The organism is Liquorilactobacillus sp. (genome assembly GCF_047719775.1).
Lineage (GTDB): Bacteria > Bacillota > Bacilli > Lactobacillales > Lactobacillaceae > Liquorilactobacillus.
Map to the genome: position 1 here is coordinate 1 of NZ_JBDNTS010000012.1, position 57,671 is coordinate 57,671.

The 57,671-nt window shown below is 36.7% G+C and carries 59 protein-coding genes and 1 other RNA gene (1 of these 60 running past the window's edge); 9 read left to right on the plus strand and 51 right to left on the minus strand.

Translation table 11 applies throughout. The features are described from left to right. Window positions 1-204 precede the first annotated feature (204 nt). On the plus strand, window positions 205-546 hold the full coding sequence (locus ABF682_RS07455) for a ribonuclease G (protein WP_289977213.1): 342 nt from the start codon (window positions 205-207) through the stop codon (window positions 544-546). A gap of 267 nt (window positions 547-813) precedes the next feature. On the opposite strand, the gene sufB is transcribed toward ABF682_RS07455, so the two are convergent. The 25 genes from sufB to ABF682_RS07580 form a co-directional block, all read right to left on the minus strand. After that, complete coding sequence (sufB, locus tag ABF682_RS07460; RefSeq protein WP_415619430.1) at window positions 814-2,217, minus strand: Fe-S cluster assembly protein SufB; 1,404 nt, start codon at window positions 2,215-2,217, stop codon at window positions 814-816. Window positions 2,218-2,228: 11 nt separating this feature from the next. Further along, window positions 2,229-2,705, minus strand: coding sequence for a Fe-S cluster assembly sulfur transfer protein SufU (gene sufU, locus ABF682_RS07465; RefSeq protein ID WP_289977215.1), 477 nt, complete (start codon window positions 2,703-2,705; stop codon window positions 2,229-2,231). Then, window positions 2,692-3,933: a cysteine desulfurase gene (locus ABF682_RS07470; protein WP_289977216.1), complete on the minus strand. Its 1,242-nt coding sequence runs from the start codon at window positions 3,931-3,933 to the stop codon at window positions 2,692-2,694. Before ABF682_RS07470 ends, sufU begins: the two co-directional genes overlap by 14 nt. Then, window positions 3,914-5,206 (minus strand): Fe-S cluster assembly protein SufD, encoded by a 1,293-nt coding sequence (sufD, locus tag ABF682_RS07475; protein ID WP_289977217.1) that lies wholly within the window; start codon window positions 5,204-5,206, stop codon window positions 3,914-3,916. The genes ABF682_RS07470 and sufD overlap by 20 nt, the downstream gene beginning before the upstream one ends. 14 nt (window positions 5,207-5,220) lie before the next feature. Further along, window positions 5,221-6,000: a Fe-S cluster assembly ATPase SufC gene (gene sufC, locus ABF682_RS07480; protein WP_289977218.1), complete on the minus strand. Its 780-nt coding sequence runs from the start codon at window positions 5,998-6,000 to the stop codon at window positions 5,221-5,223. Between the two features lie 123 nt (window positions 6,001-6,123). Further along, a complete protein-coding gene (locus ABF682_RS07485; RefSeq protein ID WP_289977220.1) occupies window positions 6,124-6,477 on the minus strand; it encodes an arsenate reductase family protein in 354 nt (117 codons plus the stop codon). A gap of 159 nt (window positions 6,478-6,636) precedes the next feature. Beyond that, window positions 6,637-7,839, minus strand: a complete 1,203-nt coding sequence (locus tag ABF682_RS07490; RefSeq protein ID WP_289977707.1) for an FtsW/RodA/SpoVE family cell cycle protein — start codon at window positions 7,837-7,839, stop codon at window positions 6,637-6,639. A 99-nt stretch (window positions 7,840-7,938) separates the two neighbouring features. After that, the gene (locus ABF682_RS07495; protein WP_289977222.1) at window positions 7,939-8,163 is read right to left on the minus strand and encodes a DUF2969 family protein; all 225 of its coding nucleotides are present in this window, start codon (window positions 8,161-8,163) and stop codon (window positions 7,939-7,941) included. Between the two features lie 81 nt (window positions 8,164-8,244). Beyond that, on the minus strand, window positions 8,245-8,484 hold the full coding sequence (yidD, locus tag ABF682_RS07500) for a membrane protein insertion efficiency factor YidD (RefSeq protein WP_289977228.1): 240 nt from the start codon (window positions 8,482-8,484) through the stop codon (window positions 8,245-8,247). Window positions 8,485-8,510: 26 nt separating this feature from the next. Next, the gene (locus ABF682_RS07505; RefSeq protein WP_289977229.1) at window positions 8,511-9,497 is read right to left on the minus strand and encodes a rod shape-determining protein; all 987 of its coding nucleotides are present in this window, start codon (window positions 9,495-9,497) and stop codon (window positions 8,511-8,513) included. Window positions 9,498-9,660: 163 nt separating this feature from the next. Next, window positions 9,661-10,965, minus strand: coding sequence for a UDP-N-acetylglucosamine 1-carboxyvinyltransferase (murA, locus tag ABF682_RS07510; protein ID WP_289977231.1), 1,305 nt, complete (start codon window positions 10,963-10,965; stop codon window positions 9,661-9,663). Window positions 10,966-10,999: 34 nt separating this feature from the next. Then, window positions 11,000-11,236 (minus strand): DUF1146 family protein, encoded by a 237-nt coding sequence (locus ABF682_RS07515; protein ID WP_289977232.1) that lies wholly within the window; start codon window positions 11,234-11,236, stop codon window positions 11,000-11,002. 182 nt (window positions 11,237-11,418) lie between these two features. Continuing rightward, window positions 11,419-11,844 carry a F0F1 ATP synthase subunit epsilon gene (locus ABF682_RS07520; RefSeq protein WP_289977234.1) on the minus strand — a complete coding sequence of 142 codons (426 nt, stop codon included), beginning with the start codon at window positions 11,842-11,844 and terminating at the stop codon, window positions 11,419-11,421. A gap of 14 nt (window positions 11,845-11,858) precedes the next feature. Next, entirely contained in the window at window positions 11,859-13,262 is a 1,404-nt protein-coding gene (gene atpD / locus ABF682_RS07525) for a F0F1 ATP synthase subunit beta (protein ID WP_289977235.1), read from the minus strand. Between the two features lie 24 nt (window positions 13,263-13,286). Further along, on the minus strand, window positions 13,287-14,237 hold the full coding sequence (locus ABF682_RS07530; protein ID WP_289977236.1) for a F0F1 ATP synthase subunit gamma: 951 nt from the start codon (window positions 14,235-14,237) through the stop codon (window positions 13,287-13,289). 18 nt (window positions 14,238-14,255) lie between these two features. Further along, on the minus strand, window positions 14,256-15,770 hold the full coding sequence (gene atpA, locus ABF682_RS07535; protein ID WP_289977237.1) for a F0F1 ATP synthase subunit alpha: 1,515 nt from the start codon (window positions 15,768-15,770) through the stop codon (window positions 14,256-14,258). Between the two features lie 23 nt (window positions 15,771-15,793). After that, window positions 15,794-16,336 (minus strand): ATP synthase F1 subunit delta, encoded by a 543-nt coding sequence (atpH, locus tag ABF682_RS07540; protein ID WP_415619431.1) that lies wholly within the window; start codon window positions 16,334-16,336, stop codon window positions 15,794-15,796. Continuing rightward, entirely contained in the window at window positions 16,323-16,850 is a 528-nt protein-coding gene (gene atpF / locus ABF682_RS07545) for a F0F1 ATP synthase subunit B (protein WP_289977239.1), read from the minus strand. Before atpF ends, atpH begins: the two co-directional genes overlap by 14 nt. Before the next feature lie 60 nt (window positions 16,851-16,910). Next, window positions 16,911-17,132, minus strand: a complete 222-nt coding sequence (gene atpE, locus ABF682_RS07550) for a F0F1 ATP synthase subunit C (RefSeq protein WP_289977241.1) — start codon at window positions 17,130-17,132, stop codon at window positions 16,911-16,913. A gap of 17 nt (window positions 17,133-17,149) precedes the next feature. Continuing rightward, a complete protein-coding gene (gene atpB, locus ABF682_RS07555; protein ID WP_289977242.1) occupies window positions 17,150-17,863 on the minus strand; it encodes a F0F1 ATP synthase subunit A in 714 nt (237 codons plus the stop codon). 605 nt (window positions 17,864-18,468) lie between these two features. Beyond that, window positions 18,469-19,098, minus strand: coding sequence for a uracil phosphoribosyltransferase (gene upp, locus ABF682_RS07560; RefSeq protein ID WP_289977243.1), 630 nt, complete (start codon window positions 19,096-19,098; stop codon window positions 18,469-18,471). A 74-nt stretch (window positions 19,099-19,172) separates the two neighbouring features. Then, complete coding sequence (locus ABF682_RS07565; RefSeq protein WP_289977244.1) at window positions 19,173-20,186, minus strand: L-threonylcarbamoyladenylate synthase; 1,014 nt, start codon at window positions 20,184-20,186, stop codon at window positions 19,173-19,175. 15 nt (window positions 20,187-20,201) lie between these two features. Continuing rightward, window positions 20,202-21,038, minus strand: a complete 837-nt coding sequence (gene prmC / locus ABF682_RS07570; protein ID WP_415619432.1) for a peptide chain release factor N(5)-glutamine methyltransferase — start codon at window positions 21,036-21,038, stop codon at window positions 20,202-20,204. Next, window positions 21,035-22,114, minus strand: a complete 1,080-nt coding sequence (gene prfA / locus ABF682_RS07575; RefSeq protein WP_415619433.1) for a peptide chain release factor 1 — start codon at window positions 22,112-22,114, stop codon at window positions 21,035-21,037. Before prfA ends, prmC begins: the two co-directional genes overlap by 4 nt. A gap of 45 nt (window positions 22,115-22,159) precedes the next feature. After that, window positions 22,160-22,732 (minus strand): thymidine kinase, encoded by a 573-nt coding sequence (locus ABF682_RS07580; protein ID WP_289977247.1) that lies wholly within the window; start codon window positions 22,730-22,732, stop codon window positions 22,160-22,162. Window positions 22,733-23,211: 479 nt separating this feature from the next. On the opposite strand from ABF682_RS07580, the gene ABF682_RS07585 reads away from it, so the two are divergent. Together ABF682_RS07585 and ABF682_RS07590 are read left to right on the plus strand one after the other, a co-directional pair. Then, the gene (locus ABF682_RS07585; protein ID WP_415619434.1) at window positions 23,212-24,561 is read left to right on the plus strand and encodes a MurT ligase domain-containing protein; all 1,350 of its coding nucleotides are present in this window, start codon (window positions 23,212-23,214) and stop codon (window positions 24,559-24,561) included. Continuing rightward, the gene (locus ABF682_RS07590) at window positions 24,561-25,265 is read left to right on the plus strand and encodes a type 1 glutamine amidotransferase (RefSeq protein ID WP_289977250.1); all 705 of its coding nucleotides are present in this window, start codon (window positions 24,561-24,563) and stop codon (window positions 25,263-25,265) included. Before ABF682_RS07585 ends, ABF682_RS07590 begins: the two co-directional genes overlap by 1 nt. A 165-nt stretch (window positions 25,266-25,430) precedes the next feature. On the opposite strand, the gene manA is transcribed toward ABF682_RS07590, so the two are convergent. Genes manA through ABF682_RS07605 form a run of 3 tightly spaced genes read right to left on the minus strand, consistent with a single transcriptional unit; the run spans window position 25,431 to window position 28,097 of the window. Then, a complete protein-coding gene (manA, locus tag ABF682_RS07595; protein ID WP_415619435.1) occupies window positions 25,431-26,399 on the minus strand; it encodes a mannose-6-phosphate isomerase, class I in 969 nt (322 codons plus the stop codon). 34 nt (window positions 26,400-26,433) lie between these two features. Continuing rightward, window positions 26,434-27,438, minus strand: a complete 1,005-nt coding sequence (locus ABF682_RS07600) for a serine hydrolase domain-containing protein (RefSeq protein WP_415619456.1) — start codon at window positions 27,436-27,438, stop codon at window positions 26,434-26,436. Further along, entirely contained in the window at window positions 27,438-28,097 is a 660-nt protein-coding gene (locus ABF682_RS07605) for a histidine phosphatase family protein (protein ID WP_289977252.1), read from the minus strand. The genes ABF682_RS07600 and ABF682_RS07605 overlap by 1 nt, the downstream gene beginning before the upstream one ends. A 93-nt stretch (window positions 28,098-28,190) precedes the next feature. On the opposite strand from ABF682_RS07605, the gene ABF682_RS07610 reads away from it, so the two are divergent. Further along, complete coding sequence (locus ABF682_RS07610; protein WP_289977253.1) at window positions 28,191-28,520, plus strand: hypothetical protein; 330 nt, start codon at window positions 28,191-28,193, stop codon at window positions 28,518-28,520. A 6-nt stretch (window positions 28,521-28,526) separates the two neighbouring features. Here ABF682_RS07610 and ABF682_RS07615 read toward each other — a convergent pair whose 3' ends face one another. From ABF682_RS07615 to ABF682_RS07625, 3 genes are all read right to left on the minus strand, one after another. Further along, window positions 28,527-29,741: an MFS transporter gene (locus tag ABF682_RS07615; protein ID WP_415619436.1), complete on the minus strand. Its 1,215-nt coding sequence runs from the start codon at window positions 29,739-29,741 to the stop codon at window positions 28,527-28,529. Between the two features lie 318 nt (window positions 29,742-30,059). Next, entirely contained in the window at window positions 30,060-30,323 is a 264-nt protein-coding gene (locus ABF682_RS07620; RefSeq protein WP_289977255.1) for a LysR family transcriptional regulator, read from the minus strand. Between the two features lie 153 nt (window positions 30,324-30,476). Then, a complete protein-coding gene (locus ABF682_RS07625) occupies window positions 30,477-31,178 on the minus strand; it encodes a YjjG family noncanonical pyrimidine nucleotidase (RefSeq protein WP_289977257.1) in 702 nt (233 codons plus the stop codon). A gap of 99 nt (window positions 31,179-31,277) precedes the next feature. On the opposite strand from ABF682_RS07625, the gene ABF682_RS07630 reads away from it, so the two are divergent. Together ABF682_RS07630 and ABF682_RS07635 are read left to right on the plus strand one after the other, a co-directional pair. After that, on the plus strand, window positions 31,278-32,060 hold the full coding sequence (locus ABF682_RS07630) for a methylenetetrahydrofolate reductase (protein WP_415619437.1): 783 nt from the start codon (window positions 31,278-31,280) through the stop codon (window positions 32,058-32,060). Between the two features lie 39 nt (window positions 32,061-32,099). After that, a complete protein-coding gene (locus ABF682_RS07635) occupies window positions 32,100-32,795 on the plus strand; it encodes a hydrolase (protein WP_415619438.1) in 696 nt (231 codons plus the stop codon). Window positions 32,796-33,187: 392 nt separating this feature from the next. Here the strand turns inward: ABF682_RS07635 and ABF682_RS07640 are convergent, their stop codons facing one another. The 3 genes from ABF682_RS07640 to ABF682_RS07650 form a co-directional block, all read right to left on the minus strand. Further along, on the minus strand, window positions 33,188-33,487 hold the full coding sequence (locus ABF682_RS07640) for a hypothetical protein (protein ID WP_289977260.1): 300 nt from the start codon (window positions 33,485-33,487) through the stop codon (window positions 33,188-33,190). A 340-nt stretch (window positions 33,488-33,827) separates the two neighbouring features. Then, window positions 33,828-35,486 (minus strand): formate--tetrahydrofolate ligase, encoded by a 1,659-nt coding sequence (locus tag ABF682_RS07645; RefSeq protein ID WP_415619439.1) that lies wholly within the window; start codon window positions 35,484-35,486, stop codon window positions 33,828-33,830. A gap of 129 nt (window positions 35,487-35,615) precedes the next feature. Next, window positions 35,616-36,089, minus strand: a complete 474-nt coding sequence (locus ABF682_RS07650) for an EbsA family protein (protein ID WP_415619440.1) — start codon at window positions 36,087-36,089, stop codon at window positions 35,616-35,618. On the opposite strand from ABF682_RS07650, the gene ABF682_RS07655 reads away from it, so the two are divergent. Further along, the gene (locus ABF682_RS07655; protein ID WP_289977263.1) at window positions 35,983-36,414 is read left to right on the plus strand and encodes a ribonuclease HI family protein; all 432 of its coding nucleotides are present in this window, start codon (window positions 35,983-35,985) and stop codon (window positions 36,412-36,414) included. The genes ABF682_RS07650 and ABF682_RS07655 overlap by 107 nt on opposite strands. Before the next feature lie 171 nt (window positions 36,415-36,585). On the opposite strand, the gene ABF682_RS07660 is transcribed toward ABF682_RS07655, so the two are convergent. The 6 genes from ABF682_RS07660 to ABF682_RS07685 all read right to left on the minus strand — a co-directional run bounded on the left by ABF682_RS07660 (window position 36,586) and on the right by ABF682_RS07685 (window position 40,246). After that, entirely contained in the window at window positions 36,586-37,722 is a 1,137-nt protein-coding gene (locus ABF682_RS07660) for a THUMP domain-containing class I SAM-dependent RNA methyltransferase (RefSeq protein ID WP_289977264.1), read from the minus strand. 75 nt (window positions 37,723-37,797) lie between these two features. Beyond that, an RNA gene (gene rnpB / locus ABF682_RS07665) (RNase P RNA component class B) lies at window positions 37,798-38,169 on the minus strand. A 25-nt stretch (window positions 38,170-38,194) separates the two neighbouring features. Next, window positions 38,195-38,536, minus strand: a complete 342-nt coding sequence (gpsB, locus tag ABF682_RS07670; protein WP_056990285.1) for a cell division regulator GpsB — start codon at window positions 38,534-38,536, stop codon at window positions 38,195-38,197. A 68-nt stretch (window positions 38,537-38,604) separates the two neighbouring features. Further along, complete coding sequence (locus ABF682_RS07675; protein ID WP_415619441.1) at window positions 38,605-39,168, minus strand: DUF1273 domain-containing protein; 564 nt, start codon at window positions 39,166-39,168, stop codon at window positions 38,605-38,607. Window positions 39,169-39,251: 83 nt separating this feature from the next. Beyond that, complete coding sequence (locus ABF682_RS07680) at window positions 39,252-39,452, minus strand: hypothetical protein (protein ID WP_415619442.1); 201 nt, start codon at window positions 39,450-39,452, stop codon at window positions 39,252-39,254. A 491-nt stretch (window positions 39,453-39,943) separates the two neighbouring features. Further along, the gene (locus ABF682_RS07685) at window positions 39,944-40,246 is read right to left on the minus strand and encodes a helix-turn-helix domain-containing protein (RefSeq protein ID WP_415619443.1); all 303 of its coding nucleotides are present in this window, start codon (window positions 40,244-40,246) and stop codon (window positions 39,944-39,946) included. A gap of 234 nt (window positions 40,247-40,480) precedes the next feature. Between ABF682_RS07685 and recU the strand changes: the two genes are divergently transcribed. Further along, on the plus strand, window positions 40,481-41,098 hold the full coding sequence (recU, locus tag ABF682_RS07690) for a Holliday junction resolvase RecU (protein WP_415619444.1): 618 nt from the start codon (window positions 40,481-40,483) through the stop codon (window positions 41,096-41,098). Between the two features lie 11 nt (window positions 41,099-41,109). Then, a complete protein-coding gene (locus tag ABF682_RS07695) occupies window positions 41,110-43,383 on the plus strand; it encodes a transglycosylase domain-containing protein (protein WP_289977273.1) in 2,274 nt (757 codons plus the stop codon). A 391-nt stretch (window positions 43,384-43,774) separates the two neighbouring features. Here ABF682_RS07695 and ABF682_RS07700 read toward each other — a convergent pair whose 3' ends face one another. From ABF682_RS07700 to ABF682_RS07750, 11 genes are all read right to left on the minus strand, one after another. Then, window positions 43,775-44,458, minus strand: a complete 684-nt coding sequence (locus tag ABF682_RS07700) for a CPBP family intramembrane glutamic endopeptidase (RefSeq protein WP_289977275.1) — start codon at window positions 44,456-44,458, stop codon at window positions 43,775-43,777. Window positions 44,459-44,475: 17 nt separating this feature from the next. Beyond that, window positions 44,476-45,390, minus strand: coding sequence for a DNA/RNA non-specific endonuclease (locus ABF682_RS07705; protein WP_415619445.1), 915 nt, complete (start codon window positions 45,388-45,390; stop codon window positions 44,476-44,478). 289 nt (window positions 45,391-45,679) lie between these two features. Next, on the minus strand, window positions 45,680-46,345 hold the full coding sequence (locus tag ABF682_RS07710) for a class A sortase (RefSeq protein WP_415619446.1): 666 nt from the start codon (window positions 46,343-46,345) through the stop codon (window positions 45,680-45,682). Between the two features lie 215 nt (window positions 46,346-46,560). After that, window positions 46,561-48,111 carry a HAMP domain-containing histidine kinase gene (locus ABF682_RS07715; protein WP_289977281.1) on the minus strand — a complete coding sequence of 517 codons (1,551 nt, stop codon included), beginning with the start codon at window positions 48,109-48,111 and terminating at the stop codon, window positions 46,561-46,563. Next, window positions 48,108-48,794, minus strand: coding sequence for a response regulator transcription factor (locus ABF682_RS07720; RefSeq protein ID WP_289977282.1), 687 nt, complete (start codon window positions 48,792-48,794; stop codon window positions 48,108-48,110). Before ABF682_RS07720 ends, ABF682_RS07715 begins: the two co-directional genes overlap by 4 nt. 195 nt (window positions 48,795-48,989) lie before the next feature. Next, window positions 48,990-50,411 carry an NADP-dependent phosphogluconate dehydrogenase gene (gene gndA / locus ABF682_RS07725; protein WP_289977284.1) on the minus strand — a complete coding sequence of 474 codons (1,422 nt, stop codon included), beginning with the start codon at window positions 50,409-50,411 and terminating at the stop codon, window positions 48,990-48,992. A gap of 284 nt (window positions 50,412-50,695) precedes the next feature. Further along, window positions 50,696-51,943, minus strand: coding sequence for an ATP-dependent Clp protease ATP-binding subunit ClpX (gene clpX / locus ABF682_RS07730; RefSeq protein WP_415619447.1), 1,248 nt, complete (start codon window positions 51,941-51,943; stop codon window positions 50,696-50,698). A gap of 370 nt (window positions 51,944-52,313) precedes the next feature. Next, window positions 52,314-53,624, minus strand: a complete 1,311-nt coding sequence (gene tig, locus ABF682_RS07735) for a trigger factor (RefSeq protein WP_289977287.1) — start codon at window positions 53,622-53,624, stop codon at window positions 52,314-52,316. A 183-nt stretch (window positions 53,625-53,807) separates the two neighbouring features. Continuing rightward, window positions 53,808-54,995, minus strand: coding sequence for an elongation factor Tu (gene tuf / locus ABF682_RS07740; RefSeq protein WP_289977289.1), 1,188 nt, complete (start codon window positions 54,993-54,995; stop codon window positions 53,808-53,810). A 210-nt stretch (window positions 54,996-55,205) separates the two neighbouring features. Beyond that, window positions 55,206-56,096, minus strand: a complete 891-nt coding sequence (locus ABF682_RS07745) for a hypothetical protein (protein WP_415619448.1) — start codon at window positions 56,094-56,096, stop codon at window positions 55,206-55,208. A gap of 315 nt (window positions 56,097-56,411) precedes the next feature. Beyond that, window positions 56,412-57,671, minus strand: the 3' portion of a protein-coding gene (locus ABF682_RS07750; protein ID WP_289977291.1) for a ribonuclease J. It continues 429 nt past the right edge of the window; 1,260 of the gene's 1,689 nt are visible here — the last part of the coding sequence; the start codon falls outside the window, past its right edge; the stop codon is at window positions 56,412-56,414.

Consider the following 57,671-nt stretch of genomic DNA (forward strand, 5'->3'; position numbering starts at 1 on the left):
CATAGGACAAAAAAGTCTCTATTTAAATTGTCTATTTTATTGACAGGGGACCAAAGTATGTTAAAATTATTTTGTAAATTAGTAGGTTATAAAGATTAAAAAAAGAAAGTGTACCTCTTAAAACAATTATTCTCACAACGTTAGTAACCGAGGTCCAAAAACTGAAGACTTTAAAAGCTGAATTTATTTGGGAGGCATTTATTTATGCAAGAAAATGATAAAGTTGTACCATCAGGGGTTAGAGGCTGGAATTGGGGAGCTTTTATGTATAACATTTTTTGGGGAATTGGTAACAAAACATATCTTCCTCTTTTATGTTTAATTCCACTTTTCAATATTATTTGGATTTTTGTATGTGGTTTTAAGGGTAATGAATGGGCATGGCAAAAAGGTAATTATAAAGACATAGAAACATTCAAAGCTGTACAGTCCACATGGAATCGCGCTGGACTTATTCAATTTATAATAGCTATTGTTGTTATTATCTTATATTTCCTATTTTTTGCTGCACTTTTTTCAAGCATGTATAATTCCTACTCAGACTAAAGCTTTAATTTCATGACAATAAATTATCAAAACTTTAAACTAGCACCTGCTTGATTTCGTATAGATATACGAATATAAATTGGTAAAATAGTTGTTAATCCATAAACTAAAGAGAAATAAAATGGAGTTGTCACATAAGTCAGGAAAATTTGAGTACTAACGCTAAATTAGACGGAGAATTTTGATTTATGGAACATATTTATGAGGAACAAAATAAATAGGGCTGGGTCAAAAGTTAACTTTTGACCCAGCCCTATTTTATGGATTTTACCCAACAGACCCTTCCATTTGATACTCAATCAGCCTGTTAAGCTCAACTGCGTACTCCATCGGCAGCTCCTTAGTAAAGGGTTCCACAAATCCCATAATAATCATTTCAGTTGCTTTCTCTTCAGTAATTCCACGACTCATTAAATAATAAAGTTGTTCTTCCGAAATCTTAGAAACTTTTGCCTCGTGTTCCATTGAAACATTTCCATTTTTGATTTCATTGAAGGGGATAGTATCGCTAGCACTCTTATCATCAAGGATAATAGTATCACATTCAACATGTGAGAACGATCCATCACTAGCACGACCGAAGCGAACCTTACCACGATAATCCACACGTCCACCATCTTTACACAAAGACTTAGAAACAATTGAACTCGATGTGTTCTTAGCATTGTGAATCATCCGCGCCCCGGTATCAGAAACAATATTCTTACCCGCAAATGCGATTGAAAGCATTGTTCCTCTTGCACCTTCAGCATTTAGATATACACTTGGATATTTCATTGTAACCTTGGAGCCCAGATTGCCGTCAACCCATTCCATCGTGCCATTCTCAAGAGCTTGGGCACGTTTTGTTTCCAAGCTATAAACATTATCCGACCAATTTTGAATTGTGGTATAACGACAATAAGCATCCTTCAATACGTTAACCTCGACGACTGCCGCGTGCAAGCTATCTTCAGAATAGTTAGGTGCTGTACATCCTTCAACATAGTTAACACTTGCACCCTCATCAACAATAATCAATGTCCGCTCAAACTGCCCACTATTTCCTGCATTAATGCGGAAATAACTCTGAATTGGCACCTCTGTTCTAACTCCCTTTGGTACATAAATAAATGTTCCCCCTGACCAAACTGCGGAATTCAATGCAGCAAATTTATTATCAGAAGGTGGTATCAACTTGCCAAAATACTTCTTTACTAATTCTGGATACTGCTGTACAGCTGAATCCGTGTCCATGAAGACAATTCCTAATTTTTCAAAATCGTCACGCATATTATGATAGACCACTTCAGACTCATATTGTGCAGAAGAACCAGCTAGATACTTACGTTCTGCCTCAGGTACACCTAAGCGATCAAAAGTCTTCTTGATATCTTCTGGAACATCTTCCCAGTTACGAGCAATTCCATTACTATCACGCCGAAAATAATTAATATGCTCTAAATTAAGAACAGATAAATCCGGTCCAAAATCAGGCATTTCCATCTGTTCATAGCGTCTAAATGATTTCAAACGAAAATCAAGCATCCAATCTGGTTCATTCTTGGCTGCTGAAATTTGACGCACAATCTCTTCACTAAGACCCTCACCAGTCGTCAAAATAGGCTGGATATCGTCCTTAAAACCATATTTATATTCTCCGCCCAGACCAAGCATACTTGCATCTGTCATATAATTTCCTCCTATAACTCATCGTGTCGCATCAAACCAATAGATGATTCATCATTACTATTTTCGATTACTTGATAGATTGCCTTCCAAGCTAACATTGCACACTTTATTCTTGCAGGAAATTGTGCAACTCCTTCAAGAATTGCTGCATCTCCCAGAATATCATCAATATTATCCTTTGAATCCCCTGTAACCATCTTCGAAAATGTCATTACCATCTGTTCAATTTGTGCAGGTGTCTTGCCAATTACCTCATCAGTCATCATACTCGCGGAGGCTTGACTTATTGTACACCCAGATCCTGAAAATGCCACATCAGACACCTTATCTTCCTTCATTGCAACTTGTACAGTCAAAACATCTCCACAAGTTGGATTACGCAACTCAAGTTGATGTTCAGCATTTTCAAGCGTTCCATGATGATGCGGATGCGCTGCATGTTCTAAAATCATCTGACGATACAAATTATCCAATCTAGACAATCCCATTTTTAAAGAACTCCTTTGTTGCCCTGATTGCTTCTACCAAACGTTGCCCATCTTCAATCGTATTATAGAGATAGAAACTGGCACGTGCCGTTGCTGCAACATTCAAGTATTCCATCAATGGCTGTGCACAATGATGACCTGCTCTGATTGCAACTCCTTCCATATCCAAAGCAGTTGCGACATCATGCGGATGCAATCCCTTGAGATTAAAAGAAATAATTCCTGTACGTTTTGCAGGATCTAATGGTCCGTAAATTTCTAATCCAGTAATCTTTAACAATTCTGGTAAAATGCTTGCAATCAAGGATTTCTCATAGCTTTCAATTTTTTCCATCCCTATACTTTCAAGATAGTCAATTGCTGCTCCCAGACCAACAACCCCTGCAATATTTTGCGTACCACCTTCAAATTTCCACGGTGCCTTTTTAAAAGTAGTCTCCTGCAACTGTACCCAATCAATCATCTCGCCACCAAATTCAAGTGGTGGCATCTGCTCTAATAACTCACTTTTACCCCAAAGAATTCCTATTCCAGTTGGAGCCATGAGCTTGTGCCCAGAAAAGGCGAAGAAATCAATGTCTAAAGCCTGTACATCAATTTTCATATGTGGCGTAGATTGTGCACCGTCAACCACCATAATTGCTCCATGCTTGTGCGCAATTTTAGCGAGTTCTGCCACAGGATTAATAACTCCAAGAACATTTGAAGCATGCGCCACTGACACAATCGCAGTTTTATCCGTAATCTGCTTTTTGGCACTTTCGATATCTAATTGTCCATCGGAAAGTAAATCAATATATTTCAAAGTTGCACCATTTTTCTTAGCAAGAATCTGCCATGGAACCAAATTGCTATGGTGCTCCATATATGAAATAACAATCTCGTCACCAGGCTTCACAAAAGTTCTACCATAACTTGCAGCTACCCAGTTCAAAGCTTCTGTGGTTCCTTTCGTATAAATAATCTCCTGCTCGCTAGGAGCATTTATGAAATGTGCAACTTTCTTACGTACACCTTCAAACTGTGCTGTTGCACGTTCTGCAAGAGTATGAACTCCACGATGAACATTAGCATTATCATGATAATAATAATTAGCCACTGCTTCAATTACTGCGCGTGGTTTTTGTGTTGTCGCCGCGTTATCAAGATATACTAACCGTTCATCATTTACCTTTTGATCAAGTATTGGAAAATCTTCAATAAGTTGTTTATTCATCTTTTTGACCATCGACAAGCTTCCTTTCGATAGTTACCCTTAATTGCTCTTCAATCGCCTTTGATGGAATAGCTGCCAATACAGGGCCCAGAAAGCCACGAATAACAAGACGTTCTGCAATTTTTTTAGGGAGACCGCGACTCATTAAGTAATACAATTGTTCCTGATTGACACGCCCTACACTAGCCGCATGACCAGCAGTTACATCATTATCATCAATTAACAGGATTGGATTAGCATCGCCTTTTGCCTTTGTTGACAACATCAAAACACGGCTCTCTTGTTGTGCATCCGATCCCTTCGCACCCTTGATGATATGTCCAATCCCGTTAAATGTCAGTGTTGAGCGTGATAGAATCACACCATGCTGCAAAATATGTCCGATTGTATGTCTTCCCATATTCGTAACGCGTGTATCGATTCCTTGTACTTGCTTACCAGTTGAAATTGCAACGACTTTAACTTCCGAGTGAGAACCATTTCCCACAAGATCAGAATCAAAGTCGCCTACAATATTTCCATCGTTCATCATCCCCATTGACCAATCAATCTTGGCGTTATCTTCAAGATGACCTCTACGGTTGAGATAAGTAGTTGTGTTAGCACCTAAACGGTCAACACTCGCAAATTTCACATGACTATCAGCTTCTGCAATGACTTCAACAATAATATTTGCGGTAGTTTCCTCACTACCAATAGTTGTCAAATTTTCAAGATACGAGAATTCACTGTTTCTTTCAGCAACAATTATTACATGATGTACATAATCCGTTTTTGCAGTTGCATCCTGCACAAAATAAGTCGTTAGCGGTTCTTTCACAACTGTATTCTTAGGAATATAAACAAATAACCCGCTTGTCAAATTTGCAACATGTTGTGCAGTTAATAAATCCTCGTTATACTTTACAGCCTTTTGCATAAAATATTTTTTGACCAAATCACTATGTTGTTCTAACGCGGTCTGCCAATCACAAATAATCACACCTTGTTCTTCTAATTCAGATAATCCGGTAGCTCGCACAGTATCTTGTCCTAGCTGTACAATCAGGTGTTTTGTTTCTTCAATGTTTAGTTCTGCTAGAAGTTTACTATCTGAGAAATGTTTTTTTAATACCCTTTTTAACTGAATCGGCCAACGCTGATATCTGATCTTCTCAAAATTCGGTAATTTCAACATTGGTTGGGCTTCAAGTGCCTTAATTCTCATTTCAGTAAACCATTTTGGCTCAGCTACACTCTTTGCATAGTCTTTGATTTCAGGATAACTCTCAAATTCAACCGTCATAATTCACCTCATCCCTACGCATCTTCGTCAACAAGCTTAATATCTAATCCAAGCTCATCTCTTATCCCTGCGTAACCTTCATCTTCCAATCGTTTAGCAAGCTCTGGTCCACCTTGCTTTACAATGCGACCGCCCATCATCACATGCACAACGTCAGGCACAATATAATTCAAGAGACGTTGATAATGCGTAATGATTAGTGAACCAAATTCTGGTCCCCTCATTTTGTTAACACCGCGTGAAACAACCTTTAATGCATCAATGTCCAAACCAGAATCAATTTCATCTAGAATCGCAAACTTTGGTTTAATCATCATCAATTGCAAAATTTCGTTACGCTTTTTCTCACCACCAGAAAAGCCCTCGTTAAGGTATCTCTCCGCCATTTCTTCAGTCATATCTAACACTGACATCGTCTCATCTAATTGTTTCAAAAAATTTCTAACTGAAATTGCATCATCTTCAGGTCGACGCGCATTAATTGCACCACGAATGAATTCTGCATTTGTCACTCCAGGAATCTCAGCTGGATACTGCATCGCCAAGAATAGACCTGCACGAGCACGCTCATCAACCGGCAGATTAAGAATATTCTCACCATTAAGCAAGACTTCTCCTTGAGTTACCTTATAGGCTGGATGCCCCATAATTGCTTCCGACAAAGTTGATTTCCCAGTTCCATTGGGTCCCATGATTGCATGAATTTCACCGGTTTTCATCGTCAAATTGACACCTTTTAGTATGTTTTTACCTTCAATTGAAACATGTAGGTCTTTTATTTCAAGTATCGACATCATTAACTCCTCCAATTTAGAACACGCCTTAATTTTAGCTTAATTGCGAATCGTTTTCAATTAGAAAATTCATTAAATTTGCAACTAACAATAACTAAATATAATAAGCCAATATCTCATCATTTAAAGCCACTCTTCTTTATACACATCTGGTTTGAACCCACAAGTAAAGTGGTCCCCCTCGATCATCAACGGTCTCTTGATTAATTTACCATCACTGGCTAGAATTTCGCTTGCTTCTTCATCAGTCATTGAAGGAACCTTGTCCTTCAATTGTAATTCACGGTACTTAATTCCACTCGTATTAAAGAAATATTTGATTGGATGATTCCCCTGCTTAATCAATGCCAATAATTCCTCTTTAGTTGGCGGAGTTCCCACAATATCAACTACATTATAAGATACATTTTCCTCGTCTAACCATTTTCGTGCTTTAGCACAAGTACTACAACGACTATAACAATACATTTTCTTCAACCAGGTCAACTCCTTTTTTATACTAGAATTCATTATAGTACAAGACATAATTTGTGACAAAGAAGTGTGAGCTAAAACGACTAGCACTGCTCGCTTTATAAAAAATAAACATAAAAAAAGAATGCAACTTTGCGGTTACAATCCTCTTTAAAACAAGTATTAATGAAAATCTTTGCTATTACTAAACATGTAACTCTTATTATGATACCTCATTGACATTATTAGCCCAATCCCAATCATATTTCCAATTAGTGAGGACCCACCTTGACTTATAAAGGGTAACGGAATACCTGTCAGTGGCAGTAACCCGATGCTCATCCCAATATTTTCAAATACATGGAAAAGTACCATCATAATTACCCCAGTGGAAATATATGCATAAAACTCGTTCTTAGTATCAAAAGTGACTTGAATCATTTGGAAAATCAATAATAGATATAAAAATATCAAGACACAGCCACCAATAAAACCAAAATTCTCTCCGATAACCGAAAAAATCATATCAGATTCACGTACTGGTACATATACATTTGAAACATTAAAACCCTTGCCCAGCAGCTTACCAGACCCAATTGCCTTCATACTCTGCCATAACTGATAACTTGTTGAAGACGTATTAGCTGAAGGATCCAACCACGCCTCAATTCGATCAAATTGATATGTCTTGAAACCAATTTGTTCAAGAATACTTCTTCCATATATTACTAAGGAAATGGCTGTAGTACCTAAAATCCCACCAGCAACCGTAATTGGCGCAATAATCTTCCATGTTATCCCTGAAACAATCACAACACCCCCGAAAATGGCGAAGAAAACAAGCATCGTCCCAAAATCATTTTGTAACTTAAGTAAAACAGCTATCGGGAATGTCCAGCCAAGCATCTTGAATAACAGTTTCCAGTCATTACTAGGAGTGTGTTCAATATATTCATTATTGTGCTGCGCAACAACTCGTCCTAACATCATAATATACGCAGGTTTCATGACTTCAGAAGGTTGAAAAGTCAAACTTCCAATTGCAAACCAACTCTTAGCGCCAGTCTTAGCGAAGTAATATCTGCTGTATAAAAATAAAACCGTTACTAAAAGAAATATCCCAACCCCGTATGCAATCGGAGCCAACTTCCACAGCTGTTCCGCATCAAACTGCATAATAATTACAATTGCGATAGTTCCAACTATATACCACGCTACCTGTGTCAGTATCATCTTGGTAATGCTAGATGTACTTGTATCGTGACTCGCAGCAACATATATTGATGCTATCCCAATCACAGCTAACACAAGAACTGAAAAGATGATACCGTAGTCAATCCGAACATCTTTATTGTCCGCCCTCGTTAATTGTCCTTCAGCCAATATAGCTCCTCCTTATAATACCTGCGAACTTAAACAGATATACTTAAATAATAAAACCGCTAGTATGAGTATCCATATCTACCGGATTTACAGAAATTCTATCTAACTCGCATGATGAAGATGATAGTCGCGGATCAACAGGTTGACCGCTTCGTCATGTGAACTAGTCTTGAAAGTTTCACCATTTGGAAGCAACGCTACAAAGCCCCTTTTTGAAACTCTGACACTACCTATGGTTACTGAACCTATTGTCAATATGATTTCAGACTCACCATTTACCATCTTTTCTTCTTCTTTAATCTCGATATTCTTCTCTTTATGTGACACTATTTTCCTCCCATGTGAGAATTATCTAAATATTCTAATAACTCACAAAGACTTTTTTTAATTTTGACTTGTTGTGCACTGTTATCTGTTATTACGCCTTAAATTGAATTTTTGAGGAACCGGATCATAACCGCCCTGTACTAGAGGATGGCACCTTAAAATCCTGAAAATTCCCATTAACAGTCCCTTAACGACACCATGTTTCTCCAAAGCTTGAATCATATAAGTAGAACAAGTTGGATAATACCGACAACTTGGTGGAAAAAAGGGGGAAATCCCTTTTTGATATCCACGTACGAGTAAAATCAACAGTCGTTTCATCAAGAATTCTCCCCCTTATTTTATAATTATTTCTTGCTTTTTTCTAAATGTTCTAATAAGAATCCCGTTCCCATTGCAACATCATCCAAAGGCGATTCAGCAACCATCACTGGAACTTTTAAATACTGTGAAAATAATTGATCAATTCCATTAAGCAATGCACCACCACCAGTTAAAACGATTCCACGATCAATAATATCTGCAGACAATTCAGGTGGTGTCTGTTCTAAGACATCTTTAGCGGCATCAATAACTGACATCATTGTTTCATGTAATGCACTCTCAATCTGATTAGAGGAAAGTGTAATCGTTCGTGGCAATCCATTCACAACATCACGTCCCCGAACTTCCATCTGTTCACCACGATGATCAGCCAAAACCGTCCCAATTTCAATTTTAATTTTTTCAGCAGTTCGTTCACCAATTTGTAAACCTTTTGTTTTGCGTGTATACGTCATAATGTCGGTATTCAAACGATCACCTGCTACTCTTAGCGAGCGGCTGACAACAATATCACCCAGAGAGAGAACTGCGATATCACTAGTTCCCCCACCAATATCGATTACCATACTGCCATGTGGTTGGAAAATATCCAAGCCAGCACCAATTGCGGCAACCTTAGGTTCTTCTTCAAGAAAGACATTTCCACCGCCAGATTTTTCCGCAGCTTGTCTAATTGCTTTACGTTCAATAGAAGTTGTATTAGTTGGACAACAAATTAAAATATTAGGTTTAGACATAAATCCTTTAACATTAAGTTTCTTAATAAAATATGAGAGCATTTGTTCAGTTATATCAAAATCAGCGATTACTCCATCCTTCAATGGACGAATTGCTCGAATATTATTTGGAGTCCGCCCGACCATCTTGTAGGCTTCTGAACCAACGGCTAATACCCTCCCTGTGTGAGTATCGATTGCAACTACTGATGGTTCATTCAAGACAATCCCCTTGCCTTTTAAATTAATTAAAACATTAGCAGTTCCCAAATCAATACCAATATCTTTAGCCATAGCTATTCTCCTTTAATAAATTTATATGTAGTATTTTAAAAATAAGAACAATTCTGATTGTTCTACAAAAAACCTACTACATTATATCACAAACAATCCCCCACAAAAATATTGAATTATAACAAATTTAGGATTAAGCGATGACTTTAGAGATACTTAATTATTAAGGCTTTGAAATTATTCTGCTTTTAACCTCATTCAAGTTTTCTTCATTGATCCTTGTAATTTCAGCTCCTAAAGCTGCAAGTTTCTGATGAAAATGATAGTACCCACGATCAAGGTACTTCAGATGTGTCACTTGAGTGTAACCTTCTGCAGCCAGGCCCGCTAAAACTAAAGCTGCAGCAGCGCGCAAGTCAGTTGCCGCTACCTCAGCACCGTGTAACTTTGTTGGGCCATGAAGAATTGCAGAACGGCCTTCAACTCTAACATCAGCATTCATTCTTCTTAATTCATCAAAGTGCATGAAACGATTCTCAAATACCGTTTCCGTTACAACACTCTCGCCCTTTGCCAATAGTTGCAAAATAGATATCTGTGGTTGCATATCTGTTGGAAAGCCAGGATGAGGTAATGTTTTAACCGCTACAGGGTTCAACTGTGTCGTTCCGATTACTCGAATTCCCTCATCCTCTTCAGTTACAGAAACCCCCATCTCTTCCAGTTTAGAAATTAACGGGCGGTTATGTTCTGCAATTGCGTTCTTAACTAAGACATTCCCATTAGTAACAGCAGCTGCCACCATAAATGTGCCAGCTTCAATTCTATCTTGCACAATTGTATGATCGGTGCCATGTAACTCATTCACACCAACAATTTTCAATCGTTCAGTTCCTGCACCGCTGACACTTGCACCCATTTTATTTAAAACATTTGCTAGGTCAACGATTTCAGGTTCACGCGCAACATTTTCAATAATAGTCGTCCCTTTAGCAAGGGTAGCTGCCATCATGATGTTCTCTGTTGCACCAACACTTGGAAAGTCCAAATAGATGTCTGCACCAACAAGTCCATCAGTTGTAGCCTCAATATAACCATCGTGATGTTCAACTATGGCACCCATCGCTTCAAGTCCCTTTAGATGCAGATCAATTGGTCTTGAGCCAATTGCACATCCTCCAGGCATTGCAACTTTAGCATGTCCTAAGCGTGCCAATAACGGACCAAAAACTACTATGGAAGCACGCATTTTGGAAACATATTTAAAAGGTGCTTCATATGATAACTCTGAAGTAGCATCCAATGACACAGTCTTGTTAACTTCGTCCATTTCAACTTTAACATTTAAAAAACGTAACACATTATTCATCATATAAACATCGGATAAGACCGGTACACTATCCAACTGCATTGTTCCTTCTTTTGCTAATAAACTCGCTGCCAAAATTGGTAAAACAGCATTCTTTGCTCCCTCAATTTCAACACTGCCGACAAGCTGGTTACCGCCATGAACGATTATTTTTTCCAAAATGATTCCTCCAAGTTATCATAATAAGTATTTTTTATTTTTGAAATAAATAAGACAAATTGCGTACATTATTTATGAAGTCCAAGAAAAATGAACTGCACATGTATCCAATTGCAATAGATACCATTACAATCAGAATTTTGAACATACCTTGTTTTTGTGAGGATATGTAACGATCTAGACGTAAGGCTTGCACACAATAAAACGCAAGAAAAACAAACACAAAGTTACATAAAATGTTAAGTAATGCAGTTAGTCCATAATAATTCATTATTCACACTCCTCTAAAAGATACAGTCTAATATTATCATAAAAAAAAATACAAGTCTTTAAATATGTAATAAGTTTGTAATATTTTAATCATTTCTTACTTTTAATGCACTGCACAAAAAAATCATCCGATTTATAAAATAATCGAATGATTAAAAATGAATATTTTTTTAACTGTTATTACTAGTGTCCTGAAATATTTATACGATTAACCGCTCTTCTTAATGCAATCTCAGCACGCTTAGTAGTATCAATATCATTACTTTGCTTTGCAGCTTCTAAACGACGTTCCGCACGTTCACGAGCCTTAGTAGCACGAACCATATCAATATTTTCCTTTTTCTCTGCACTATTTGCCACAATTGTTGCAACATTATCAGAGAACTCGACAAAGCCTCCACTGATTGCAATTTCATCAAACTTGTCATCAGTACCTTGTACTTTGACTCTCACTTCATCAATTTCTAGAGAAGCGATCAGAGGAATATGATTTGGTAAAATACCAATCTCACCCGCAATAGTCTTAAAAACTGCTAATCTTGTTTGACTCTCATAGACACTGCCATCAGGAGTAACCACACTAACTGTCAATAAATCTTCTTCAGCCATCAAAGTTACCCCCTTTATTTGCTAGTCATTTTCTTAGCTTTTTCAACTACCTCTTCGATGCGTCCAACTGAACGGAATGCATCTTCAGGAAGATCGTCATATTTACCTTCCAAAATATCCTTGAAACCTGTAACAGTTTCCTTAACTGGAACATAAGAGCCTGGTACACCAGTAAACTGTTCTGCAACATGGAAGTTTTGTGATAAGAAAAATTGGATACGTCGAGCACGAGCGACAATTACCTTTTCATCATCAGAGAGTTCATCCATCCCAAGAATTGAGATGATATCTTGCAGCTCACGATAACGCTGTAAAACATGCTGAACATCAGTAGCAATTTTATAATGTTCTTCACCAACTATTTCTGGTGCTAAAGCACTAGAAGTAGAAGCTAAAGGATCAACGGCAGGATATATACCTTGCTGTGTCAGACTACGTTCAAGGTTAGTTGTAGCATCCAAATGAGCGAAGGTTGTTGCTGGTGCTGGATCAGTATAATCATCAGCTGGAACATAGACAGCCTGAATAGACGTTACTGACCCCTTCTTTGTAGATGTGATACGTTCTTGTAACTGACCCATTTCTGTAGCAAGCGTTGGTTGGTACCCAACGGCTGACGGAATACGGCCAAGCAACGCTGAAACTTCTGAACCAGCCTGCGTAAAGCGGAAAATATTATCAATAAATAGCAGTACGTCTTGTCCTTCTGTATCACGGAAATATTCTGCAATCGTCAATCCCGTCAGAGCAACACGCATACGTGCACCAGGCGGCTCGTTCATCTGACCGAACACCATGGCCGTTTTCTCCAAGACACCTGATTCTTTCATCTCAAAATAAAGGTCATTACCTTCACGAGTTCGTTCACCAACACCTGTAAACACGGAAATACCGTTATGTTCTTGTGCAATATTGTGAATAAGTTCCTGAATTAAAACAGTCTTCCCAACACCGGCACCACCGAACAATCCGATTTTTCCACCTTTAATATAAGGTGCAAGTAAATCAATAACCTTAATACCTGTTTCAAGAATTTCAACTTTCGTATTCAATTGGTCATATGGTGGTACTTCACGATGGATTGGATGACGAGCTGCATCATCCGCAAATTCTTCACCACCATCAATTGATTCACCTAGAACATTGAACACACGTCCTAACGTTTCCTTACCTACTGGAACACTAATTGATGTACCAGTATCTTCAACTTTTGCACTTCTTTGAACACCATCTGTTGAATCCATCGCTATAGTACGCATTACTCCATCACCAAGTTCAAGAGCAACTTCAACAACAAGATTTGAGCCGTTTGCTCGTTCAACATTCAGCGCATTATTAATATCAGGTAATTTTTCGCTAAGAGGAAATTGAACATCAATAACAGGTCCGATAACTTGAACTACTTTACCAGAACTCATTTAAACATTCCTCCAATCATCTTATTAATCAAGAGCAGCTTGTGCGCCTGTAATTTCCGTAATTTCAGTAGTAATCGCGCTTTGACGAGCTCGGTTATACTGTAATTCCAATGAGGAAATAATATCCTTTGCATTATCAGTTGCAGACTTCATCGCCATTGAACTAGAGCCATGTTCAGAAGTTTTTGCATCAAGAATTGCACCATAGATTAAACTTTCTGCATATTGGGGCAATACTACTTCTAAAATTGCATCTTCTGAAGGTTCCATCTCATATTCAGCCGAAAATCCTTGTTCATTGTCTTCTGTTAAATCATCATTGCCTACATTCATTGCAGAAATTGGCAACATTGGTTCAGCACGAAACTCTGATGTCAGTGAATTGACAAAGTGATTATAACAAACAAATAGTTCATCATAGGTTTCATCATCATACATATCAATAATTTTTTTAACTAATTGATGAGTTTCTCTGAATTTTGGAATGTCCTTAACTCCACGAAATTCAAAGGGAACTTTGTAGCCCCTCTTCTTAAAGAAGTCGGCGCCAGTACCGCCAACCGCAATAATCACTATATCTTCTGTGGAATGGTTGCCACCACTGATTAATTCCAGTGTCTGTTTGATTACATTACTATTGTAACTCCCCACTAATCCACGATCAGAAGTAATTACCACAATCCCTGTACATTTTACTGGCCGTTTAACAAGCATGCTCAATCCATCAATCTGATCATCATTTTCACGCGCTTCTTTCGAGCGAGGTGTAATAGATGCACCCCCATCAAGAAGATGAGACTTGGCAAGATGAGTGATAACACTACGAATTTTATTAGCATACACCTGATAGCTAGTCGTATGACGTTGAATCTGACTCAATTTAGCAGTCGAAACCATCTGCATTGCACCAGTGATTTGTTCTGTCTTTTTAGTTGAAGAGATTCTTCGCTTAATTTCTTGTAGAGAAGCCCCCACTAGCCTTCACCGACCTTTCTATTTCCCAGCAGTTGCTTGAAATCCATTAGCAAAATCTTTAATTCCTTCATCAAGTTTGTCTGTATCTGGCAGAGCACCCGTTTCCTTGATAGAATCCAATAAATCCTTATGGTTGTTGTCAAAGAAAGCGAATAACTCACCCTGATAACGCATAATATCATCAACTGGGACAGCATCCAAGAAACCATGTGTCAATGCATACAAAATCAAAACTTGTTTCTCAACTACCAATGGTTCATGCAAAGGTTGCTTCAGGACTTCAACAGTCCTACGACCACGACCCAACTTAGCTTGTGTAGCAGCATCTAAGTCAGAACCGAATTGTGCAAATGATTCCAATTCACGATATGATGCTAAATCAAGACGTAAGGTCCCAGATACCTTCTTCATTGCCTTAATCTGAGCAGCACCACCAACACGAGAAACAGATGTCCCAGCATCAATCGCTGGACGAATACCTGAATAGAAATTGTTACTATCCAAGAATATCTGACCATCAGTAATTGAAATAACGTTTGTAGGAATATAGGCAGAAACATCACCCGCTTTTGTTTCAATAAATGGTAAAGCGGTCATTGAACCACCACCCAATTCATCACTCAACTTAGCAGCACGTTCCAATAAGCGTGAATGCAAGTAGAAAACATCACCAGGATAAGCTTCACGACCAGGTGGACGTCTCAAAATCAAGGAAAGTTCACGATAAGCATCCGCTTGCTTTGTTAAATCATCATAAATAATTAGAACATGTTTGCCATTGTACATGAATTCTTCACCCATGGCAGCTCCAGAATATGGTGCAAGCCATAATATAGGTGCTGGAGATGAGGGACCAGCAGAAACAACAATTGTATATTCCATAGCACCATAGCTACGAAGTGTTTCCACCTGACTTCTAACCGTTGACTCTTTTTGACCAATCGCAACATAGACACAAATCATATTCTGATCTTTTTGATTAATAATCGTATCAATCGCAACAGAAGTCTTACCTGTCTTACGGTCACCAATTACCAACTCACGCTGTCCACGACCAATAGGTACCAATGCATCAATCGCTTTAATACCTGTTTGCAACGGTTCACTAACTGACTTACGTTGCATAACACCAGGTGCTTTCTTCTCGACTGGACGAGTCTTGTCGACTTTAATTTCTCCTAAGCCATCAATTGCTTGACCCAAAGGATTAACTACACGTCCAATCAGTTGTTCACCCACTGGAACTTCCATAATTCTTCCAGTTCTTTTAACACTGTCACCTTCACGAATCCCTTGATAAGAACCAAGAATAACGATACCAACATCGTTTGACTCAAGGTTTTGCGCCATTCCCAACGTTCCATCAGCGAATTCAAGTAATTCACCTGCCAAGGCGTTATCAAGTCCAGTTGCACGGGCAATCCCATCACCGACATATGTAACTGTTCCGACTTCATCAACTTTGAGTTCGTCGTGATAATTTGCTAATTGCTGTTTAATCAGAGCACTTATTTCCTCAGCCTTAATGCTCATAGAAGTTTCACCTCTTTATATAATCATTTCAAAAGCATTCTTTTGATTTGTGCAAATCTTAACTTTAAAGAACCATCATAGATATAGTCATTCGATCTAAGAATTACTCCTCCAATAATATCGGAGTCAACTTTCTCTTCCAGTATCACTTTGTTTGCACCAACAATTCTCGCAAAAGAATCTGCTAATTTAGCCTTTTGTTCACTATCTAAAGGAATAGCCGTTGTAACTGTTGCTTTGACTGTTTTCTCGTATTCATCGTTTAATCTATTATATTCATCAATAATGACAGCCAAATCACCAATACGATTATAGTCAAACAACATATCCAACAAGTTCTTTAAAGTCTCGGAAGCTGAATCACCCAAAGTTCTGATAAACTTTTGCTTATCAGTTCTAGCAATTTGCTTGCTAGTCAAAAGCAACATCATTTTAGGTTCATCAACGAGCACTTGCTTTAGTTCTGCCAATTCCGTTTTAAGATCTTGACGTTCATCTTTTTCAAGTGCCAATTCAAACAGTGCACTCCCATATCGGTGGGCTATCATTGTCTTATTTAACTTCATTTTGCTTCCCCAACCCTTCGATATAAGAATCAATTAAGGCCTTTTGATCACCAAGCTGCAAGTTCTTCGAGATAACCTTTGAAGCAATTTCAAGTGACAATTCAGCTACATCATTCTTGACGCCTTCTAAAGCATCTTGGCGTTCGCGTACAATATCTTGCTTTGCTGTTTCCTTAAATGATTGGGCTTCGCTATGAGCATTTTCAACAATGATATTTTTTTGCTGTTCACCATTTTTCTTTGCACGCTCAATAATTTGTGATGCCTCAACATGCGACTCCTTCAGAGCGCTCTGCCTTTTTTCTGCGAGTTCCTCAGCCTTTTGTCGAGCATCCTCAGCAGAATCGATATCATCTGCAATTTTATTTGCACGCTTATCCATCATCTCATTGACAGGACCCCATGCAAAATGTTTCAACAGTGCAAGTAACACGATAAACAAGACTAGATAAAATAACATATCTCCCCATTTAACAGACGTTGCAACAGTACCAAGTATAAAATCTGTACCCATTTAATTGACACCTCCTCTGTTTTGCCAACTTAAATAATTCAAATCTGTTCAAACAGAAGATTATTTTGCCAACAAAAGAAATGAAATAACAATTGCGATAATTGGAACGGCTTCAACCAAACCAACACCGATGAACATATTAGTACGTAATTTACCTTCTAATTCAGGTTGACGCGCCATACCTTCGATCATTTTAGAAATTACAAGACCGTTACCAATCGCAGCACCAATTGCAGCACCTGCAGCGGCTAAACCTGCACCTATTAAAGCTAATGAACTCATAGTTAAATCCTCCTTGTTTACTCTTTTTCAATTTTTTGAGATATATAAACCATCGTCAAAGTTACAAACACATAGGCTTGAATACTCCCAATAAATACAGAAAATGCTTGCCAGATAAGTTCCAATGGAATAGCTGGAATAAATGATACCAGCCCAAATGACTTACCAAACTCATAAATCAACTTCAGCAGAACCTCACCAGAATAGATATTACCGTATAATCGAAGGGCCAGTGTAAGAAAGTTTGTAAATTCTTCAAGTATGCTTATGGGAAGCAAATAAGGAATTGGGCTTAAATAGGTATTTTTGATATACCCTCTAAAGCCAAATTTTTTGACTCCCAAGAAATGTGCAAAAAGCAAAACCATAAAAGCAAGTGTCATTGTTGTCATAGCATCCGCTGTTGGACTTCTAATGTAATCTATATTATTTACATTAACCTGCAGCATCAACCCTAACTGGTTCGACACAAATATGAAAGAAAACAATGTAAAAATCAGGAGTCCAAATTGACTTCCTTCTTTATTGGGCATTGTACTCTTAATAATACCGTTGGTAAAATCGATTATCCATTCAAGAACGTTTTGTCTTCCCGTAGGTTTCAGCCGTATTTTGCGTGACAACCAAAACATAGTAAAAAACACGATTATTGCCGCAAGTAAACCCGGCAGATCATTGCTAATGTTGAAAGGAATTCCAAAGATTTCTTGAACATATGCTCCCTCATTCACCAAGTCTCACCTCTCTTCCTCTTGATGGCATGACTCATCAAATTTAGAAAAATATGTGCAAAAGCCTAATAACAAGCGCTTTTTAATACACAAGAAATGATACCACCATTTAAGAAAAATTACAAAACGTTTTTAAAGACTTGGAGAGCGCTTTCTTATATGATATAATAATCTTTTATAATTAAATAATTATTATTATTATTATTTCACTTGCTGCATCCATCCTTATTTGTGTACTGCTTGGCAAGTATGATTTGTGTACTTGGGTCTTTTAAAAGAAAAATATGTCATCCATACTGATACTGTCTAAAATAGGTTTCCTTGTGTACAATATAAATATATTTTTTTTTGCAAATAAATTAATGATCTTGTGATTTCTCTCATTCAACAAAAAAACATGATAAAATTCTGGTATAAGTTGGTAAAATTTGGATAATAATCCAAAAATAAATTACAATCAAAATATGCTCTCTCTTATGAATAATTCAAAGTTGAACAAAGAATCTTAAATGATAAAATAAAAAAGTTGAATCAAAATGTAACTTTTGACCCAACCTCTCCATACTTCATTATTGTAAAATCATTTTTCTAATAAAATAATATAATTACTTAGTACCAAATAAGCGGTCTCCTGCATCACCTAAACCGGGAACAATATAACCATTTTCATTTAGATGATCATCCAGTGCTGCCGCAAAAATATCAATATCGGGATGTGCAGCACGTAAAGCCTTGACTCCTTCAGGTGCGGCAACGAGACAAACAAATTTTATTGTGACCGCTCCGCGTTTCTTTAACGCATCAACAGCCATAATCGCAGAACCTCCTGTTGCAAGCATTGGATCAACTACAAAAATCTCACGACTCTCCATATTTTCAGGCATCTTGACGAAATACTCAACTGGCTTCAATGTTTCCTCGTCACGATACATTCCTACATGTCCAACTTTTGCCGCTGGAATCAACTCAAGAATTCCATCAACCATTCCTAACCCCGCACGTAAAATAGGTACAATCACAACTTTTTTGCCGGTAAGGCTCTTCTTCGTTGTAACAGTTATCGGTGTTTCGACCTGAACATCTTCAAGTGGCATGTCTCTTGATACCTCATAGGCCATCAACTCAGCAATTTCATTAACAACCTCACGAAATTCGCGTGTTCCACAATTCTTATCACGAATAATTGTTAACTTATGTTGGATCAATGGATGATCAAGTACTTCAAATTTTCCCAATCTAGACACTCCTTCTTTATTCTTAACTATTTTAGCGGAAAAAAAGTAATTTGGCTAGCTTATTTCATCTTAAATTAATTTACAAAAAATTGATCTCCTGCAGCTTTTTTCAAGCGATTCATATAGGCAATTCCTAAGCCCTCTTCTGCGAAACCTGCAACTAGAATCTTTTTTATATCTTCATGGTCATCAAAATACCTTAACCCTGCAAAAAGATTATGACTTGCCTGCTCAATATCAGCTCCTAAATCAAAAAAATCACAATTTTCTGGAAGGTTTTGTTTCTGCACCTGTGAAGCCATTACACCAATTCGATCAGATTGTTCTTTGGCCCATGTTATTGCAGCCTTCCACTTATCTTCCTCAACTATTAGTACTTGTGCGTCAGGAGCATAATGCTTGTATTTCATTCCTGGAGCTTTGGGAGTTTCATCTGCACCAATCTTATGTTGATCTGTACCCAATTGTTTCTGCAAAACATCTTCTATTTCTTCAACTGTAACTGCACCTGGACGCAAGATAAGCGGTTTTTCAGTCGACATATCAATAATTGTTGACTCAACTCCAACTTGAGTTGGCCCATCATCAACAATTCCCGCAATTCTTCCTTCAAGATCATGATAAACATGTGCTGCAGTAGTGGGACTCGGCTTCCCAGATGAATTAGCTGATGGTCCCACAATTGGAACTCGCGCAAATTCTATTAATTTTCTAGTAACCTCACTTTGAGGCATTCTAAAAGCAGCGGTCTTTAGTCCACCAGTAACTGCTTTTGAAAGAGAATTGGGTTTAATATTAAATACTAATGTCAATGAACCAGGCCAAAAATTTTTAATTAACTTCCTAGCATCATCGCTAATATCTCTTGCAAACTTTTCCATCATCTCAATTGAGGAGACCGTAACTATTAATGGATTATCAGATGGCCGCCCTTTCGCTAAGTAAACTCGTTTAACTGCCAATTCATTCGTAGCATCTGCTCCAAGACCATAAACCGTTTCGGTAGGAAATGCAATCAGTTCGCCTTTACTTAATTCATCTGCAGCTTGTTTTACTTCAGTTGGCTTATAGATTTTTGTAATCAGCATCTTTTCTTCTCCTTATCATATCGTTACTTTTACCATTCGATCATTTCCATAAAAGTCCTGTCTAATTTCAACTCTGCCTATATTCTCGAATAATTTTGCGACTTGTTTCCCTTGCTTAAATCCAATTTCCAAATAAAGCTTTCCACCTGGTTTAAGGTAGTTCACAATTTCTTCGGCAAACTTACGATAAAAAAACAAACCATTTTCTTGTGCAAATAATGCTTCTTTAGGTTCATACTTAAGCACCGATTTGTCCATCAAGTTCACTTCAGTAGTTGCAATATATGGTGGATTAGAGACTATCAAATCGTATTTATCGTCTAAAACAGACAATAAATCCCCCGCTGCAAACCTAACATCTGCTCCCAAATTAATTGTATTTATCCGTGCAACCGCTAAAGTTTTCTCCGAAATATCTGACAAAGTCACGTCCCAATTAGGGCGTTCAAGCTGCAAAGATATCCCAATTGCACCTGTCCCGGTACCAATATCAGCTATTTTCTTTGCTGCATCAGCTAACGGGTTATCTAATATTATCCATTCAACCAGTTCTTCTGTTTCAGGACGGGGTATCAATGTGTCTTCCGTCACCTGAAAGGCATGTCCAAAAAACTGCGTATGTCCTAGAATATATTGCACCGGCCAATCCGCTTGATACATTTTTACTGATTTTTTAAATTGCTCAAACTCAGTACCAGTTAGATTTGTCCGCAAATTCTCCAACAATTGTACCTCATTCCATCCCCTAATATCCATTAGAAGTAGTCCAATTGCATTCTTTTTCTCTTCATCATCTTTATTTATAAAAGAAAAAGCCCATTTCTGGGCCTCAAAAAAACTCATGCTAATCATTTTTGCAGACTCTCCAATGCTTTGGTCTGATCAAATAAAATCAATGCATCAATCACATCTTCCAACTCGCCATTCATAATACGATCTAGCTTATTAAGTGTTAAACCAATGCGGTGATCTGTGACACGATTTTGTGGGTAGTTGTAAGTCCTGATTCGTTCGGAACGATCTCCTGTTCCCACGGCTGACTTACGATTTTGATCATATTCGCTTTGCTCTTTTGAAGAATAATAATCATATACACGTGCTTTCAAGATTTTCATTGCTTTTTCACGGTTTTGTTGTTGTGAACGCTGGTCCTGCATTGCCACAACAATTCCAGTGGGCAAATGTGTCATTCGAACGGCTGAAGATGTCTTATTGATATGTTGTCCGCCAGCACCGGAAGAACGATAAACATCTACACGGATATCCTTTGGATCCAAATCAATCTCAACATCCTCTTCTTCAGGCATAACTACCACAGTTGCTGTTGAAGTATGCACCCGGCCTGCGGATTCTGTCACAGGAACTCGTTGAACACGATGGGCCCCATTCTCGTATTTTAGTTTTGAATAGACACTGTCACCATTGATCAGCAATGCGATTTCCTTAAATCCCCCAACTTCTGTGACATTCTTATCCAAGACTTCAATTGTCCAGCCTTCTTTTTCAACAAATTTAGAATACATTCCAAATAAGTCAGCTGCAAAAAGACTAGCTTCATCTCCGCCAGCAGCACCACGAATTTCCATAATAATATTTTTTTCATCATTGGGGTCCTTAGGTAATAATAGGACCTTAATCTCAGCTTCTAATGCCTCTTTATCAGCCTTTGCTGCCGCTAATTCTTCTTTAACCATTGAAGCCATCTCGTCATCGAGTTTCTCACCTAACATCTCTTCATCATCTTTGATAGTTTGAACAGCTTCTTTGTACTGAGCATACTTCTCAACAGTCTCTCTTAAATCAGCCATTTCCTTTGAAAGACTCGTAAACTTTCTAGTATCACTGATAATATCCGGATCAGATAGTAATTCGCCCAACTCTTCATAGCGATCCTCAAGCGATTGCAAGCGATCAAATAAATCATTCATTTAAAAACATTCCTCCATCTTTTCTTCTATAATATTTATAATTTATTAATTCAAAGGCGGCCTTAAATAATGCTTACGACATACAGGATAATATGCTTCATTTCCGCCAATCAAGATTTGCTCACCATTATATACTGGATGTCCATCGTGAACTCTAAGATTCATAATTGCTTTCTTAGCACAAAACCAGCAAATTGTCTTCATCTCTTCGATCTTATCAGCATATAATAACAAGTATTTCGAGCCTTCAAATAATTCATTACGAAAATCATTTTTCAATCCAAAAGCCATAACTGGAATATTTATCTCATCAACAATCCTAGCAAGTTCCTTGATATGGTGCTGCCTCAAAAACTGTGCCTCATCAATTAACACACATGCTATTTTCTTGTCTATCCTAGTAATTAACTCATAAACATCTGTATCTTCGTAAATTGGAGTAGCTCTTCTTTTTAACCCAATCCGGCTTGTGATAAATCCAATTTCATCCCGATCATCAACAGCACTAGTCATAATTATGACTGCCTTATTTTGTTCCTCATAATTATGTGCAACTTTCAATATTTCAATACTCTTTCCACTATTCATTGCACCATAACGGAAAAACAACTGTGCCATGACTATCAACTCCAAATTTTTACTTTCCTAATTAAGTATATATGATTTTCTTATAGATTTCACTATTCATATGACAGATGTTTCAGTATTTCTATTAAGAATGGTTTTTTATCTGGCAGTACACTAACCTTTTCTCTAGATTTTGTGCTATTATTCTCTTTGTGATTACAAAAGACAATATGACATGAGTTTGAAAGTTTTGATTATCAGTTCAAATTATGAGTATCGTGTTTTTTACTAGAAGTAATTTTAATTTGGACTAATTAATTAACTCTTTGAACACATTTATAAGTAATTAACACGGGGAGTGTGCCATAAGTCAGGAAAATTTGAGTACTTACCCGAAATTACGAACATAGCAGGCACTTTGCTATGAGTAATTCAAAGTTAGACGGAGAATTTTGACTTATGAAACACGTTTATACGGAATAAATAGAGAAACTGAATCAAAATTTAGCTTTGGAAACGGAGGAAATACAATGTCACTCAAAAGTTCAGTGGCAATTACTGCAGGGCGCACATCCTATTGGTTTTTGCATAACTTTTTACATGGTGGTACCGCATTACCAGGGAAAATAACGCTGGCAATTGATCCAGATGTACTGCAAGATCTCGCAAAAAATTACGAGACAGTTATTATAACTGGAACAAACGGGAAAACTTTGACAACCGCGCTCACAGTTAAAGCACTAAAAGTAAAATATCCGCGAGTATTAACTAATCCAAGCGGCTCTAATATGAAACAAGGAATAGTTACTGCCTTCTTAACTTCACAAAAAACTAGATCTGGCAAAAACTTGGCTGTACTTGAAACAGATGAAGCTAATGTAGAGCTTGTAACGAAATATGTTAAGCCAAAAGTTTTTGTTTTAACCAATATTTTTCGTGATCAAATGGACCGTTATGGTGAAATTTATACAACTTATGCCAAAATTCTTGCAGGAATCAAATTAGAACCCTCTGCGACGATTATTGCAAATGGAGACGCACCGATTTTCAACAGCATAACGTTTCCTAATCCGGTTATCTACTACGGAATTGACGCGCAAGAAGATAAGGAACAACAAGCATTGCCGAATACCGATGGCTTATTGTGTCCAAGATGTCAGCACATCTTGCATTATAAACAGATTTCATATGCAAATTTGGGTAAATACTACTGTTCAAATTGCGATTTTAAACGACCAGAACTGGAGTTTTCAGTGTCTAAAATTACCCAACAAACCCCTCAAAGTTCTGAATTTGTTGTCAACGATACCGCAATCAATCTGCATATCGGTGGAGCCTATAATATCTATAATGCTTTAGCCGCGTATAGCATTGCCCGTTTTTTTGAAATTGACAGTCCCTTGATTGCAGCTGCATTAAATGATAATGATGAAAAGATTTTTGGCCGACAAGAAGTTATTAACGTTGATGATAAAAAAATAACCTTGATATTAGTGAAGAATCCTGTCGGCTTAGATCAGGTACTTGAAATGATTAAAACTGATTCAAATCCTTTCTCACTTGCTGTCTTGCTAAATGCAAATTATGCCGATGGTATTGATACAAGTTGGATTTGGGATGGCCGTTTTGAGAATCTCCCTTTCAACAATATTCCAAGTGTACTTGCTGGTGGGGAACGTTATCGCGATATCGCATTTCGTTTAAAAGTAGCTGGTGTTTCAGATAAGCAATTTATGGAACGTGAAAATCTGAACGAAGCTTTAGAGGTACTCAAAAAAATGCCTACCAATAAAATTTATGTTTTAGCAACCTATACAGCTATGCTTCAATTACGTAAGTTACTAGCTAGCCAGTCCTATATCAAGGAGGGAATGGAATAATGAGTTTTAAGCTGAACGTTGCTCATCTCTACGGTGATCTCCTAAATACCTACGGCGACATTGGGAATATTCTCGTACTCGAATATTATGCCAAACAAATGAATGTTGAATTAACTTCTGAAATCGTCAGTTTAGACCAACAGTTTGAAGAATCTAAATTCGACTTTGCTTTTTTTGGTGGTGGACAAGACTACGAACAAGTCATCGTTTCAAAGGACATTCAAAATAAAAAGAAAAGCCTGACTTCCTTTATTGAAGATAATGGCCCAGTGCTTGCAATCTGTGGCGGCTATCAACTTCTTGGTGAGTACTATATCTCAGCCAAGGGTGAAAAAATAGCAGGAATTAATGCTCTTCCTCACTATACAAAAAGCCAAGACAATAACCGGTTTATCGGCGATATTACCATTAAAAACTCCGAGACTGGTCAAGAATATCATGGATTTGAAAATCATAACGGGATGACTTTCTTAGGCGAGGGCGAACGACCGCTTGGCACAGTTATTAGTGGCCATGGTAATAATGGCGCAGATAAGTCAGAAGGAGCCATCTATAAGAATGTTTTTTGTTCCTATTTTCATGGCCCAATTCTTGCACGTAATGGTGAGTTGGCCAAGAGGCTCCTATTATTGGCACTACGGCGCAAATACCCTACTACTGACTTTACCCGACAGGAACAGTTGGAAATTAGACCAACATATTAATTAGTCTTTTTTTAGTAGAACAGTCTGCTAGTGTGCGGGCAAAATATATAGAGGAGCTATGTCAAAAATTAACGTTTGACATAACTCCTCTATATTATTACGAATAAACGTATTCCATAAGTTAAAATTTAACAATCTAAGCGACATACTCTATTCAGATTCTTACTATGCTTTTTCCCCAGGCTCAGAAATAATCAACGTTAGATTACCTCTGAATTGCCATTGTTTCACAACAAATGGTAGGATAAAATGAACGCCTTTCTTGATTGAATACTCCTGATCTTCAATTATCAACTTACCATGACCATCAAGTACGGAAAACAACGTATATGGTGCTTTTGTTCGTATTCCCATACTTTGTCCACCTTCCAACTCCAGCTTGTAAACACTAAAAAAGTCTGTTTGGACAAAAGTTGTAAGCATCCCATCTCCTACTTTTGCAACCTTAGTCTCAAGTTTCGGATCTTCATGGGGAACATTCGTAACATCAATTGACTGTTGGATATGCAGCTCTCTTTTTTGTCCAGTCTTTTCATCAACACGATCAAAATCATAAACCCGATATGTTGTATCACTACTTTGTTGTGTTTCAAGAACCATAACACCCTTACCGATTGCATGAATAGTTCCACTTGGCACATACAAGAAATCGCCAGCCTTAACAGGAACATGTCTCAATAATTTATTCCATTGTTCATTCTCAATCAGCTCTGCTAACTCTGCGCGTGACTTAGCATGATGCCCATAAATCATCTCAGAATCTTCATCAGCTGAGATTACATACCAACATTCTGTTTTTCCCAATTCATGCTCATGCTTCAAAGCATATTTGTCATCAGGATGAACTTGTACTGAAAGTGCTGTGCGTGCATCTAGGATTTTGGTCAATAATGGAAAAACATCGCCCTTGGCATTGCCAAACACTTCACGATGCGAATCCCAGAGTTCATTCAATTTAACACCCTTAAACTCCCCATTACTAATAGTTGCAGGCCCGTGAAGATGAGCAGAAATTGCCCAACACTCTCCCGTATGTTCACTTGGAATCTTGTAACCAAACTCACTAGCTAGTTTGTTTCCACCCCATATTTTTTCTTGGAAAGCTGGTTCTAAAAAAAGCGGTTCTTTTGACATAGCTGTTCCCCTCTCAATTTTGGCTTCGCTTACATTATATCTCTTTTTCACCCAAATATTCATCAATTATTTGGTCTCTACGCAATAAAAATTCATCATTTGGCGTATGTGGATGCACCCTATTTGTCAGAACAATCAGTGCATCTTGCTGCTTTTTATCGATTAGAATAAATGTTCCCGTATATCCAGTATGATAGATACAAACCTCATTTGCCTGATTATCTCTTAAGTCCCAGCCATATGTTCTCCCTAAGTTGTGCGTTGGCGTCTGATCTTTAAACAATTCGTTCACTATATCCGTTTTAAAGAATGTACGGCTAGTGCTCTCGCTTAATAGCCATTTAGTAAACTTCACTAAATCCTTGATTGTCATAAAAAGCCCTGCTGAACCACAGTGTTGCTGCAGAATATATGCCTTTGGATCATGAACAACACCTTGAATTAACCCACGCTTTTTGGTTATTTCTGTAGGCACACATTCGTTTTTAAGCGGTATAAATGTGCTATTATTTAAATTTAACGGCTTTAACACCACTTCTGTGATTACCCTTTGAACTGGTCTCTTATAGAATTTTTCAATAATCAGACCTAAAAAGATCATTCCAATATCAGTATAAACAACTTCATTCTCAAAAGTTGGGCCAACATGCAGTGTATACAATGCTTTCAATAGTTCCTGTGCGCTTAATTCATTTCTATTCTTAATATATCCAGTAATGCCAGAAGTATGCGTCAGCAAATGGCGAATTGTTACTCGACCATCAAAAAAATTTGGGAGATATTTGATAACCTTATCATCAAATGCCAATCTTCCTTCATCAACTAATTTTAGAATTACAGTTGTGGTTCCTACAACCTTGGTAAGTGATGCCACGTCGTACTTTAAGTCAGGGAGTAACTCCTGCAAACTAGGTTCTAGCTGTCGTTTTCCAAAAACTTCACTCTGCTCTTCTTCTTTATGAATCATGGTATAAGATACTCCAGGTACAATTCTATCTGAGACTAGTTTGTGTAATAAATCCGTTGTTTTTTCATTCATCATTTTTTCGACTTCTTCTTATTAATATTAACAATTTTAAATTCCCCATCATCGTAATCAACCTGACTGACACGGGCATTCTTCAACAGCAATAAAGGCACATCCCCACTCAAGTTCTCAATGAATAATGAAAGTATCAGCGCATGAGCCACAATTAAGATATTTATCTCCTGTCCATCATATTGTTTACCAATAGTAGACAAGGTCCTTGTAATTCTTATACTTAACTGCTTAGCATCTTCAATTTGTGCACCTTCATCCATTTTTCCAAACAAGTTAATGGCTGCTGCAACTCGTTTTTTTGAAATAGCCGCACCAAAAATCTGACCAATTCCCAATTTTTGGATAGCATTTGGAATCATATGCCGATTCTTCATCTCTTCAAAATTCCCAAAACTGATCTCTCTTAACCCAGGTTCACTAATTATCTTTGGCATTTTTCTTTGATTCTCACTCAAAATAATCCGCGCCGTTTCTTGTGTTCTTTTTAAATCACTGGTATAGACACTATAAAATTCGATATTTTGGAGCCGTACTCCGAGTTTGCTCGCTCTCCTTATTCCTTTTTTTGTTAAAGGAGAATCTGTAATCCCTTGAAGGCGGTGATACCTATTCAACTGTGTCTGACCATGTCGAACTAAATAGAAATGTACTGTCATACTTTCACCCCATTCAAAGAATTTCTTTAGTTGGTTCAATTATACCAAAAATACTGCTACAATTGAGTTAAATAACTGGAGGATTGATAAAAAATGGCAAGTAATTCTGATTCAATCTTTAATCTTTTATCTTATCTAAAGCGACATAAATCTAATTACCAATTACTACAAAATCCATATAATAATGTAATCAGACTAGCTATTTCAAACAAGACACCCATTTCTGATACCGATATTTATTTTCCCACTAACCAATTAATGGTCAATCGTCTGGCTGATGACTTTCTGGCACAACACGGGGAACTCCTGGACTATTACCTTGATTTTGAGCAAATAAATAACCCGCACTTTGTAGAAGTTTGGGTTACGACTGCTTATATCAAAGACATCCAAAAATATTTTTTAGAATTGTCTTTTGAATAATTCTCTCTATCTGTGCATTCTCAATGGAATAAACCTTAGTATTACAAAAAAGTTTACTAATACTAGGGCAGCTGTGACTAAAAATACGCTTTGATAGTTGAAAACACTCGAAACTAACGATCCAATCAATGGTCCCACAACTCCACCAGTTGCTTGAAAAGATTGGTTGTAACTGAAAATTCTTCCAAATGCTTCACTAGGAACGTCGACAGTCAAGATAGTCTGAACTGCCGGTAACATTGCTGCACTAGAAAGCCCTAATATAAATCTTAGTATTCCTAATTGCAACGGGCTAGTTACAAAGAACATTGGTATGAAGACAACTGTTGTAATTAGTAACCCAAACAGTAAGACCCTTTCAGGTTCCGTCTTATCCATCAAGCGCCCTATTCTTGAGGCCACTAATAATGTTCCAAATCCCGGCATTGCAGCTACAATGCCACTAACTAATGAAATATTCCCATACCCATGCATCAACTGGCGGACTAATAAGCTAATAATTGGTGAAATCGACATCAAAGATGATTGTACAAGTAATGTCGTTAAAAACATTGTAATAATCAAGCCCTTATTCTCTAATTCACCGAAGATTTTCTTAATAGATTTCATTTTCTTTGCAGGAATCGGAATAAAATGTTCTTTAACGTAAACATTGGTCAATATGAAGACCAACCCCATTAGTATTCCCGTGATAAAAAAAGTGATGCGATACCCGAGACTGCCTGCAATCAGGCCACCAAATAGCGGTCCTAATAATGTTCCAGTAACATTTGCAGTCATCAGATTACCCATTACCTGACCACTCCGTTCATGTGGTGTTTCTCCCGCCATCAGAGCAGTTGCATTGTTGATGTACCCTGAAAATGCTCCTTGCAAGAACCTTAACAGTATTACAATCCAAACGCTTTGCGCTGTCCCAACCAAAAATATCGTACATGCCATAACACCAGATGCGCGTAAACACATCAACTTACGCCCTTTTTGGTCTGCCAGACTTCCCCAGAAGGGTGAAACAATGGCTTGCGAGAAATATGTAATTGAAAAGGCTACTCCAGAATACAGATTCAACTGCCATGTTGAAAACTTACCAAGAGTATCTATATAAAGTGAAATAAACGGCATTGTCATTGAATAACCTAGCGCAGTTATGAAGCACCCCATCCACAGTGTCAGAAAACTTTTTTTCCAGACTCGACTGTCGTTTGTAGCGGCTTTTCCCATCCAAATTTCAGCTCCCTTATAAATTAAACAACTACCATGGTAACACTCCAGTCAGCTTTAGCATATAAATTTGTGATAAATACTATAAAAAACTAATTATCGAAAGCCATATAATTCTGCTTTTTTTCAACAATACAATTATTTTGGCTATTCTTCAAAAATTAAAGAATCAACTTAAGGGCTTGACTAAACATAGGAAGGGACTGGGCCAAAAGTTAAATTTTGACCTAGTCCCCCGTCCCCACTAACCAATTTATTTTCTGATTGTCAATCATCGATTAAATCAGCAGCTTATAATCCTATACTCTAAAAATTTTGTTAATCATCCAAATCTCTTTCAATATCAAGACCATAAATGTCACTGACGGGTTCATTCTTATCAACTGGATGAACCACTAAAATCGTTGTCGCTCCTTTTTCACTTACATATCCAGCAAAACTTGCAACTTCTTCAACGCGATATGCTAGGCCATCCGAATTATAAATATACTGACCTGCAATTGGCATATTCTCAAAATACACCTTATTCATCCGATAATATTCATTTTCTCCATCATGCATTACTAGAACAACCTTAAACATTCATTTCACCTCTCAAAGTCTACAGATATAAAACAACCACTTTAAATTAACATAATTCAATAACTTAATTATATCATTTTTGTATTCAGATAAACGTTACAAATCATTTAATTAAACTTCTAAATTTTCACAGCAAATACTTAGCTATTTATATTAATTAATAAGTAAATTGTTAATTTCTGAAAGACTGTGAACTATATAGTCGGCTGAATAATTTGTCAAATTTTTTTTGCGTTCTGGATTGAACCACATTGTGTCAATTCCTGCATTAATGCCCCCAGCAATATCAGAAGTCAACGAGTCTCCAATAATCAATGAACTATCAGCATCGAAGTTTCTAACGTTATCAAAAACGTAATTAAAAAATTTTTTATTTGGCTTTTGATATCCTGTCTGTTCTGATATAAATATATCTGTAAAATAGGTATCGAAATGTGAATCAACTAATCTTTTAGTTTGTACACTTTTCACTCCATTTGTTACTACAAATAATTTAAAAGACTTTCTATGCAACGCATTCAATAATTGCCGAGCTCCAGTAACTTCTTGGTGCCCTTGTGCCAAATATATTAAATATTGTTCACTCATTTGATTATTATCCACATTCATTCCAAATTCTTGGTTAAAAAAGTCTGCAAATCTAGTAGATAGTAACTTTTCACGTGATATTTTACCTTGCTCCATCCTCTTCCAAAGGGATTGATTGAACATCTTATAATTTTTCCTAACAACAGCAGTTAGTTCGACCTCAGCTACTGTACTAAATAGTTTTTCTAATGCTTGATTTTCCGCTGCTCCAAAATCCAATAAAGTATCGTCAATATCGAAAAACAAGGTTTGATATTTTTTCTTCAAATTATTTTCCTCCATAATTAGCTATTATCGTAAAAATATATTTATGTATTCTGCGAAAAGATCTACAATTAATAAAAACACAAAACAAAGGATTAAAATATGGCAACTTTTAATTATTCACTTGAACTGCTCCAAAGTATTCCAGATTCAAAAATTATGGCTCTCAAAAAACTAACACCTGAATTCATAAGTATTGCATATACCAATCATACTCGTTCTTTTTTTGAAACAACCTTTTCAACTGCTGCATCATTCAAAAAAATGACTAATATCAAAACAGTCATTCATCTACCAGCATCTTCATTTACACAAAAAGAGCTGTACAAATTATTAACAGAATTAAAGAAAGATGTTATTGATTCAGCATTGGTCTTATCTGGTAATCAGAAAATAGCCAAAAATGCTGTCCTCCCGTCAGCACTTGGGTTAGCTCAATTTTTACATAATGAGCTCCCGCATTTTAAAATTTTGTGTAGTTGTCATCCAGAAACTGCCGCTTCAAATGTTACTCTGGAAAGAGAAATATCTCTAATGAAAGCCAAAGAAGCTGCTGGATGTAAAATATTTATTTCACAAATTTTCTTCGACACTCAGCTGTTCATACAGTTCGTTCACCATTGTCGCAATGCCGGAATTAAAGCCCAAATCAGAGCCGGTATCATGGTAATAACTAATAAAACCCAACTAGCTTTTGTAAAGAAAATATTACAATTACCTAGTTCATTTAAACAAATTTCAAACAATACTGAACTTAAAAAAATTGGTATTCAATTTGCAGTAAATCAAGTCAATCAGCTCAAAAATGAAGGACTAATCGATTTTCACTTTTTTACAATTAATGATTTAGAAACTGTTCAAATATTGATTGACGGAGTATTATGATAATGGCTATTAATTATAATATGTTTTGGAGGATGAAAAATGAACGATTCAATCGAAAATATCCCAAATCTTTCTTCTAAGCTAAGAGCTGACATTGTTGAAACACCGGCAATTATCCGCCATGCATCAGGAATCAAATTATTTGGCAAAAAAATTAAAAGTATTATTTATACAACTGATGTTGCCGTGATTGCAAACTGTAATGCAGATGCTGTTCTTGTCGTTTATCCATGGACTCCCAATACCCGCATTCTAGAAGCTGTTTCAACAGTTTCAAATATTCCTATTCTTGCAGGGATAGGCGGCGGTCTAACTAATGGTATCAGATCAACTGTCGTTGGGCTTTTTGCCGAAGAAAACGGTGCTCAGGCTGTTGTCCTGAATGCACCAACACCCATTGAGACAATTAAAAATGTCACAAAGGCTGTTGATGTACCTGTTATTTACACTGTTGTAAGCTCAAACCTAAACTTAAAAGAAAGAATAGACGCTGGGGTAAAGGCTTTTAATGTAGCTGGCGGAAAAGACACTCCAGAATTAGTTGCTTGGGTAAGAAATGAATTAAAACGACTTGGTCTAGATGAAAATTTTCCCATTATTGCATCAGGCGGTAAAACAGATGAACAAATTCTTGAGACAATTCATGCGGGTGCTAATGCTGTTTCTTTCACTGCCTATGGTATTACAGAAACAACCTTCCAGAAAAAAATGGAACAATATCGACGTGAGAATTAAAAATTTTAGAAACAAAGGCTACCTTTGTATTCTCTTATCATCTATAATAAAGGTAAGTTAGTTCTAAAAAATGGCAGGAAGTTTTTTTAAGCATTCATTTGTCTCTGTCAAGAAATATTTACTTGTAATGAATAGAGGAACTGGGTCAAAAGTTAAATTTTGATCTAGTTCCTCTATATTATTACAAATAAACGTGTTTCATAAATCAAAATTCTCAGTCTAACTTTGAATTACTCATAGCAAAGTGCTCACAATGTTCGTAACTTCTAGTTGATACTCAAATTTTCTGACTTATGGTACACCCAACTTATTTTTATATTCTGAAACTCTAATTAATATGAGCTTCCTATGAAGTGAATTCAGTCACCATCACCTATTAATTAAAAAGTATGCTAACTTTCCTGTTCAATGATGTCTTCATTAATATCGTCAAACATTATATTATCAATTCGGTAAGAATTTCTAACATCTATCTTCGAAACTTTCATATCGGATCTCAACAAGAAGCTCTTTCCATTTGAATGCTTGATTGAACTGTTTTGGGGATTGTAAATTGTGACTACAACAATATGACCTTTTCCCTTTGCACCTTCACCTTCGGAACCTTCCTCATTCGTTGTACCAACATAGACACATGGATTTGTTTCATTTCCTACCATTAGTCCTAAATCCTTCAATACTCTCTCCATCATAATCCTTCTTCCTGCTTAAATTGACGAAGGCGTCATACCACTGTACGACGCCTTCTAACTAAGCTAATTATATTAAATTGTTCCGAAAATTTTATTACACGAACTAAAATTAAATTCTAACTTTCAAAGTGCTATCCCAACCTCTATAACACATTTACAACTCTATAGTTGCGCCATTAACATGAAAGATCATCAAACCTAAAACCAATCTATAAATTAAATAACGCTTAATGTAATTACATTGTACCATATATTATCAAATATTAATAGTCAACCAGTTGCAGCATTCCTCTAAATCAGAGAGTCCTCCGCAGAGAACTTTCCGATAACGTAATCGTAATCAATACAACCCTGAAATCTGACCTTCATCACTTAACTCCATCGCATTTGCTGCCGGAGTTTTTGGTAAGCCTGGCATGGTCAAAACATTACCAGTCAGCGCAACAATAAATTGTGCTCCCAATTTTGGAACAAATTCACGAACATGAATTGTAAAGTCAGTCGGTGCCCCTAGTTTCTTTGCATCGTCAGATAATGAATACTGTGTTTTCGCCATACATACTGGAAGGTGGTCCCATCCCAATTCGGCAAATTGCTTAAGCTGACGTCTAGCTTTGGGGCCATACTCCACTTTTGTTCCACCATAAATATTGGTAACAATTTTCTCAACCTTTGCCCGAATATCATCTGCTTCTGAATAAAGCGGTGTGAATTCATTAACTTCCTCACAAGAAGAAACTACCGCCTTCGCTAATTCCAATGCACCAGTTCCTCCTTTTGCCCAAACGTTAGCAACCACTGCTTTTGTTCCTTCATTAGCACACAGTTTTTGCAGACACTCTAACTCAGCTTCAGTATCAGAAGTAAATTGATTAATTGCAACTATGACTGGTACATTATACTGCTTCATATTATTAATATGCTTCCTTAAATTGACATAACCCCCTGTCAATGCTTTGATATTCTCTTGTTCCAAGTCATCCTTCTTAACTCCACCATGCATCTTTAAAGCCCGCACTGTTGCAACAATTACAATTGTATCTGGGGTCTTCTCAAGTACTGGTACCTTGATATCCAAAAATTTTTCGGCACCCAAATCTGCACCAAAACCAGCCTCCGTAATTGTATAGTCAGCTAACTTCAACGCAGTCTGAGTTGCCAGAACACTGTTACAGCCATGGGCAATATTAGCAAATGGTCCACCATGAATAATTGCGGGCGTATGTGCCAAAGTTTGAACTAAGTTTGGTTTAATTGCATCTTTTAACAATAATGCGATTGCACCTGTCACTCCTAACTGAGCGACAGTCACCGGGTTTCTCTTTGTTGTATACCCGATTACTATATTCCCAATTCTCCGTTTCAAATCAGCGACATTCTTTGCAAGACACAAGACAGCCATTAACTCGCTAGCAACCGTGATATCAAAACCATCTTCGCGTGGAATACCTTGGGAAATTCCACCTAGCCCAATCACAACATGTCTCAACGCCCGATCGTTAATATCTAATACTCTTTTCCAAATAATTCGGCGTTGATCAATATCTAATGAATTACCCTGATATATATGATTATCTATCAAAGCAGCCAAAGTATTATTGGCAGTTGTCAAGGCATGCATGTCACCAGTAAAATGCAGATTTATGTCTTCCATTGGAATAACCTGTGAATATCCACCACCTGTAGCTCCACCCTTCATTCCCATAACCGGTCCCAATGAAGGTTCACGCAGTGCAATCATTACTTTTTTATCTAGTAGACTAAGTCCATCCCCTAGTCCAACAGTTACAGTCGATTTTCCTTCTCCTGCTGGTGTTGGATTTATTGCGGTCACCAAAATTAACTTTTCTTTAGTTTTATTATTTTTATTAACAGGTAATTTAATCTTTGCTTTAAAATCCCCATACTGCTCAATATCTGATGGCTTCAAGCCAACCTTTGCAGCAATCTCATTAATATTCACCATTTTAGCTTGCTGTGCAATTTCAATATCTTTCAACGAGAACATCCTCCTAACAAATATAACTGAATTATAATTCATTGTTCGTTAAATGTCATTATATTATTTGTATATGTGGTAAAATAAAACATTATACTATACTTATCAATGCTAATTGCGAACTTTCTACTATGAATCTATTAAATTGTATAGAATTTCGCAACTGCTTTTCCTCATAATAAAATAGTATTTTTGGTTTTTTACAGTAATATTAATTCCATACCTTGCCATTCTAACATTCTCAATGCTCGCCAGCTCGAATTTTTTTGTATTTTGTGGAATTATTGTATGAACTATCAGCTTTTCATCACTTATTTCAATCCACCTGAAAAAAATTTGAATGAGTACAACTACACAAAAAATTATAAAAACAACAGCTGTCCATATTTGAAAAACGGTTATCTCAAGCCACAATAGAATACTTAAAAGTAGTATCATGAATGTGAATGACCAACAAATGACGCTGGTCGCAATATCTGGCTGATACCAGAACTTTTTGTTCATAAAAAACACCTTCCTAGGAGTGATTAATCTGATTAAACTTTTTACTGATGCAGCTACAAAGGGAAATCCCGGAACTAGCACTGCTGGTATCCTCATCATCAAGAATGGTAAGCAATTCCAATATGCCATTTCACTACCAGATTCGTCCAATCATACCGCTGAATTTCTAGCAGCACTAACTGGCTTTCAATATGTAGAAAAATTATTTGGAAATACTGAAACCTTGATGTTTTTTAGTGATAGTCGCATTGTAATCGAGAGTATTGATAAAAACTATTCGAAAAATTATAATAATCTCCTTGTACAACTAACTGCATTCCAAGCAAAATTTCCATTAGTTATTAGCCAATGGATTCCTGAAAAAGAAAATCATGGAGCACATACGTTAGCAGTACAAAAGCTGTACAGCATTTTAAAAAAATAATTCTGTCTTAATTATACTAGACATCTCGGTAAATAACGAAATTATCGTTTAATTAAACTTTTTCTAAAGAATATCCAGCACTCTGATCAATTTAACATTTACTCAATCTAAAAAAATAGTGTGCCACAAACTCAGCACACCATTTTTACTGCATTCGTATAAAAAGCCGTATTAATTGCTGCGCTCCTTTTTCCCCCAATATTGGAAGTAATCGGTCCGCAATGAGCCATTATATAACTTACGCTTTTTCGTAGCCCTTTGACCATAAAATTTATCAAATTCAAGATCACTTGTAAGAATATACTTACTCCAAGTAGTTAGTTCTCTATATGTCTGCCCCATCTGCTTATATAATTCTCGGACAGCAGTCTGGTCACTCAAACGTTCCCCATATGGAGGATTAGCGACAATCACACCATTCTTTTTTTCAGTCCTAAAATCCTTCAATGCTAATTGTTTAAATTCGATACTGTGAAGAAGTCCAGCTTCTCTTGCATTAAGCTTTGCGATATCAATCATCTTACCATCAATATCGTAGCCGGCAATATCTAATTCAATATCATAATCCGCTTTCGAATCTGCTTCATCTCTAATCTGTTGGACCAATTCTTCTGGATGCCAGCCCCAAGTCTCGCAAATAAAATCTCGATTGAATCCTGGTGCAATATTATGACCAATCATTGCAGCTTCAATTGGAATCGTGCCTGAACCACATACCGGATCAACAAAGGGCATTTCGGGATACCAATGTGCCAGAAGTACTAAAGCCGCAGCCATATTTTCCTTCAACGGAGCTGGCCCCTTCTCAATTCTATAACCCCTCTTGAAAAGACTTGATCCTGTTGTATCCAAAGTTAACAGTACCTTATCTTTATTGATTGCGACCTCTAAAGGAAATTTTGCTCCAGTCTCAGCAAGACGCGTTTTCCTATGATAGACCATACTCATCTTATCAACAATTGCTTTTTTTACAATTGCTTGAACATCTGGGACACTGTATAGTTTAGACTTCTGTGATTTTCCAGCTACTGGAAATTCTGCGTCCAGTGGCAAGTATTCATCCCATGGTAAAGCTTTAGTTTTTTCAAATAATTCATCAAAAGAAGTAGCCGTAAACTCAGCGATTACAATTTTTATACGATCGGCTGTTCTCAACCACAAATTCGTCTTAATAATATCGGTAAAATCTCCACTGAATCTAACTCGACTATTTTCAATTTCAACATGGTAACCCAGATGTTTGAGTTCATTTCCAACAAGAGACTCAATCCCAGCAGCAGCAGTCGCAATTAAATTATATTCTTCCATGTTCACCCATTCCTTTATAATTTTTTCAAAATAAAAAGGTTAGGAATAAACCTAACCCCTCCCTGAGATGTAGTCCTCTATAAGCCACGTTCCGTACGTCATTCAACACAGGATGTTGAAATCGGTGGTAATCATCTATCTCCAGATAGTTTCCTATCTGCCCCCATGATTTGTTCATTTCCGTCATGAAGCGCCCCTACCAAAGTTTGGGTTACCTGCTCGTGGGGTTTACCGCGTTCCATCAATACTGTTTCCAATATTGCTTCGTCACTGTGGCACTTTCAAGACTACTCGGACATAGCTAACTGCCTTAGTCCTTTTATCTGCCGTTACCCAAAGGTACCTTGCCTTATTTTTTCAGCAAGCACGATCACTACAGGCGTCTCAGCCTGTGCAAGCTTGGACTTTCCTCAGCCTACTCAATGTAGACCGCGATTACCAGAGAACTACACCAAATACTTAAAATAATTTACTAAAAACGACTATCTCTATTTGCATCATCATTCAGTTGCGCACCAAAAACATGACGCTCTAAATTAGATAAACGTTTTAAAATGTCCATGTTCGTAACATTAGATACTGGACGACTAGTCTGACCACTTTTTCCAACAGCCAACTGCTTTGTTAATTCATCCACTTTACTAACAAGACGATCATTTTCCATTTGCAAGCGTTGTGTTTCTTTAGAATACGTCTCATAGTCCTTGATGACATCATCAAGAAATTCGTCTACATCTGCTGGATCATAGCCACGCATCTTAGGCTTGAAATTTTTGTTTACAATATCTTTTGGCGTGAAATTTATCTTCTCCACAGCAATGCACCTCATATTCTTTAGAAAAACTAAGTCTACAACTCTATTAATTATACCAAATATTACTGCTATTGCAAATTATTTTCATTTTTTCTTTCAAAAAACTCCCTAGTCCCATTTTCAAGCCAATCCATATCAAGGGTTACAATATTATATTCATGTCTTTTTGCATATCTTTTTGCCGCTAATACATCATATTTTGGCTTGCCTTCAAATTCTGAATCATATACCATTAACGCTGCTTCAGTATGTTCAAGCATAAAATTCTGCCAATTTCGTAATTGTTGCGGAGACTTATACTCCTCAGAACTCACCGTTGCACAAAAATCAACTTGACTTTTTAAGAGTGCAAATGCTGCTTGCCGTTCTTCTTTCCACCTTGTTTCAAATTCATTATAAGGCAGCATCATTGCCACTTTAAGTTCTGGGAATTCTTCTTTCATTGAACAAACAACTTCAGCAGTCATTTGTTCAATCCCAGACTGTCCGCCAACAAGTACCCAGTCAAGACCATCCTCTGCTTTTTGTCTAATTGCATCTTTTAGAATGCTTTTTAAAACTTCGACTTTCGGGTCAGAATTTTTATAAATATTTAATTCATAACTACGATATCCGGTAACCCACATCCGCATTATTCATTTCACTCCTATCATAACTTGACTAATCGTGACTTACATCGACACTAAAGTACCGAGCTTCTAGGAACAAGCATAACTTATCTCATCTCATACATTTCAGTATTCGATAGCGGTTTACTCTGGTTAGCTATCTTTTCACTATATGTAGCTACCATCTGCTTAGCTTTGGTATAGTTCTTAAAATCAGCTAGCTCTCTAGGTTCAACGACTTTACTGTGTTTATCCCAAACTATTTCTTTTTGTACTAATAGTCTTCTTCTAGCTAGTCGTTTTTCCAAGTAGTGTTTCTTTTTAGCAAGAATCTAATCAAACCTAATTGTCGGATATTTAACAGCATCTGATGTGCTTATCAAATCAACTATCCCCATATCCAAACCGACAGCTTGATTTGTCTTACTAAATTGTGTTTGATTTTCACACTCAATTAGTAGAACACAATAGAACTTGCCTGTTGGACTTAACTGGATAGTCGTTGACTTGATTTTGTCATCCGTGAATTTTCCTCTGTATAAGGGAGTGTGCCATAAGTCGGGAAAATTTGAGTATTAACTCGAAATTACGAACATAGCGAGTACTTTGCTATGAGTAATTCGAAGTTAGACGGAGAGTTTTGACTTATGAAACACGTTTATACGGAATAAATAGAGAAACTGAATCAAAATTTAACTTTTGACTCAGCCCCGTTTCAAATAATAATTATAACATTGTTATTTATACATTTAGACTTAAAACTTTGCTTTGGAAACTTTCGCGACTTAAATTTAGGATATCAATTTAGGATATCCCCAAGTTTTTTAAAAAATCTTTGGAAAGCTACAGCTAGTGTTTCACAAATGTCTTGTAGTGAGGTACTCTCAGCTTGTTTTAACCATGAATATTCCGTTTTTAATTGTTTTACTAAGAAGTTCATTGCAAAACCATTTAAGAACTTAGAATCTTTATTGTTTTTATAGTACTTACTTTGCATCTCCAACATCTGATTCCAAACAAATCTAGTCGCTCCAAAGTTCTCAACTATTTGTTTTTGTTGTTCTAAATTAGGATATATCCGTAGTTTAAGCCCTTGATACATTCAGGTTCATCTCTTTTGATGTCAAGCTTTTCTCCAAAATTTCAGCATATGGAGAAACAATTAACAGAATACAATTCTGGTCGGTCAAAGCCTTAACTCATCTTACGCTTAAAAGCATAAGTTTTCTTAGTTACCGACCCTATAAATAGCAAATATCATCTAATCTGAAGTAATGCTTTTTTGCCAACTGTTTACGTTGTTGGTATAATAGGTCGAATGGGAGCGTGAGGCGACATGGTTCTTAGATATCCAAACGGCAAAACATATCAACCGAGGGTAATAAAAGAAATACACAATAATAAGAATTCAAATATTATATTTGGCAACCGCGGAATGTCGTTGGAAGAAGAGCTTAACCAAAGTAACCAGTACTATTTGCAACAGGGGATTGCTGTAATCCACAAAAAGCCAATACCTATTCAAATTGTCCAGGTTGACTATCCGCAAAGAAGTGCTGCTGTGATCAAGGAAGCTTATTTCAAGCAAGCATCTACTACTGACTATAATGGCGTATATCGTGGCTATTATCTTGATTTTGAAGCAAAAGAAACACGTAATAGAGTATCCTTTCCGCTCAGCAATTTTCACGAGCATCAAATCGCTCATATGAAGGCTTGTGTTACCCAAAAAGGGATTTGCTTTACTATTATTAAATTCACCACAACCCAGGAAATTTTTTTACTGCCTGCTTCGATTCTCTTTAATTACTGGGATAATCAAGCAAAGGGTCGTAAGTCGATTCCCAAGAAAATCATTGTTAAGGATGGATTTCAAATTAAGTATCATGTAACACCGCTTATTCCATACCTAAAAAGTATAGATAAGATTATTGAAAATCTATGTAATGCATAAAGGAGTACATCATGAGTAGCAATCAGGATCCTAATAATTCAAGAGTAATGCGAAGAAAACGGCAAATTATAAAGAAAAAGAAACCTGTTGGCAAGTTCAAAAAATTCTTTAAAAGATTTCTATTGACAATGCTAGTGCTTGCCGAAGTGACTATTGCAATTGGTGCCACAATATTCTTTATGTACGCAAAGAATGCACCATCTCTGAGCGAGTCTCAACTTACAAGTGCAGGTTCAACTACCATCTATGATGCTGACGGTAAGATCATAACTCGCATAGGAACACAGAACCGAATCTATGTTAATAGTAATAAAATACCGCAAACTTTAAAAGATGCTGTTGTCTCAATTGAAGATCGACGCTTTTATAAACACCATGGAATCGATCCACTACGTATAGCTGGCGCAGCTCTTTCCAATCTATCAGCATCTTCTGGTTTGCAAGGAGGAAGTACGTTAGATCAGCAGCTCATCAAGCTAGCTTATTTTTCAACCAGTTCTACAGACCAGACTTTCAAGCGAAAAGCCCAAGAAGCTTGGTTAGCTCTCAAGTTAGACAACACTTATAGCAAGCAACAAATCTTGACCTTTTATATCAACAAGGTTTACATGGGAAATGGTGTCAAAGGAATGCAGACTGCTGCAAAGTATTACTTTAACAAATCTTTGGACCAGCTAGATTTAGCTCAAACTGCCCTAATTGCTGGTATTCCAAATGCACCAACAGATTACAATCCATATTCCAATCAAGCATTGGCGAAAAAACGTCGTGATGAAGTTCTCAGTGCAATGCTAGCAAATAAAAAGATTACTGCCGCACAAGCCAAGCAGGCTAAAAGTGAGAGTATTACTCAGGGACTTGTACAAACACATAAAAGCACAACAAGTAGCACAACGGAAAAGGCAAAAGTTTCTGATGCTTACCTCAAACAGGTAATTCAAGAAGCTGAATCCAAGGGATACAACCCATACAAGGGTAACTTAAAGATTTACACAAACTTAGATATGGATGCACAGAAATACTTATATAATCTTGCGAATACAAGTGATCAGATCACATATCCAGACAATAATCTGCAAGTTGCTTCAACCGTAGTGAATCCTAATAATGGTAAGATTGTCGCAATGATTGGTGGCCGGAAAAGCAATAATGTAACATACGGTTTAAATCGTGCCGTCCAAACAGATCGAACAAATGGATCAACTGCAAAACCTCTGATGGATTATGGACCTGCCATTGAGTATTTGAGTTGGGCAACCTACCATGAATTACAAGATACAGAATATGTTTATCCTGGCACAAGTATCAATCTTTACGATTTTGATGACGAGTACCAAGGAGCCATAACAATGAGAAGCGCGTTAACACAGTCGCGGAACATTCCTGCTATCCGTTCTTTACAGGCGGTCGGAATTACCAAAGCGCAAAACTTCATTAGTAAGCTCGGCTTCAACTATAAGAAGACTCTTGAATTCCAAAATGGGATCGGTTTGGCTTCTTCAACACTACAAAATGCAGCCGCGTACGCTGCATTTGCAAATGGAGGAACATACTACAAGCCACGCTACATTAATAAAATTTCTTCTTCAGATGGTAGTTCTAAGAATTACTCAAGTTCGGGAAAACAAGTCATGCAATCATCAACTGCTTACATGATTACAGACATGCTTAAAGATGTTATTACTAGTTCCAAGGGTACTGGGCGTTATGCCAACATCAGCGGTTTATATCAGGCTGGTAAAACTGGGACAAACTCGTATCCGTCAGATGTTTCTTCTAAATTTCCTAGTTCAGCAGACATGGATTCCTGGTTCAATGGTTATACAAAAAATTATTCAATCTCTGTCTGGGTTGGCTATGATCATCAGTACGAGACTGGTAATTATTTGACCCAGTCGTCTGCGAGAATTGCTTCTTACTTCTATAAATACGCAATGACTTATCTTGCGCAAGGAAAACCGAATAAAAATTGGAAGAAGCCAAGCAATGTATACACAAAAACAGTTAACGGTGTGCGTGAGCTTTATCTAGCCGGTTCAACAGACACTGTATCGTCCGATATTGAGAGCTCTAGTATTGCAAGTAGCGTATTCAGCAGTGTAGATTCATCTAGTTCAACGTCCAGTTCTATAGAAAGTTCTTCTAGTTCGATATCTAGTTCTAGTACAAGTTCTTCTTCAAGTGATTCCGTTTCTTCTACTAGCGCGTCTTCTGAGAATAATTCGACATCCGATTCTACAGAAAGCTCTTCTAGTTCAGCTAATTCAGCTACTCCTAGTAACTGATACTCTACACAAAAAGCGGTAAGCTATTTAACTGCCACAGTCTCCCCATTGTTTTCAGATGAAATATCCTAATTTCTCTGATAATCAAGGGGAGATTTTTTGATACTCAAATTTGACTTGCTGGCTATTGCGTAAATTATTCATAAAAATCTTTGCTCACAGTATTTCATTAGCAAAAAGAAGACTCGAAATTATGATCATGACCTCAACTTTGTAATAGCTACTTTGGAATCAACCAGAGAATTTTGACTTATGAAACATGTTTATACGTAATAAATAGAAGAACTGGATCAAAATTTAACTTTTGATCCAGCTCCAAGGTTATCTTAAATTATTTCTAACTTGCTTACTTTTTATTTATCAACTTTACAGAAAACTCTTGCTCTGCTTTTTACCAGATCACTAGTAATATTGGGATAAGTGCTATCAAGTTATTAGTCGCATGGATTGCTATATTCAACTTAATATTGTCATATTTCACGTAGATTACTCCTAAAATTATTCCCATTGTAACATACATGAGCGCACTGAGAATTGTATCGCTTGCATGTAATAATCCAAATAAAATCCCACTTATCAAGATTGCCAACCAATTAAAATTGAAAAATTTTAATTTAATGGTATTAATTAACAGTGCCCTGAAGAACAATTCTTCACAGATTGGTGCAAAGATTACTACCATCAATATCATTGTTAATTTGACTGAATTTTGTTGAAAAAATAATTTTGTAATTGCTGTATTATTGACAGTTTGATTCTCACCATTAATCAAGAAGTTTAATATCCCTAAAATGTACTCGCTAAACAATAATATACTAAGCCCCGCTAAATACTTCCTAACAAAAGCACCAGATTGCCGCTTGGAGATTGGTGCTCCTGTAATTTTCTTCAATAATTTCCAAATTAACCAGATAGCCAAGATATATAAAATTACTGTCAACAAAAAGCTCAGGTATTGAATCAATTCATTCTTAACTTTTAGCTGAAGAATTAGTCCAAATTGAGGTACTATGCATAACCCAAAACCAATTAACAGAATTATGAGATATCCCGCTTTTTGTATACTTTTTTTCATCATATCCTTCTCCCATATTATTGAATCGTCGCTTCGCCCGTTGCATAATTAATCCTTATCCCACTTTGCACATTGGGTATAAATACATTAAATTCAATTGTTCCATCCGTTGATTTTGCTTCAATATGCGCACCAGAAGGTACAATATTTTCTCCACTATATATATCTGTAACACGATAACGAATCTTCTTATTTTGATCTAGTCCTTTTCTAACAATCGTTTCGTAATAGTTTTGACCAGTAGAGTAATCTGCGGCGGCCTCGTTTGCCCACGCAGTCTGTGTAGCGATATTGCGTTGATTTGACTCAGAGGCGTCAAAGCTAGTAATTCCGCCTATTAGAGCATACCCTAACAAATGTCCACGATCATAAGCATGTTTATATGTACCTTGTAAATTCAAGAGCTGTTTAAAACCAGCTGGTTTCCAAGAAGTCGCACCCTCATTTGTTGTATCCCGATTATGATATTGACGTGTTGTCTTATTCAGCCACGCGTCACCAACTGTTGGTCTCCCCAAACCGTCAACAGCATTTGTTGCATACGGTGCACTGCTAATATTAGTTTTCAGTGTCGTTTGATTGTTATTAATGATAAAAGCACCTGCATTATTCCAAACTATACTGCTTCCTAATTCATTTCTTACGTCTTGCAACAATACTGATTCTGCAAGTACTTGACTAGGAACTGAATTATTATTTGTTGAACTCGAATAATATGAAGAATTAGCTGTTGAACTACTACTTGACTCATTCGTATTTGTACTACTTGAATACTTTCTAGAAGTAAAACTCGTTGTTAGACTCTCTGCACTCTCATGATGTTCATGATTATTATTATCTTGAGCTGCATACCCGATTAGTAATGCAATCACAACTGTTAAAATACTTACTAGAGAAACTGGTGTACGCTTTGTTTTTCTTCTTCTACTCACTATCTTTATCCCCAACTCATTAGCTATTAGGCTATGATATTATTAAAAAGTACTGACCTGTAGTGACTTATGTCGGCACTAAAGTACCGAATAAATAAATCTAGCCCAAATTAAAAAAATAAGAGGAATGCGACAAAAAATTGTCCTACGATATCCCCTTTTACTGATTATCCATAATTATATTTTAAAAATAAGTTTCTGCCAATCTAGATTACTTATCTGATTCCAAAATCATTAAAATGCGCAACAATTCAGTCAATCTTATTGGAAACCAATTAATCCACACTACCTATTCAAAAACCTTCACATTATTCTTTGTTACATTCTCAACTTTTTGTAAGTTGCCCTGTAATAAAATTCTAAGTGGTGTATGCGCAACACCCTTAATTGGATCACAAGTAATCAACGTTATCATCTGCTTGCCTACCACATCATCTATTACCTGAACCTGATACTTGCTAATCGTTTTGCGTACGCTAATTTTGTATACATAAACTTTTTTGCCATTCGTCAAATAGACCTTATTCCCCACCTTCGCCTTAGCTAAAGGAGAAAATAAAATGTTGGGATTATTCATATGATGACCCGCAAGCGCATAATTGCCAGTACCCATTTTTTGTTGCGCTTTCATTGTTCCAGCTCCACGTAATAAATTATTATTACTAATTCCGTAAAATATGGGCAGTTTTAAATTAACAGCCGGAACAGCAATTTTCCCTATCATTCCAGTATTCGTTGATATAAGACTAGCTTTTACAATGCGTGAAGCACTAGCTGATTTGACCTTGTTAAAATCAAAGGAACCTTTCTTCTCGTGTTTCTGACTAACACTATGTTTCAAGTCAGTTGTCGTCATCTTATTTACTAATAAATCAGAAATTTGCTGATTAAAAACTAAAGCTAATCCAACCACTAATAGCAAAAACTCAATAAACCACATCATCTTTTTTTTCATTTTCATAATCCCAACCTGTTAAGTTCTCTAACATCTAAAATATATCATATTACTTCATTCAATACATTCTTAATGCATCTAATCCTAAAACGCTACCTTGGAAAATCATTAAGCAGGTTTTTTACAAAAAAGTTATCAGTCACAAATTTCAAAAAAACACTATAACAGTAATATTTTCAAGAGAAATACTGATTTATGAATTAAAAATGAATTGATTATTTCTCAATACTATCATTTTTTTTACCAGAATCTTCTTCTTTGACAATTGGTAGCGATATTCTAAAAACCGAGCCTCTTTCAATTACACTCTCAACCGTGATTTGACCATGATATCCTTCAATTAACCTTTGAGCTATTGAGAGGCCTAGCCCATTCCCGCCTTTTCCACGGCTACGAGCCTTATCAACACGATAAAAACGATCAAAAACTTTCTCCATATTTTCCTTAGAAATACCCTCCCCAAAATCTTGAATAGCAATCTTCACATATCTTTGATCTCGTGATACTGAAAGATGTACTTCTTTGCGTTTCTTAGAATACTTTACTGCATTGTCCATTAAAATAATCAATACTTGTTCCAAATGGTTACGATATATTTTGACTGGTGTTCTACTCTTTAAATCATCGTCCAGCAAAAAAACAAAATCAGGCTTAATCATCTTAAAATTATTATAAACTTGCGAAACAATTTCACGAACATCCGCAACTTCTTTACCATATTGAATTTCAACTTGTTCTGCCCGCGACAAATCAAGCATCTCTTGAACTAGGCTTTTCATTCGATTGATTTCTTGGAGCGAAGCCGAAATCGATTCAGCTAAAACTGCTGGATCATCTTTTCCCCAACGATTCAATAATTCCATATGGCCTTGAACAATTGCAACGGGTGTCCTCAATTCATGAGAAACATCTTCAACAAACTGCTGTTGCTGCTCAATATATCTTTGCATTCGATCAAGCATATCGTTAAAAAGCTGACTTAAATCAGATAATTCGTCATTTCGTTTAATTGCTTCAATTGGGACTCTGATATCTGCAATTGGATCATCTTCATCTTCTTGATTAATCTTATCAATTGTATCGTTTATCAAATCAATCGGTCGTAATAGCCAAGCGGATAGAGCATATTCGAGCATTGCACTTGCTATAGCAGCTGTGATCCCAAAGATAAAGAATACAAGTCCTAGCTTTTCCCGTGCCTTATCATAATCCGTCAGACGATTAGTCACTTGGATATAACCAATTACTTTTTGTGTACTCTTTGCAACCACAGGTTTACGAATTATAAGGACATTAACACCCTTTATCTTTTGAACTTTAGTAATATTAATACTATTACTAATATCAAATTCAACTGGTAAAGATCTTGATGCAAAGACCTTTTCCCCATTCAGATTATAAATCCCGACACCAATATTTTTACGCGATAATGTAACAAATACAGAATCTGAATATAAACTTGCTGGTCGATTTTTTTCCTGTTTCACTGTAGAAATATTTGAACCCAACTCACGCTTAGCACTGCTATTTGTTAGCTCATTCTCTAAAGATGATAGTCGACTTTGTGCCACAGCTACAGCGTCACTCGCATACTGTCTTTCTTGCTGAAGCATTAAATTAGAAAAGCTCTGGAACAATAAGATTGCAAAAATCGCAAAAATAAGCAATACACCAACACTGGTGCCAATTGCCCATTTTAATTTAATTGAGAACCCCTTTTTTTCTTTTTTTCTGGTTCTAAATAAATTTTTTTTCTTTTTTTTCACGAACGCATCACGTACCCTGTGCCTCGAACAGTTTGAATATAGCTTTCTTCATCTGGCCGATCAATCTTATTACGCAGATAACGGATATAAACATCAACCACGTTTGTTTCAATTTGTGACTCGTATCCCCAAACCTTTTTCAACAAGACATCTCGGGCAAGAACAACATTAATGTTCTCCATTAGCGCCAAAAGCAACTCGTACTCTCTCTTAGTAAGTTCAATAATCTCATCACCACGACGGACTATTCGATTCTCCTTTTCAACTGTTAAGTCACGATATGTTACTTTAGTTTGCTTGGAAGCATTTTGTTCACTTTCAATGTCAATTCTGCGGAGCAAAGCGCGCAAACGTGCCAATAGCTCTTCAATCGCAAATGGCTTAACAATATAATCATCCGCCCCATGATCAAGCCCCGAAACTCTATCAATCACAGAGTCTCTAGCCGTCATCATAATGATTGGTGTATTTTTTGTTTGTCTAATACGACGGCAAACCTCAAGACCATTTAATTCTGGCAACATTAAATCAAGTAAAATTGCATCCCAATCACTCTCTAGTGCAGCATCCAACCCAGTCCGTCCGTTATAGTGGACCTCTGTCTCGTAGCCTTCATGTTGTAATTCAAGTTCTACAAACCTAGCAAGGTTTTTTTCATCTTCGATAATTAATATTCGATTCATATTTCACTCTCCTAGAAAATTAAATAACAATATTATAATTTTTCATCTAACGTTAATCTAACACAAAAGCAACAATTCCGCACTTTTTTGTCAACATTATTTTAAATAACGCACAAAAAATCGATAGATTTATTTAGAAATCTATCGTTTTTTGACTTTGACTGCATTACCCAATCCTATTATCTGTTACACAGCTTATTCTTCATGATACCATTCATAATGGAACATACCTTCTTTATCGGTTCTTTCATAAGTATGTGCCCCAAAATAGTCACGTTGTGCTTGCACGATATTAGCTGGTAAACTAGCCGATCTATACTGGTCAAAGTAAGTGATTGCTGCGGTAAAGGCAGGGACAGCAACACCAGCTTGAATTGCCAATGCTACAACGTCACGAACTGCTGCTTGATACTTATCAGTAATTTCCTTAAAATAAGGATCCAGCATTAAGTTGTTTAACTTGTCATTTGTTTTAAACGCATCTGTAATTTTTTGTAAGAATTGAGCACGAATAATGCATCCTTCTCGCCAAATCATCGCTAGCTCGCCATATTTAAGTTCCCAATCATAATGTTCTGAGGCAACTCGCATCTGTTCAAAGCCTTGCGCATAACTCATAATTTTACTAAAATATAAAGCCTCTCTGATTTTTTCAATCAGCGTCTTCTTATCAAGCTTCGCTGAATCAAAATCAGGTCCTTGCAAAACACTGCTAGCCGCAACGCGTTCGTCTTTTAAAGCAGAAATATAACGTGCATATACTGATTCAGTAATCAATGATTGTGGAACACCTAGTTCAAGTGCACTCTGTGAACTCCACTTACCCGTTCCTTTGTTACCAGCACGATCAAGAATAACGTCAACAATTGGTTTACCTGTTCCTAAATCGTCTTCGCGTGTCAAAATTTCTGCGGTAATAGACATTAGATAACTATCAAGCTCTCCATGGTTCCAATCATTAAAGATCTCGGCAATATCTTTGACCTCAAGACCGAGAACATTTCGCAATAGATTATAACTTTCTGAAATTAGCTCCATATCACCATATTCAATCCCATTGTGAACCATCTTCACATAATGGCCTGCCCCATTTGGACCGATATAGGTCACACATGGTGTTCCATCTTCAGCTTTAGCGGCAATTTTGTTTAGAATCGGTTCAACGAGCTTATATGCCTCTACTTGTCCACCAGGCATTAAAGAGGGACCTTCAAGTGCACCCTTTTCGCCACCCGAGACACCCATACCAATAAAATTAATTCCAGATTCATCCAATACAGCATTTCTACGTATTGTATCTTCAAAGAAAGTATTTCCACCATCAATTAATACATCGCCTTGACTCAGATGTGGCAGAAGTTGTTTGATCAAACCATCTGTCGGTGCTCCTGCTTTAACCATCATAATAATTCGTCTAGGAGTCTCAAGTGATGCAACAAAGTCCTCAACGTTGTAACTAGGGACAAGCTTCAAAGTAGGGTGATCAGCAACAACTTTTTCCGTCTTTGACCCAGTTCTATTGTAAATTGCAACATTATAACCACGGCTTTCAATATTCAAAGCCAAGTTCTTTCCCATTACAGCCATTCCAACTACACCAATTTGTGGTTTATTCATTATTAAACCTCCTACAAGTAATATTCTCTTCTTATGTTACCAAAAATGACTTAAAAGATAAAGACGTTGTCACATTTTAAAACTATTAATACAAAAAAGAATGTATAATAATGTATAATCCGGTTTAGTAACATTTAATTGCCAGCTTGAAAATATAAATATAAAGCGCACATGCTTTGAGTCATTTTGAGTTAGTTAAAAAAAGTTTTCCTTATGAATTTACCCAGAATTAATAAAGAGACCAGATCAAAATTCAACTTTTGTCCCAGTCTCTCCAATCAGTTTTATGAAGCTTGTTTGTCATCCAAAACAAGTTCTGGCAATTCTTTACCATCAACGCTTGCTTTATTAATTACTACTTGTGAAACATCAGTGCGACTTGGAATTTCAAACATTATATCTCTCATTGTATTCTCAACAATTGAACGTAACCCACGAGCTCCTGTATTACGCTCAATAGCTAAGCAGGATATTTCTTTAAGCGCATCCTTCTTGAACTTGAGTTTGACATTATCTAACTCCAGCAACCTGCTATATTGCTTAACTAATGCATTTTTCGGTTCCGTTAAAATTCTTACCAAATCTTCCTCTGTCAATTTCTCTAAAGCCGATAAGATTGGCAAGCGTCCAATAAACTCAGGGATCAATCCAAATTTCAACAAGTCTTCAGGAATAATTTGCTGCATTAGGCTTGTTTGATCATTATAGGCATTCTTTGAATCAACACCAAATCCAATCGTTTTATCACCTAAACGATTCTTCACCATTGTCTCAATGCCATCAAACGCACCACCAACGATAAATAATATATTCGTGGTATCAATCTGAATAAACTCTTGTTGCGGATGCTTACGTCCACCCTGAGGCGGAACATTAGCAATAGTTCCCTCAAGTATCTTGAGTAAAGCTTGCTGGACCCCTTCGCCTGAAACATCACGTGTTATTGATACATTCTCACTTTTTTTAGCAATTTTATCAATTTCGTCAATATAAATAATTCCACGTTCCGCACGTTCAACATCAAAATCAGCACTTTGAAGTAATTTTAGAAGAATATTCTCAACATCTTCTCCAACATATCCAGCTTCCGTTAAAGTCGTCGCATCTGCAATTGCAAACGGAACCTGTAATATTTTTGCTAAACTCTGTGCTAGAAAGGTCTTCCCTGATCCCGTTGGTCCTACTAAACAAATATTACTTTTTTGTAATTCTGTCTCGCTCTCCTCATCTTCAAGGGAAGTATTAACTCGCTTGTAATGGTTATAGACGGCAACTGCCAAAGTCTTCTTTGCTTGTTCCTGCCCGATAACATACTGATTCAAGACATCAACTATTTCACGTGGTTTAGGCACATCTGTGAGTTCTTCGGTTGCCTGATCTTTGAACTCTTCATCCATAATTTCTTTACATAAATCAATACATTCATTACAGATATAAACACCAGGTCCTGCAACAATCTTTTTTACCTGTTCCTGTGACTTACCACAAAAAGAACACATTACAGGCTCATTACTATCTGTATTTTCAAACATATTTAGCCCCCTAAAATTGCGACTTGCTTTTTTCTACAGGTCTCTAATCATTCAACAATTATATACGCACTGATAACTTTTGTCGACGACTTTATCTTTTCTAATTATTTTACACAAAAACGCTGTTGCCATCCATTCAACACAAGAGGAAGTTTGACATAAAAGCACCTTGCAAAACTTGGATAGGAAAGTCAAGTTTTGGAGGTGCTTTCTTACTAACATAGCATGTACTTTTACTATGAGTAATTCGAAGTTGGACAGAGAATTTTGACTTATGAACCATGTTTATTTGCAATAAATAGAGAGGGCTGAGTCAAAATTTAACTTTTAACCCAGCCTCCTCGCTAATCATATATAATTCGTAAGTGAATTACTTATTTTCTGTTTCTTTCTTTTCACGAGTTTGCTTAGCAGAATCAGTAATTTCTTCAACCACTTTGCGTACTGCAATATCATGTTTTAACAAATCATCCTTTAATGCTGAACGTACTGCAGTTTCTTCCATACCATACTGTTCTGCCAAACTCTTAATCTCTTTAGCAACTTCTTTATCACTAATATTGATATCTTCCTTGGCAACAATAGCTTCGAGTACTAAGTTAGTTTTTACACGTTTTTCAGAATCTTTTTCAAATTGTTTGTGCAAATCAGCTTCCGAAGTACCTGTAATTTGATAATACATTTCTGGTGTGATATTTTGTTGCTTCATACCTTCCATATACTGATCAATTTGGCGGTGAACATCTTCATCAATCATTTCTGCAGGAATATCACCAATCTTTGAATTCTTTACAGCGATATCAATAGCTTCACTCTGGATTAATGACTTTGCATCAGCAACTTTTTGTTCCTTCAATTCTTCTTTGATCTTAGCCTTTAATTCTTCCAAAGTATCAACTTCTTCGTCAACATCCTTAGCAAAATCATCGTCTAATTCAGGAAGCTGCTTAGCTTTGATTTCATGAATCTTAACATCAAAGACTGCTTCTTTACCTTGTAGATCTTCGGCTTGATAGTCTTCTGGGAATGTCACCGTGACAGTCACATCTTCACCTGACTTATGACCAACTAATTGCTCTTCAAACCCTGGAATAAATGAATTTGAACCTAGCTCAAGAGAATGGTTTTCTGCCTTACCACCATCAAAAGCTACTCCATCAACTTTACCTTCAAAATCTATAATGACAGTATCGCCTTTTTCAGCAGCTTCATCTTCTTTGAGTACAAGTTCAGCTTGTTGTTGACGCAACTCCTCTAACTTGGCTTCAATATCACCAACGAGCACACGTGTTGAATGTGATGTAACTTCAAGACCTTTATAGTCTCCTACTTCAACCTTAGGTTCTACCGAAACTACAGCAGTTAATACCCATGGCTGGCCCTTTTCCAAACTCTCAACATCAACATTTGGTTGACCAACTGGCTTGATTTTTATTTCATCAACCGCATTTGAATATGCATCTTGCAATAGGACATTCAGAGCATCTTGATAAAGTGCTTCTTCCCCATACATTCTGTTAAAAATTTGACGAGGAACTTTACCCTTCCGAAACCCTGGTACATTTAAATCCTTTTTAACACGATCGAAGGCTACATCTAAACCTTCTTTAATTTTATCTTGTGAAATTTCGAAAGTTAGTTTTCCTGTATTTTCACTTTGCTTTTCCCATTTTGCAGACATTATTTTCCCTCCGCACGAAAATTTTGTACAACTAATTTACTAATTGCATACTAAAACAGTGTACCTTAGTTACATCGAATTGTAAACAATTACACTAAAAAAAGCTTTACATAATATTTTGTTTTATTTTTAAATTATTTTTCTAAAAAAAAAACTCGGATTTTTCCGAGTTTTTCATAAAAATTAATCGTCAATCTCTGAAACAACACCAGCACCGACAGTACGGCCACCTTCACGAACTGTGAATTTAAGACCTTTTTCGATAGCAACTGGAGCAATCAATTCAACTGTAAATGTAACATTATCACCAGGCATAACCATCTCTACACCTTCTGGTAATTCAATAACACCTGTAACATCAGTTGTATGGAAGTAAAATTGAGGACGATAATTTGAGAAGAATGGAGTATGACGTCCGCCTTCTTCTTTACTCAAGATATAAACTTCACCCTTGAACTTTTTATGAGTCTTAATTGATCCAGGAGCAGCAAGAACTTGCCCACGTTCAACTTGCTCACGGTTAACACCACGAAGCAATGCACCAACATTGTCTCCGGCTTGGCCTTCATCAAGAGTTTTACGGAACATTTCAAGACCAGTAATTGTTGTCTTTAATGGTGCATCTCTCAATCCAACGATTTCAACTTCGTCACCAACTTTGACAACACCACGATCAATACGACCAGAAGCAACAGTACCACGACCTGTAATCGTGAATACATCTTCAACAGGCATCAAGAATGGCTTGTCTGTAGCACGAACTGGGGTTGGAATATATTCATCAACTATATCCATCAATTCTTCAATCTTAGCAACGGCATCTGCATCGCCTTCAAGTGCTTTAAGAGCTGAACCACGGACAACAGGAATATCATCACCAGGGAAATCATATTCGCTCAATAATTCGCGAACTTCCATCTCAACTAAGTCTAACAATTCTTCATCGTCAACCAAGTCACACTTGTTCAAGAAAACAACAAGATATTCAACACCAACCTGGCGTGCAAGCAAGATATGTTCACGTGTTTGTGGCATAGGACCATCTGTTGCAGCAACAACAAGGATAGCACCATCCATTTGAGCAGCACCAGTAATCATGTTCTTAACGTAATCAGCATGTCCTGGAGCATCAATATGAGCGTAATGACGCTTTTCTGTCTCGTATTCGATGTGAGCAGTATTGATTGTAATACCACGTTCACGCTCTTCTGGAGCTGCATCGATTGTTGCAAAATCCTGTTGTTCAGCCAAACCCTTGTCAGCCAAAACCTTTGAAATTGCAGCAGTTAAAGTTGTTTTCCCATGATCAACGTGTCCAATTGTACCGATGTTTACATGGGGTTTTGTTCTTTCGTAATGTTCTTTTGCCATTAATACGAACCTCCTGTAGTTTTGCAAGAAAAATCCGCAACAAATATTAGTTTGCTGATAATCCTTTAAGTTTTATTATACTACTTCCAAACAAAAATACCAACATTTTTAGTATCCTGCAAAGAAGAATTCTTAAGCTATTATATAGATACCCGTGTGATTTGTAAATAGCTATTCAAAAATAAGATTGTTTCATCTACATTTAATTTGCTAGCCACTCCATTCTACTAATAATTTTTCAAGCTTTCGTGCCAAGTTTTGATCTGCATCACTATAGTTCTGCATATTCTCTAGCATCAGCAATTCTTTTACTTTTCTGAAATTACCAATAAATTTTTCTTCAAATGGATATAATAAGCTCAATTTCAACTTAATTTCGTTCCATCTGAGCAAATCATTATTATCATTTTGCTCAGAAATTATTTGATATTTCAGAGCACTGAATAATTTTGTTTCCTCAAACACATGAAGCTCGCTAGGTTTAATTTGATATAATTTATCATCAACGAAGAGATATGGAGCTTCCCGGCTGTCCTCAACTTGTCTCAAATCATCCAGTATACTTACTTTGATAAACTGATGAACATTTTTATCACATAATATTTTGGGTGCTACCTCCCTAAAGTCAGCTAGAGGTAAACTGTAACTATCTTGTAATACTCTTCGCTGACGCATACGTGGGAATGACCCACAATAAAGCAAAGACTTTTTGAGCTCCAATGTCCTTTTCACATCAATTTTGCTTTCTTCATCTTTTATCAATTCAAAAAAATGTTTTTTTTCAGTAGTATTCATATATTTCCTAAAATGCGAGTACAATTTGTAAGTTCCAATGACATCTTCAGCCATCATTCCTGCTAAAATTAAAAGATCAAGTTTTTTATTATCAGACAAATATTCTGTCAAATATTCCTTACCCAGTCGCCTTGCTTCTTTAAAGTCGCCTTGTCCATAACATGCTTGAAATAAAAAAAAGTTTGTTCTAAAATTTTTTTTCTCCAAATAACACTCAGCCAATAGTTTCTGAGCTTTTTTATAATTTTTATTCTCTAAGAATTCCACTCCCTTAGAGAAAGCTCTTTGATATTCTTTATCATTCATATTAATTACCTCCTAAAACAAGGAAGGATACAAAAAGTTTCACTCACCGATGATTTTTTTAAATAAACGAGAGTGTGCCATAATTCGGGAAATTTGAGTACCAACTAGAAATTATGAACATAGTAAGAATTTTGACTTATGAAATACGTTTATTCATAATAATATAGAGAAGCTAGACCAAAATTTAACTTTTGACCCAGCCCCAAATTTCATTGATTCTGGATAAAGATATTCCATGAAAGACAGAACAAATAAAAAAGGCTGACCCAAACTTGTATTCTGGCACAGCCTTCTCCTATTTTCTTGCTACAACATCTATTTCTTTTTCGAAAAATGTCTGTGCTGATTGATTTCCATGATTACCGGTAAAATCACAGGATGTCGCTTTGTATGTTCATACAAGAAACGATTAAGCTGATCACGAACATCTTGTTTTAAATGGCCCCAATCAAATTCCTTGTTATCCAAATTCTTTTGCACAACCTCGGTAACAATACTAGCACTCTCCAAAATTAAATCACGACTTGTTTTAACATAAACAAATCCTCGTGATGTAATCTGTGGACTATCAACGATCTTTTTCTTTTTTCTATCAATTGTCACCACAGCAACAAAGACCCCATCTTCCGAGAGAATCTTGCGATCACGTAAAACGATATTTCCTATGTCACCAACACCGCTACCGTCAATCAAAGTGTCACCAACCTCAACTGAACTAGCTAGTAACAACTTGTCATGATCATATTCAATAACATCACCCTTAGATGTAATGAAAATCTCGTCTTTTGAAATACCAATTTCTTGCGCACACCTACTGTTGGCAGCTAATAAACGATACTCGCCTTGTACAGGAATAACATATTTTGGCTTAAGCAGATTCATCATCAATTGCAAATCATTGCGACTTGCATGACCAGATGAATTTAATTCGTCTGAAATGGCTTTAACATCTGCTCCCGCCCGATAAATCATATCTCTAGTTTTAGCAACCGCAGTCTCCATGGCATGTGAAGGTGTCGTTGTTATGAAAACCAAATCTCCTTCTTTCAGTGAAACATTTTTATGCTTCCCTAAAGCCATTTTTTGTAATGATTTTAACGGTTCACCAGAACGACCAGTTTCAAGAATTACCAGATTTTCATCTGGAATTTTCCCAATATCAGCCAGTGGTACCAATAATTCATCATTTGGAAGATGTAATTTTTCCAACCTCAAAGCAGTATTGATTATCTCTTCTGCATCGTGCCCAGTCAAAATAATTTTACGATTATTCTGTGCAGCTGCATCAAAAACCTGTTGTACTCGCATTATGTTTGAAGCAACACAAGCAACTACAATTCTGCCTTTACGGTACTCAAAATTTTCACTAATAAATTCAAAAATTTCATACTCTGCAACTGGTGCTTTGGGATTTTCGGCATTTGCAGAATCACTTAACAATGCCAAGACACCATTTTTGCCAATATCAGCAAGCCTTCCAAAATCCGTACGATAACCATTCGTTGCGGTTTGATCAAACTTAAAGTCACCAGTGTATACGATACTCCCCTTTGCTGTTTTTACAACTATCCCACA

Coding starts and splice junctions, on each gene's coding strand:
- ABF682_RS07455 (WP_289977213.1), top strand. CDS start 205: ATGCAAGAAAATGATAAAGTTGTACCATCAGGGGTTAGAGGCTGGAAT.
- sufB (WP_415619430.1), bottom strand. CDS start 2,217: ATGACAGATGCAAGTATGCTTGGTCTGGGCGGAGAATATAAATATGGT.
- sufU (WP_289977215.1), bottom strand. CDS start 2,705: ATGGGATTGTCTAGATTGGATAATTTGTATCGTCAGATGATTTTAGAA.
- ABF682_RS07470 (WP_289977216.1), bottom strand. CDS start 3,933: ATGGTCAAAAAGATGAATAAACAACTTATTGAAGATTTTCCAATACTT.
- sufD (WP_289977217.1), bottom strand. CDS start 5,206: ATGACGGTTGAATTTGAGAGTTATCCTGAAATCAAAGACTATGCAAAG.
- sufC (WP_289977218.1), bottom strand. CDS start 6,000: ATGTCGATACTTGAAATAAAAGACCTACATGTTTCAATTGAAGGTAAA.
- yidD (WP_289977228.1), bottom strand. CDS start 8,484: ATGAAACGACTGTTGATTTTACTCGTACGTGGATATCAAAAAGGGATT.
- ABF682_RS07505 (WP_289977229.1), bottom strand. CDS start 9,497: ATGGCTAAAGATATTGGTATTGATTTGGGAACTGCTAATGTTTTAATT.
- ABF682_RS07515 (WP_289977232.1), bottom strand. CDS start 11,236: ATGAATTATTATGGACTAACTGCATTACTTAACATTTTATGTAACTTT.
- ABF682_RS07520 (WP_289977234.1), bottom strand. CDS start 11,844: ATGGCTGAAGAAGATTTATTGACAGTTAGTGTGGTTACTCCTGATGGC.
- atpD (WP_289977235.1), bottom strand. CDS start 13,262: ATGAGTTCTGGTAAAGTAGTTCAAGTTATCGGACCTGTTATTGATGTT.
- atpA (WP_289977237.1), bottom strand. CDS start 15,770: ATGAGCATTAAGGCTGAGGAAATAAGTGCTCTGATTAAACAGCAATTA.
- atpH (WP_415619431.1), bottom strand. CDS start 16,336: ATGAAGTTAAATAAGACAATGATAGCCCACCGATATGGGAGTGCACTG.
- atpF (WP_289977239.1), bottom strand. CDS start 16,850: ATGGGTACAGATTTTATACTTGGTACTGTTGCAACGTCTGTTAAATGG.
- atpE (WP_289977241.1), bottom strand. CDS start 17,132: ATGAGTTCATTAGCTTTAATAGGTGCAGGTTTAGCCGCTGCAGGTGCT.
- ABF682_RS07565 (WP_289977244.1), bottom strand. CDS start 20,186: ATGCTGATTACAAAAATCTATAAGCCAACTGAAGTAAAACAAGCTGCA.
- prmC (WP_415619432.1), bottom strand. CDS start 21,038: ATGATTAGCATGAGTTTTTTTGAGGCCCAGAAATGGGCTTTTTCTTTT.
- prfA (WP_415619433.1), bottom strand. CDS start 22,114: ATGAATGATTTATTTGATCGCTTGCAATCGCTTGAGGATCGCTATGAA.
- ABF682_RS07580 (WP_289977247.1), bottom strand. CDS start 22,732: ATGGCACAGTTGTTTTTCCGTTATGGTGCAATGAATAGTGGAAAGAGT.
- ABF682_RS07585 (WP_415619434.1), top strand. CDS start 23,212: ATGTCACTCAAAAGTTCAGTGGCAATTACTGCAGGGCGCACATCCTAT.
- ABF682_RS07590 (WP_289977250.1), top strand. CDS start 24,561: ATGAGTTTTAAGCTGAACGTTGCTCATCTCTACGGTGATCTCCTAAAT.
- manA (WP_415619435.1), bottom strand. CDS start 26,399: ATGTCAAAAGAACCGCTTTTTTTAGAACCAGCTTTCCAAGAAAAAATA.
- ABF682_RS07600 (WP_415619456.1), bottom strand. CDS start 27,438: ATGAATGAAAAAACAACGGATTTATTACACAAACTAGTCTCAGATAGA.
- ABF682_RS07605 (WP_289977252.1), bottom strand. CDS start 28,097: ATGACAGTACATTTCTATTTAGTTCGACATGGTCAGACACAGTTGAAT.
- ABF682_RS07610 (WP_289977253.1), top strand. CDS start 28,191: ATGGCAAGTAATTCTGATTCAATCTTTAATCTTTTATCTTATCTAAAG.
- ABF682_RS07615 (WP_415619436.1), bottom strand. CDS start 29,741: ATGGGAAAAGCCGCTACAAACGACAGTCGAGTCTGGAAAAAAAGTTTT.
- ABF682_RS07620 (WP_289977255.1), bottom strand. CDS start 30,323: ATGTTTAAGGTTGTTCTAGTAATGCATGATGGAGAAAATGAATATTAT.
- ABF682_RS07630 (WP_415619437.1), top strand. CDS start 31,278: ATGGCAACTTTTAATTATTCACTTGAACTGCTCCAAAGTATTCCAGAT.
- ABF682_RS07635 (WP_415619438.1), top strand. CDS start 32,100: ATGAACGATTCAATCGAAAATATCCCAAATCTTTCTTCTAAGCTAAGA.
- ABF682_RS07640 (WP_289977260.1), bottom strand. CDS start 33,487: ATGATGGAGAGAGTATTGAAGGATTTAGGACTAATGGTAGGAAATGAA.
- ABF682_RS07650 (WP_415619440.1), bottom strand. CDS start 36,089: ATGATGAGGATACCAGCAGTGCTAGTTCCGGGATTTCCCTTTGTAGCT.
- ABF682_RS07660 (WP_289977264.1), bottom strand. CDS start 37,722: ATGGAAGAATATAATTTAATTGCGACTGCTGCTGCTGGGATTGAGTCT.
- ABF682_RS07675 (WP_415619441.1), bottom strand. CDS start 39,168: ATGCGGATGTGGGTTACCGGATATCGTAGTTATGAATTAAATATTTAT.
- ABF682_RS07685 (WP_415619443.1), bottom strand. CDS start 40,246: ATGTATCAAGGGCTTAAACTACGGATATATCCTAATTTAGAACAACAA.
- recU (WP_415619444.1), top strand. CDS start 40,481: ATGGTTCTTAGATATCCAAACGGCAAAACATATCAACCGAGGGTAATA.
- ABF682_RS07695 (WP_289977273.1), top strand. CDS start 41,110: ATGAGTAGCAATCAGGATCCTAATAATTCAAGAGTAATGCGAAGAAAA.
- ABF682_RS07700 (WP_289977275.1), bottom strand. CDS start 44,458: ATGAAAAAAAGTATACAAAAAGCGGGATATCTCATAATTCTGTTAATT.
- ABF682_RS07710 (WP_415619446.1), bottom strand. CDS start 46,345: ATGAAAAAAAAGATGATGTGGTTTATTGAGTTTTTGCTATTAGTGGTT.
- ABF682_RS07720 (WP_289977282.1), bottom strand. CDS start 48,794: ATGAATCGAATATTAATTATCGAAGATGAAAAAAACCTTGCTAGGTTT.
- gndA (WP_289977284.1), bottom strand. CDS start 50,411: ATGAATAAACCACAAATTGGTGTAGTTGGAATGGCTGTAATGGGAAAG.
- clpX (WP_415619447.1), bottom strand. CDS start 51,943: ATGTTTGAAAATACAGATAGTAATGAGCCTGTAATGTGTTCTTTTTGT.
- tig (WP_289977287.1), bottom strand. CDS start 53,624: ATGTCTGCAAAATGGGAAAAGCAAAGTGAAAATACAGGAAAACTAACT.
- tuf (WP_289977289.1), bottom strand. CDS start 54,995: ATGGCAAAAGAACATTACGAAAGAACAAAACCCCATGTAAACATCGGT.
- ABF682_RS07745 (WP_415619448.1), bottom strand. CDS start 56,096: ATGAATGATAAAGAATATCAAAGAGCTTTCTCTAAGGGAGTGGAATTC.